This window comes from Roseovarius sp. PS-C2 (assembly GCF_018862045.1).
GTDB lineage: Bacteria > Pseudomonadota > Alphaproteobacteria > Rhodobacterales > Rhodobacteraceae > Roseovarius.
Genome location: NZ_JAHKSQ010000002.1, coordinates 165,859 through 220,595 on the forward strand (window position 1 = coordinate 165,859; position 54,737 = coordinate 220,595).

The 54,737-nt window shown below is 63.6% G+C and carries 59 protein-coding genes (2 of these 59 only partly in view); 28 read left to right on the forward strand and 31 right to left on the reverse strand.

Going from position 1 to position 54,737, the window contains the following annotated elements; genetic code table 11:
* The 3 genes from KPG71_RS04145 to KPG71_RS04155 form a co-directional block, all read right to left on the reverse strand.
* Window positions 1–784: the 5' portion of an S-methyl-5'-thioadenosine phosphorylase gene (locus KPG71_RS04145; RefSeq protein WP_216336878.1), read on the reverse strand. It extends 89 nt beyond the left edge of the window; only the first 784 of its 873 coding nucleotides appear in the window; its start codon is at window positions 782–784; its stop codon lies beyond the left edge, outside the window.
* Window positions 785–874: 90 nt separating this feature from the next.
* Complete coding sequence (locus KPG71_RS04150; RefSeq protein WP_216336879.1) at window positions 875–1,903, reverse strand: hypothetical protein; 1,029 nt, start codon at window positions 1,901–1,903, stop codon at window positions 875–877.
* 127 nt (window positions 1,904–2,030) lie between these two features.
* Window positions 2,031–3,659, reverse strand: coding sequence for an AMP-binding protein (locus KPG71_RS04155; RefSeq protein WP_216336880.1), 1,629 nt, complete (start codon window positions 3,657–3,659; stop codon window positions 2,031–2,033).
* A 139-nt stretch (window positions 3,660–3,798) separates the two neighbouring features.
* Between KPG71_RS04155 and KPG71_RS04160 the strand changes: the two genes are divergently transcribed.
* Together KPG71_RS04160 and KPG71_RS04165 are read left to right on the forward strand one after the other, a co-directional pair.
* Complete coding sequence (locus tag KPG71_RS04160) at window positions 3,799–4,449, forward strand: sulfotransferase family 2 domain-containing protein (RefSeq protein ID WP_216337199.1); 651 nt, start codon at window positions 3,799–3,801, stop codon at window positions 4,447–4,449.
* A 217-nt stretch (window positions 4,450–4,666) separates the two neighbouring features.
* On the forward strand, window positions 4,667–5,314 hold the full coding sequence (locus tag KPG71_RS04165; protein WP_216336881.1) for a Hint domain-containing protein: 648 nt from the start codon (window positions 4,667–4,669) through the stop codon (window positions 5,312–5,314).
* Window positions 5,315–5,391: 77 nt separating this feature from the next.
* Here the strand turns inward: KPG71_RS04165 and KPG71_RS04170 are convergent, their stop codons facing one another.
* The 8 genes from KPG71_RS04170 to KPG71_RS04205 form a co-directional block, all read right to left on the reverse strand.
* Entirely contained in the window at window positions 5,392–7,587 is a 2,196-nt protein-coding gene (locus KPG71_RS04170) for a 3-hydroxyacyl-CoA dehydrogenase NAD-binding domain-containing protein (RefSeq protein ID WP_216336882.1), read from the reverse strand.
* A 26-nt stretch (window positions 7,588–7,613) separates the two neighbouring features.
* Window positions 7,614–8,825 (reverse strand): acetyl-CoA C-acetyltransferase, encoded by a 1,212-nt coding sequence (locus KPG71_RS04175; protein ID WP_216336883.1) that lies wholly within the window; start codon window positions 8,823–8,825, stop codon window positions 7,614–7,616.
* A gap of 14 nt (window positions 8,826–8,839) precedes the next feature.
* Window positions 8,840–9,475, reverse strand: coding sequence for a glutathione S-transferase family protein (locus tag KPG71_RS04180; RefSeq protein WP_216336884.1), 636 nt, complete (start codon window positions 9,473–9,475; stop codon window positions 8,840–8,842).
* 313 nt (window positions 9,476–9,788) lie between these two features.
* Window positions 9,789–10,925, reverse strand: a complete 1,137-nt coding sequence (locus KPG71_RS04185; protein WP_216336885.1) for an acyl-CoA dehydrogenase family protein — start codon at window positions 10,923–10,925, stop codon at window positions 9,789–9,791.
* A gap of 21 nt (window positions 10,926–10,946) precedes the next feature.
* Window positions 10,947–11,159 (reverse strand): hypothetical protein, encoded by a 213-nt coding sequence (locus KPG71_RS04190; protein WP_104019774.1) that lies wholly within the window; start codon window positions 11,157–11,159, stop codon window positions 10,947–10,949.
* A 42-nt stretch (window positions 11,160–11,201) separates the two neighbouring features.
* Window positions 11,202–12,980, reverse strand: a complete 1,779-nt coding sequence (locus KPG71_RS04195) for an acyl-CoA dehydrogenase C-terminal domain-containing protein (RefSeq protein ID WP_216336886.1) — start codon at window positions 12,978–12,980, stop codon at window positions 11,202–11,204.
* A 29-nt stretch (window positions 12,981–13,009) separates the two neighbouring features.
* On the reverse strand, window positions 13,010–13,411 hold the full coding sequence (locus KPG71_RS04200) for a MerR family DNA-binding transcriptional regulator (protein ID WP_073034706.1): 402 nt from the start codon (window positions 13,409–13,411) through the stop codon (window positions 13,010–13,012).
* 201 nt (window positions 13,412–13,612) lie between these two features.
* Window positions 13,613–13,981, reverse strand: a complete 369-nt coding sequence (locus KPG71_RS04205) for a MerR family DNA-binding transcriptional regulator (protein ID WP_216336887.1) — start codon at window positions 13,979–13,981, stop codon at window positions 13,613–13,615.
* A gap of 123 nt (window positions 13,982–14,104) precedes the next feature.
* On the opposite strand from KPG71_RS04205, the gene KPG71_RS04210 reads away from it, so the two are divergent.
* The 3 genes from KPG71_RS04210 to KPG71_RS04220 are packed head-to-tail and all read left to right on the forward strand — an operon-like array spanning window position 14,105 to window position 16,366.
* Complete coding sequence (locus KPG71_RS04210; protein WP_216336888.1) at window positions 14,105–14,527, forward strand: PaaI family thioesterase; 423 nt, start codon at window positions 14,105–14,107, stop codon at window positions 14,525–14,527.
* Window positions 14,527–15,036, forward strand: a complete 510-nt coding sequence (locus KPG71_RS04215) for a PaaI family thioesterase (protein WP_216336889.1) — start codon at window positions 14,527–14,529, stop codon at window positions 15,034–15,036. Before KPG71_RS04210 ends, KPG71_RS04215 begins: the two co-directional genes overlap by 1 nt.
* Window positions 15,029–16,366: an MATE family efflux transporter gene (locus tag KPG71_RS04220; RefSeq protein ID WP_216336890.1), complete on the forward strand. Its 1,338-nt coding sequence runs from the start codon at window positions 15,029–15,031 to the stop codon at window positions 16,364–16,366. The genes KPG71_RS04215 and KPG71_RS04220 overlap by 8 nt, the downstream gene beginning before the upstream one ends.
* 31 nt (window positions 16,367–16,397) lie before the next feature.
* Here KPG71_RS04220 and KPG71_RS04225 read toward each other — a convergent pair whose 3' ends face one another.
* From KPG71_RS04225 to KPG71_RS04240, 4 genes are all read right to left on the reverse strand, one after another.
* Window positions 16,398–18,053 carry a hypothetical protein gene (locus KPG71_RS04225; protein WP_216336891.1) on the reverse strand — a complete coding sequence of 552 codons (1,656 nt, stop codon included), beginning with the start codon at window positions 18,051–18,053 and terminating at the stop codon, window positions 16,398–16,400.
* Between the two features lie 63 nt (window positions 18,054–18,116).
* The gene (gene arsC, locus KPG71_RS04230) at window positions 18,117–18,458 is read right to left on the reverse strand and encodes an arsenate reductase (glutaredoxin) (RefSeq protein WP_073034713.1); all 342 of its coding nucleotides are present in this window, start codon (window positions 18,456–18,458) and stop codon (window positions 18,117–18,119) included.
* Window positions 18,455–19,513: a quinone-dependent dihydroorotate dehydrogenase gene (locus tag KPG71_RS04235; protein WP_216336892.1), complete on the reverse strand. Its 1,059-nt coding sequence runs from the start codon at window positions 19,511–19,513 to the stop codon at window positions 18,455–18,457. The genes arsC and KPG71_RS04235 overlap by 4 nt, the downstream gene beginning before the upstream one ends.
* Window positions 19,510–19,848, reverse strand: a complete 339-nt coding sequence (locus KPG71_RS04240) for a DUF952 domain-containing protein (RefSeq protein WP_216337200.1) — start codon at window positions 19,846–19,848, stop codon at window positions 19,510–19,512. Before KPG71_RS04240 ends, KPG71_RS04235 begins: the two co-directional genes overlap by 4 nt.
* Before the next feature lie 207 nt (window positions 19,849–20,055).
* Here KPG71_RS04240 and KPG71_RS04245 point away from each other — a divergent pair, with 207 nt between their 5' ends.
* From KPG71_RS04245 to KPG71_RS04255, 3 genes are all read left to right on the forward strand, one after another.
* Entirely contained in the window at window positions 20,056–21,255 is a 1,200-nt protein-coding gene (locus KPG71_RS04245) for a bifunctional 2-polyprenyl-6-hydroxyphenol methylase/3-demethylubiquinol 3-O-methyltransferase UbiG (protein WP_216336893.1), read from the forward strand.
* A gap of 5 nt (window positions 21,256–21,260) precedes the next feature.
* Window positions 21,261–21,926 (forward strand): SOS response-associated peptidase, encoded by a 666-nt coding sequence (locus tag KPG71_RS04250; RefSeq protein ID WP_216336894.1) that lies wholly within the window; start codon window positions 21,261–21,263, stop codon window positions 21,924–21,926.
* 341 nt (window positions 21,927–22,267) lie between these two features.
* Window positions 22,268–23,269: a type I glyceraldehyde-3-phosphate dehydrogenase gene (locus KPG71_RS04255; RefSeq protein WP_216336895.1), complete on the forward strand. Its 1,002-nt coding sequence runs from the start codon at window positions 22,268–22,270 to the stop codon at window positions 23,267–23,269.
* Window positions 23,270–23,350: 81 nt separating this feature from the next.
* On the opposite strand, the gene KPG71_RS04260 is transcribed toward KPG71_RS04255, so the two are convergent.
* On the reverse strand, window positions 23,351–23,629 hold the full coding sequence (locus KPG71_RS04260) for an acylphosphatase (protein ID WP_216336896.1): 279 nt from the start codon (window positions 23,627–23,629) through the stop codon (window positions 23,351–23,353).
* A 126-nt stretch (window positions 23,630–23,755) separates the two neighbouring features.
* Here KPG71_RS04260 and lepA point away from each other — a divergent pair, with 126 nt between their 5' ends.
* The 6 genes from lepA to KPG71_RS04290 all read left to right on the forward strand — a co-directional run bounded on the left by lepA (window position 23,756) and on the right by KPG71_RS04290 (window position 27,660).
* Window positions 23,756–25,555: a translation elongation factor 4 gene (gene lepA, locus KPG71_RS04265; RefSeq protein WP_216336897.1), complete on the forward strand. Its 1,800-nt coding sequence runs from the start codon at window positions 23,756–23,758 to the stop codon at window positions 25,553–25,555.
* A 260-nt stretch (window positions 25,556–25,815) separates the two neighbouring features.
* A complete protein-coding gene (locus KPG71_RS04270; protein WP_216336898.1) occupies window positions 25,816–26,055 on the forward strand; it encodes a hypothetical protein in 240 nt (79 codons plus the stop codon).
* Between the two features lie 106 nt (window positions 26,056–26,161).
* Window positions 26,162–26,410, forward strand: a complete 249-nt coding sequence (locus KPG71_RS04275) for a hypothetical protein (protein ID WP_216336899.1) — start codon at window positions 26,162–26,164, stop codon at window positions 26,408–26,410.
* A 218-nt stretch (window positions 26,411–26,628) separates the two neighbouring features.
* On the forward strand, window positions 26,629–27,141 hold the full coding sequence (locus KPG71_RS04280; RefSeq protein ID WP_216336900.1) for an alkylphosphonate utilization protein: 513 nt from the start codon (window positions 26,629–26,631) through the stop codon (window positions 27,139–27,141).
* Window positions 27,142–27,208: 67 nt separating this feature from the next.
* A complete protein-coding gene (locus KPG71_RS04285) occupies window positions 27,209–27,397 on the forward strand; it encodes a CTP synthetase (protein ID WP_216336901.1) in 189 nt (62 codons plus the stop codon).
* 77 nt (window positions 27,398–27,474) lie between these two features.
* Window positions 27,475–27,660, forward strand: a complete 186-nt coding sequence (locus tag KPG71_RS04290; protein ID WP_216336902.1) for a CTP synthetase — start codon at window positions 27,475–27,477, stop codon at window positions 27,658–27,660.
* Between the two features lie 93 nt (window positions 27,661–27,753).
* Here the strand turns inward: KPG71_RS04290 and KPG71_RS04295 are convergent, their stop codons facing one another.
* Complete coding sequence (locus tag KPG71_RS04295; protein WP_216336903.1) at window positions 27,754–28,512, reverse strand: alpha/beta fold hydrolase; 759 nt, start codon at window positions 28,510–28,512, stop codon at window positions 27,754–27,756.
* Between the two features lie 65 nt (window positions 28,513–28,577).
* On the opposite strand from KPG71_RS04295, the gene KPG71_RS04300 reads away from it, so the two are divergent.
* Entirely contained in the window at window positions 28,578–28,976 is a 399-nt protein-coding gene (locus tag KPG71_RS04300) for a hypothetical protein (protein ID WP_216336904.1), read from the forward strand.
* Window positions 28,977–29,092: 116 nt separating this feature from the next.
* Here KPG71_RS04300 and glyA read toward each other — a convergent pair whose 3' ends face one another.
* On the reverse strand, window positions 29,093–30,400 hold the full coding sequence (gene glyA, locus KPG71_RS04305; protein WP_216336905.1) for a serine hydroxymethyltransferase: 1,308 nt from the start codon (window positions 30,398–30,400) through the stop codon (window positions 29,093–29,095).
* Between the two features lie 171 nt (window positions 30,401–30,571).
* Between glyA and KPG71_RS04310 the strand changes: the two genes are divergently transcribed.
* Window positions 30,572–31,333 (forward strand): NAD kinase, encoded by a 762-nt coding sequence (locus KPG71_RS04310; RefSeq protein ID WP_216336906.1) that lies wholly within the window; start codon window positions 30,572–30,574, stop codon window positions 31,331–31,333.
* 43 nt (window positions 31,334–31,376) lie between these two features.
* Here KPG71_RS04310 and prpE read toward each other — a convergent pair whose 3' ends face one another.
* On the reverse strand, window positions 31,377–33,269 hold the full coding sequence (gene prpE / locus KPG71_RS04315) for a propionate-CoA ligase PrpE (protein WP_216336907.1): 1,893 nt from the start codon (window positions 33,267–33,269) through the stop codon (window positions 31,377–31,379).
* A gap of 250 nt (window positions 33,270–33,519) precedes the next feature.
* Window positions 33,520–35,799: an NADP-dependent malic enzyme gene (locus KPG71_RS04320; protein WP_216336908.1), complete on the reverse strand. Its 2,280-nt coding sequence runs from the start codon at window positions 35,797–35,799 to the stop codon at window positions 33,520–33,522.
* A gap of 161 nt (window positions 35,800–35,960) precedes the next feature.
* Between KPG71_RS04320 and KPG71_RS04325 the strand changes: the two genes are divergently transcribed.
* From KPG71_RS04325 to KPG71_RS04345, 5 genes are all read left to right on the forward strand, one after another.
* A complete protein-coding gene (locus tag KPG71_RS04325) occupies window positions 35,961–36,353 on the forward strand; it encodes a cytidine deaminase (RefSeq protein ID WP_216336909.1) in 393 nt (130 codons plus the stop codon).
* A 3-nt stretch (window positions 36,354–36,356) separates the two neighbouring features.
* Window positions 36,357–37,661: a thymidine phosphorylase gene (locus KPG71_RS04330; protein WP_216336910.1), complete on the forward strand. Its 1,305-nt coding sequence runs from the start codon at window positions 36,357–36,359 to the stop codon at window positions 37,659–37,661.
* Entirely contained in the window at window positions 37,661–38,863 is a 1,203-nt protein-coding gene (locus tag KPG71_RS04335; protein WP_216336911.1) for a phosphopentomutase, read from the forward strand. Before KPG71_RS04330 ends, KPG71_RS04335 begins: the two co-directional genes overlap by 1 nt.
* Window positions 38,864–38,934: 71 nt before the next feature.
* On the forward strand, window positions 38,935–39,567 hold the full coding sequence (upp, locus tag KPG71_RS04340) for a uracil phosphoribosyltransferase (RefSeq protein WP_216336912.1): 633 nt from the start codon (window positions 38,935–38,937) through the stop codon (window positions 39,565–39,567).
* A gap of 66 nt (window positions 39,568–39,633) precedes the next feature.
* Window positions 39,634–41,034 carry an SPOR domain-containing protein gene (locus tag KPG71_RS04345; RefSeq protein WP_216336913.1) on the forward strand — a complete coding sequence of 467 codons (1,401 nt, stop codon included), beginning with the start codon at window positions 39,634–39,636 and terminating at the stop codon, window positions 41,032–41,034.
* 36 nt (window positions 41,035–41,070) lie between these two features.
* On the opposite strand, the gene KPG71_RS04350 is transcribed toward KPG71_RS04345, so the two are convergent.
* Window positions 41,071–41,676, reverse strand: coding sequence for a flavin reductase family protein (locus KPG71_RS04350; protein WP_216336914.1), 606 nt, complete (start codon window positions 41,674–41,676; stop codon window positions 41,071–41,073).
* An 85-nt stretch (window positions 41,677–41,761) separates the two neighbouring features.
* Here KPG71_RS04350 and KPG71_RS04355 point away from each other — a divergent pair, with 85 nt between their 5' ends.
* On the forward strand, window positions 41,762–42,247 hold the full coding sequence (locus tag KPG71_RS04355) for a GNAT family N-acetyltransferase (protein ID WP_216336915.1): 486 nt from the start codon (window positions 41,762–41,764) through the stop codon (window positions 42,245–42,247).
* Window positions 42,248–42,302: 55 nt separating this feature from the next.
* A complete protein-coding gene (locus tag KPG71_RS04360; RefSeq protein WP_216336916.1) occupies window positions 42,303–43,073 on the forward strand; it encodes an EcsC family protein in 771 nt (256 codons plus the stop codon).
* 189 nt (window positions 43,074–43,262) lie between these two features.
* On the opposite strand, the gene ptsP is transcribed toward KPG71_RS04360, so the two are convergent.
* From ptsP to KPG71_RS04385, 5 genes are all read right to left on the reverse strand, one after another.
* Window positions 43,263–45,506: a phosphoenolpyruvate--protein phosphotransferase gene (ptsP, locus tag KPG71_RS04365; protein WP_216336917.1), complete on the reverse strand. Its 2,244-nt coding sequence runs from the start codon at window positions 45,504–45,506 to the stop codon at window positions 43,263–43,265.
* Between the two features lie 70 nt (window positions 45,507–45,576).
* On the reverse strand, window positions 45,577–46,815 hold the full coding sequence (locus KPG71_RS04370) for an aspartate kinase (protein WP_216336918.1): 1,239 nt from the start codon (window positions 46,813–46,815) through the stop codon (window positions 45,577–45,579).
* 108 nt (window positions 46,816–46,923) lie between these two features.
* Window positions 46,924–47,571, reverse strand: a complete 648-nt coding sequence (locus KPG71_RS04375; RefSeq protein WP_216336919.1) for an SDR family oxidoreductase — start codon at window positions 47,569–47,571, stop codon at window positions 46,924–46,926.
* A 20-nt stretch (window positions 47,572–47,591) separates the two neighbouring features.
* On the reverse strand, window positions 47,592–48,041 hold the full coding sequence (locus tag KPG71_RS04380; RefSeq protein WP_216336920.1) for a DUF1178 family protein: 450 nt from the start codon (window positions 48,039–48,041) through the stop codon (window positions 47,592–47,594).
* A 64-nt stretch (window positions 48,042–48,105) separates the two neighbouring features.
* A complete protein-coding gene (locus KPG71_RS04385) occupies window positions 48,106–48,585 on the reverse strand; it encodes an NUDIX hydrolase (RefSeq protein WP_216336921.1) in 480 nt (159 codons plus the stop codon).
* A gap of 228 nt (window positions 48,586–48,813) precedes the next feature.
* Between KPG71_RS04385 and KPG71_RS04390 the strand changes: the two genes are divergently transcribed.
* The 5 genes from KPG71_RS04390 to bfr are packed head-to-tail and all read left to right on the forward strand — an operon-like array spanning window position 48,814 to window position 50,345.
* Window positions 48,814–48,972: a hypothetical protein gene (locus KPG71_RS04390; RefSeq protein ID WP_216336922.1), complete on the forward strand. Its 159-nt coding sequence runs from the start codon at window positions 48,814–48,816 to the stop codon at window positions 48,970–48,972.
* Window positions 48,969–49,133 (forward strand): hemin uptake protein HemP, encoded by a 165-nt coding sequence (gene hemP, locus KPG71_RS04395; protein WP_073034744.1) that lies wholly within the window; start codon window positions 48,969–48,971, stop codon window positions 49,131–49,133. Before KPG71_RS04390 ends, hemP begins: the two co-directional genes overlap by 4 nt.
* On the forward strand, window positions 49,130–49,594 hold the full coding sequence (locus KPG71_RS04400; protein ID WP_216336923.1) for a hypothetical protein: 465 nt from the start codon (window positions 49,130–49,132) through the stop codon (window positions 49,592–49,594). Before hemP ends, KPG71_RS04400 begins: the two co-directional genes overlap by 4 nt.
* Before the next feature lie 21 nt (window positions 49,595–49,615).
* Complete coding sequence (locus KPG71_RS04405) at window positions 49,616–49,909, forward strand: bacterioferritin-associated ferredoxin (RefSeq protein WP_216336924.1); 294 nt, start codon at window positions 49,616–49,618, stop codon at window positions 49,907–49,909.
* The gene (bfr, locus tag KPG71_RS04410; protein WP_073034747.1) at window positions 49,857–50,345 is read left to right on the forward strand and encodes a bacterioferritin; all 489 of its coding nucleotides are present in this window, start codon (window positions 49,857–49,859) and stop codon (window positions 50,343–50,345) included. The genes KPG71_RS04405 and bfr overlap by 53 nt, the downstream gene beginning before the upstream one ends.
* A 99-nt stretch (window positions 50,346–50,444) precedes the next feature.
* Here bfr and KPG71_RS04415 read toward each other — a convergent pair whose 3' ends face one another.
* The 5 genes from KPG71_RS04415 to KPG71_RS04435 form a co-directional block, all read right to left on the reverse strand.
* Window positions 50,445–51,413 carry an ABC transporter ATP-binding protein gene (locus tag KPG71_RS04415; protein ID WP_216336925.1) on the reverse strand — a complete coding sequence of 323 codons (969 nt, stop codon included), beginning with the start codon at window positions 51,411–51,413 and terminating at the stop codon, window positions 50,445–50,447.
* Complete coding sequence (locus KPG71_RS04420; RefSeq protein ID WP_216336926.1) at window positions 51,410–52,378, reverse strand: ABC transporter ATP-binding protein; 969 nt, start codon at window positions 52,376–52,378, stop codon at window positions 51,410–51,412. Before KPG71_RS04420 ends, KPG71_RS04415 begins: the two co-directional genes overlap by 4 nt.
* A complete protein-coding gene (locus tag KPG71_RS04425; RefSeq protein WP_216336927.1) occupies window positions 52,378–53,286 on the reverse strand; it encodes an ABC transporter permease in 909 nt (302 codons plus the stop codon). The genes KPG71_RS04420 and KPG71_RS04425 overlap by 1 nt, the downstream gene beginning before the upstream one ends.
* A gap of 1 nt (window position 53,287) precedes the next feature.
* The gene (locus tag KPG71_RS04430; protein WP_253196091.1) at window positions 53,288–54,274 is read right to left on the reverse strand and encodes an ABC transporter permease; all 987 of its coding nucleotides are present in this window, start codon (window positions 54,272–54,274) and stop codon (window positions 53,288–53,290) included.
* A 103-nt stretch (window positions 54,275–54,377) separates the two neighbouring features.
* A protein-coding gene (locus KPG71_RS04435) for an ABC transporter substrate-binding protein (protein ID WP_216336928.1) crosses the window boundary here: on the reverse strand, window positions 54,378–54,737 show its final stretch. It continues 1,179 nt past the right edge of the window; 360 of the gene's 1,539 nt are visible here — the last part of the coding sequence; its start codon lies beyond the right edge, outside the window; its stop codon occupies window positions 54,378–54,380.

The window sequence follows — 54,737 nt, forward strand, 5'->3', positions numbered from 1 at the left end:
CCCGGTCGCAGCCATGCGGGCAGGGCGCGCGCTCGGCTCCCAGGAGGGTGGGCAGGCGGCGCACCATCTCGCGGGCCTTGTCGGCATTGCCCATCAGCGTGGCGATGATCTGGCTTACGTCCACCTCGCCATGATGCGGGTGCCAGCTGTCGTAATCGGTGATCATCGCCACCGAGGCATAGCAAAGCTCGGCCTCGCGGGCCAGTTTGGCCTCGGGCATGTTGGTCATCCCGATCACGTCCGCGCTCCAAACCTCGCGGTACATCTTCGATTCCGCCAGCGTGCTGAATTGTGGGCCTTCCATCGCCAGATAGGTTCCGCCGTCATGCACCGTGATCCCCGCCGCGTCGGCGGCCTGGGCACAGGTCGCGCCCAGTCGGGGGCAGGTCGGATGCGCCACGCTCACATGCGCCACGCAGCCGGTGCCGAAAAAGCTTTTCTCGCGCGCGAAGGTCCGGTCGATGAACTGATCGACGATCACGAAATCCCCCGGCGCCATGTCTTCGCGGAAACTGCCGCAGGCGCTGACGCTGATCACGTCGGTGACGCCCAGCCGTTTCAGCGCGTCGATATTGGCGCGGTAGGGCACGGTGCTGGGCGAATGCACATGGCCGCGCCCGTGACGGGGCAGAAAGGCCATTTTCACGCCGTCCAGCGTGCCGGTCAGGATCTGGTCGCTGGGATCGCCCCAAGGGGTCTCCACTCCGGTCCACTCGGCCCCGTCCAGCCCTTCGATCTGATACAGCCCCGATCCGCCGATCACCCCGATCATCGTGTTCGCCATGCCTGTCTCCGTCACCGTTTTGCCTGCGTCGGGCACAGTGTTACGCCGCGCCGCACGGGATGAAAACGCAAAACCCCGTGCGCCGTCCGCTCAGCCGCCGCAAATCCCCTGCAGGCGCAGCCAGTCACCATCGCTCAGCAGAGGTTCGGGGGGCTGCACGGCCCAGGGGTCGGCCTCGATCAGGCCAAGGGTGGTCTCGCCCGAGATGTCCTGCGCATAGGCATAAGGGGTCGAGCGCACACCGCGCGTCTGGAACGCCTGCAACAGCGCCTCGTCGGGCAGGGCGGGGCGCGGGGCGGTCAGCAGGTGCTGGGCATAGCGATGCAGGCTGTCCTCGTCCATACCGCCGGTGGTCATGAGCCGCAGCGTGGCCCATAGCCCGGCCTGTTTCAGCAGGTCGTCCAGCGGGTCGGTCCGTTCGAGCCGCGCACGTTCGGCCACGATATATCCGGCCACCACATCGGGCTCCTCGTGATCCTCCACAAGGCTCTTGTCGATCAGGATCGTGCGCCCCGGCAGGTGGATCGTGCTGGCCACCCCGTCGCGCACCACGGCCACCTGCCCGGCATCGCCAGGCGTCGGGGCAAGACGTTGCGACAAACGCGCCAGCGCCGCGCGCCCGCCGGGATCGCGGCAGGCCGGGCCTGTGACCCGCTCCAGTTGCTCGCGCAGCGCCGCGCCGATCTCGGCGCGCTTGACCTGCGGCACCACCCTGACCGCGTGCTGGCGCGCGGCGTTCGGGAACCAGAACACCGCCAGCGCCGCCACCGCCAGAAAGGACAGGCCCAGCATCACCAGCCGCAAGCGCCCCGGATGGGGCCGCCGCCGTTCGACCGCGGCGCGCAGGCGTTCGATGGCGGCGATCATCTCGGTCTCGCTTTCTGGCAGTTCCAGCGTCTCGCCGGGGTCGCCATCGGGGTGGTAAATGGCCGGGCGCCGCCCCGGATTGGCGCGCTGGATCGCGGCCAGCGACCAATGCGCCAAGGGCCTTTCGCGCGTGTCGGTGATGATCAGGGTGGCGTCGCCGATGGAAACGATCACGTCGCTGCGCTGTTCGTCGGGCGTGGCGCGCCACAGGCCCGACGCCTCAAGCCGCTGGTATTCGCTCAGTGCTGTCATCCGTGATGCGGGCCTGCTCTGCCTCGTTCGCGTGACGATAGCACGCCCGCGCCGACCCCGGCAATCCACATGCCGCCCTCTTGCACCCGCGCTACTGCCCCGGCGGTTTCAGGCATGAACGATCAGGTCACAATTCGCGCGCCTGCCTGCGCAGTTCGAATTTCTGGATCTTCCCGGTCGAGGTCTTGGGCAGTTCCTGAAACACCACCTTCTTGGGAGATTTGAACCCGGCCAGCCGTTCGCGCGCAAAGGCGATCATGTCGTCCTCGCCGGTATCGGCCCCGTCCTTGAGTTCGACAAAGGCGCAAGGCACCTCGCCCCATTTTTCGTGCGGCATGGCCACCACCGCGCACAGCAGAACGGCAGGGTGCATCATCATCACGCCTTCCACCTCGACCGAACTGATATTCTCGCCGCCCGAGATGATGATATCCTTGGCCCGGTCCGCGATCTGCAAATACCCGTCGGGGTGCTGCACAGCGATATCGCCGGAATGGAAATACCCGCCCTGAAACGCCTTTTCGGTGGCCTTGGGATTCTTCAGATAGCCCTTCATCACCGAATTGCCGCGGATCATGATCTCGCCCTGCGCGGTGCCATCCATCGGAATTTGCTGCATGGTGTCCGGGTCCATGGCGGTGATGTCCTCCATCATCGGCATCAGCACACCGGTGCGCGCCTTGATGGCGTATCTCTCGTCGTCGTTCAGGCCGTCCCAATGGGTTTGCCAGACGCATTCGGTCACATGGCCATAGGTTTCGGTCAGCCCGTAGACCTGCGTCACCTTGAAACCCAGCGGCTCGATCGCGCGCAGGGTGGCGGCGGGGGGCGGGGCCCCGGCGGTGAACACGTCCACGACATGGTCGAACTCGCGCCGGTCCTCGTCCTTTGCGTTGACGATGGTGTTCAGCACGATGGGAGCCGCACCGAAATGGGTCACGCCATCGTCGGCGATGGCGTCATAGATCGCCTTGGCGGTGATATCGCGGCAGCACACCACCGTGCCGCCCAGCATCGGCATCATCCAGGTGTGGTTCCAGTTGTTGCAGTGAAACAGCGGCACGATGGTCAGATACCGCGCATGGCGCGGCATCGGCCAACTGACGGCGGTTCCCATGGTCATCAGGTACGCCCCGCGATGGTGACATACCACGCCCTTGGGCCGCCCCGTGGTGCCCGAGGTATAGTTCAGCGCAATGCTTTCCCATTCGTCCTGCGGCATGATCCACTCAAAGCCAGGATCGCCCGAGGCCAGCAACTCCTCGTATTCCATGTAATGCCCGTGCGCATGGACCCCGGCGGCATCGTCGGCCACCTCGATCACGATGGGCGCGAGGCCTTCCATTTCCTCGAACGCTTCGGCGGCGACCGGCAGGAATTGCGGATCGACCAGCAGCACCTTGGCGCCGCCGTGATCAAGGATATAGGCGATGGTTCCGGCCTCGAGCCGGGTGTTGATCGTGTTCAGGACCGCGCCGCAGGCGGGCACGCCGAAATGCGCTTCGGCATGGGCGGGCAGGTTGGGCAGCAGCGTGGCCACCACATCACCGGATTCCACCCCCAGCCCGGCCAGCCCCGAGGCCAGCCGCGTGCAGCGTTCGTGATACTCGCGGTAACTGCGGCGTGTTCCGCGATACACCACCGCTTCGTGATCGGGAAACAGATGCGCGGCCCGGCGCAGATGCGACAGCGGCGTCAGCGGTACGAAATTGGCAGCGTTGCGCCCCAACCCGGTTTCGTCTGCCATCCAGCCCATGATGCTCCTCCCATGATTCATGACACGCGGCGGTCCATCGACCATATTGGGATTTTTCCCGCAATCAATTTTAATGTCCCGCATTTTCGCACCTTTAGCGCGCTTGTGCCGGTCCCGCGGGCGGCCTAGCGTGGCGATCATGATCATTTCGGGCGGGCGCAACTACATCTTCGTGCATATCCCCAAGACCGGCGGCACCTCGATGGCGCTGGCGCTGGAGGGGCGCGCGATGAAGGATGACATCCTGATCGGCGACACCCCCAAGGCACGCAAACGCCGCCGGCGGCTGAAAGATGCACAGGCGGCGGGGCGGATATGGAAACACTCCACGCTGGCCGATATCCACGGTCTGGTCCCAGACGACCAGATTGCAGGGGCTTTTACCTTTACCCTCGTGCGCAACCCGTGGGACCGGCTGGTCAGCTATTACCACTGGCTGCAAGAGCAGGGCTTTGACCACCCGGCGGTCCATCTGGCCAAGGCACGGGATTTCAGCGGCTTCCTGAACGCGCCACAGACGCAGGCCGCCCTTCGCCACGCGCCCTATGGCAGCTACATGCGCATGGCTGACGGGGCCGAGCAGTGCCGCGCCTTCATACGGATCGAACATCTGGAGCAGGACGCCGCACCGCTTTGGAATCATCTGGGGTTCCGTCTGGACCTGCGGCACGAAAATCAATCGCGGCGGCCCCGCGACTACCGGGAGTTTTACCGGGAATCTGACGTAAATATGGTGAAAACCCTGTGTTCAGAGGATATCGAGCGCTTCGGATACAGTTTCGAGGGATGAAATTGTGCCGCCTTTCGTGCCAATCGAAATAAGGGCGCTTCATTGACGGAAATTTGTCAACAATGCCTCAATCCCGCCATGTTTTCGGCAAGGGAGCGGCACGAGAATCACTTTTTGTTAACCAATCGGAACACAAGGCCGGCTGCCACCGGTTGAGCGAGGGGATGACAAGATGTTTGGGTGGATGTCTGTACTGCAGCCCAAAGGGACCAAACGAATGACAGACACGACCGGCGCCTACGACGGTGGCGCAACGGGTGTGATGTCAGGGCTGCTTGAAGGCACCGGGGTTGCCACGGCCGCTGGGTGGAGGCCGGTCGAGGCGATCACTGTCGGTGACAAGGTGTTGACATTCGACGCTGGCATGCAACCCGTCACACGGGTGGAACGCCGCGCCTTGTGGTCCGGTGAAACCAACTGCCCGCCCCGCTTCTGGCCGCTCGAAGTGCCGGTCGGGGCGGTCGGCAATCGCGAGGCGATGCGCCTTCTGCCCAATCAGGGCGTGATGCTGGAAAGCGATGTCGCCGAATTGGTCTATGACGACCCCTTCGCACTTCTCCCCGCGCTGGCGCTGGAGGGGGTCGATGGCGTGCATCGCGTGCCGCCCCGGCACGGAATCGAGGCGGTTGTCCTGTATTTCGAAAGCGATCAGGTGATTTTCGCCGATAGCGGCATGTTGTTCTTTTCCCCATCCTCGCGCGACCTTCTGGATCACGCGGACAAGGACGACGGTATGCCGCTCTACTCGCTTCTGCCGCTCGATGAGGCCGTGATCCTTGCCGAAGCCGTGGCAATCGAATCCGGTGCGACAACCAGGCAGGCCCCGGCGGAGCCGCGCCCCCCGGTGGCTTCGGCGGCGGCCTGATCCTGCTCCACAGCTACAAAAAACAACCGCGCGCCCCGGTTCGGGACGCGCGGTTTTGTCTTGTCTGACCGGAAAGATCAGGCGGCCTGAGCCTTGCTGCCGAACCGTCCGTAGAAACTCTGGGTTTTTCCGGCCATCTCGCGCAGCAGGGCAGGGCAGGCGAAACGCGCGCCATGCGCTTCCTCCAGCTGGTCGCAGCGTTCGGCGGCATAGGGCGTGCCGATGATGTCCAGCCAGCTGAACGGCCCGCCCGACCACGGCGCAAAGCCCCAGCCGAGTATCGCGCCGACATCGCCCTCGCGGATGTCTTCCAGCACACCTTCCTCCAGCGCGCGCACGGCCTCCAGCACCTGCGCGAACATCAGGCGGTGCTGCACCTCGATCAGGTCGGGCTGGTTTTCCGCATGCGGGTATTGGTCGGTCAGCCCGTCCCAATAGCCAAGGCGCTTGCCCTTCTCGTCATAGTCGAAAAAGCCCGCTTTCGCCTTGCGCCCCAGACGGCCCAGGCCTTCCATCCAGAAAATCACCTCGTCCACGGCGGCATCGGGATAGTTATCCCCCATCGCCGCCTTGGTGGCGCGGGCGATCTTGGCGCCAAGGTCGATCGAGGTCTCGTCAACCAGTTGCAGCGGCCCCACCGGGAAGCCCAACTGCCGCGCCGCATTGTCGATCAGCGCGGGCGTCACGCCCTCGGCCACCATGCGGATGCCCTCGTTGATATATGGGATGATGCAGCGGTTGGCGTAGAAGAACCGCGCGTCATTCACCACGATGGGCGTCTTGCGGATTTGGCGGACGTAATCCAGCGCCTTGGCCACCGCCCGCTCGCCGGTTTCCTTGCCCTTGATGATCTCGACCAGCATCATCTTTTCCACCGGGCTGAAGAAGTGGATGCCGATGAACTGTCCGGGTTTGTCGCTGGCCCTGGCCAGGTCCGAAATCGGCAGGGTCGAGGTGTTGGTGGCAAAGATGCAATCGTCGCCGACGACCTCCAGCACCTTCCTGGTGACCTCGGCCTTGATGGCGGGATCTTCGAACACCGCTTCGATCACCAGATCGCACCCCTTCAGCGCGGCATACTCCGTGGTGGCGGTGACGCGCTCAAGCACCTGTGCCTTCTTCTCCTCGGTCGCCTTGCCACGCTTGATGCCCTTGTCCATGTAATCGGCGGTATAGGATTTGCCCTTGTCGGCGGCTTCCTGTTTCTGGTCGATCAGCACGACCTCCATACCCGCCTGCGCCGAGACCAGCGCAATGCCGGCCCCCATCATGCCCGCGCCCATCACACCGACCTTCTTCACCGTCTGATCGGGCACATCGGGGCGGTTCGCGCCTTTTTCCAACGCTTCCTTGTTGATGAAGAGCGACCGGATCATCGCGCCCGAACTCGGGTTCATCAGCACATTGGTGAACCAGCGCGCCTCGATCCTGATCGCGGTGTCGAACGGCACCAGCGCGCCCTCGTAAACCGCGCTCAGCAGCGCCTTGGCGGCGGGGAACGCGCCTTGTGTCTTGCCGTTGACCATCGCGCTTGCGCCCACGAAGGTCATGAACCCCGCCGGATGATAGGGCGCGCCGCCGGGCATCTTGTACCCCTTTTCGTCCCACGGCTTGACGATGCCGGGGTCGGAGAGAACCCATTCTTTCGCCTTCGCCAGCAATTCACCCGCGGGCACGACCTCATCGACCACACCGGCGGATTTCGCCTTTTTCGGATCGTTCAGCTTGCCCTCCAGAAGCAGGGGCGCGGCGGCCATCGCGCCCAGCTTGCGCACCAGCCGCGTGGTGCCGCCCATACCGGGGAAAATGCCGACCATGATTTCCGGCAGGCCGATCTTGGCCTTGGGGTTGTCGGCGGCAAAGATGCGATGACAGGCCAGCGGGATTTCCAGCCCGATCCCGAGCGCCGTGCCGGGCAGGGCGGCGGCAATGGGTTTGCCGCCCTTGTTCTTGTCGTCCATGCCCGCGCGCTCGATCTTGCGCAGGATGGCATGGGTCTGCATCAGCCCGTCCATCAGGCCCTTCGCCGGGTTGTCCCCGGCGCTTTCCTTCATCTTCGCGATGATGTTCAGATCCATCCCGCCGGCAAAACTGCCTTCCTTGCCGCTGGTGATGACGATGCCCTTGACTGCGTCGTCGGCCAGGGCGTCGTCGATCAGCGCATCGAGGTCGATGAACCCCTGCTGGTTCATCACGTTCATCGACTTGCCAACCGTGTCCCAGGTGATCACGGCAACGCCATCGGCGCCTTTTTCCATCGTGAAATCAGTCATTTCAATCTCTCCTGTCACTCGGTCGCTCAGACGCGTTCGATGATCGTGGCCGCACCCATGCCGGATGCGATGCACAGCGTGGCCAGACCGACCTCCTTGTCGGTGCGCTCCAGCTCGTCCAGCAACGTGCCGATGATGATCGCGCCCGTGGCCCCCAGCGGGTGGCCCATCGCGATCGATCCGCCATTGACGTTGACCAGCGCCGGGTCGACATCGAAGGCCTGCTGGAACCGCAGGACGACACTGGCAAAGGCCTCGTTCACCTCGAACAGGTCGATATCGCCGATGGTCATGCCGCTGTCGGCCAGCGCCTTTTCGGTGGCGGGCACCGGGCCGGTCAGCATGATCGTCGGATCGGTGCCGATCTTGGTGGTCTGGCGAATGCGCGCGCGCGGTGTCAGGCCCCATTTCTCGCCAAAGGCCTTCGAGCCGACCAGCACCGCCGCCGCCCCGTCCACGATGCCCGAACTGTTTCCGGCATGGTGGATATGGTTGATCCGCTCCAGATGCGGGTATTTCAGCTTGGCCACCGCATCGAACCCCGGCATTACCTCGCCCATCTGCTGGAAACTGGCGTTGAGCGCGCCAAGGGTCTGCATGTCGGTGCCGGGGCGCATGTATTCGTCGCGGTCCAGAATGGTCAGCCCGTTCTGATCCTTCACCTCGACGATCGAGCGGGCGAAACGGTTGTCTGCCCACGCCGCGGCGGCGCGTTTCTGGCTTTCCACGGCCAGCGCGTCGGCCTGATCGCGGGTGAACCCGAACTCGGTGGCAATGATGTCGGCACTGATCCCCTGCGGGACGAAATAGGTGTCCATCGCCACGCTCGGGTCCACGGCAATCGCGGCACCATCGCTGCCCATGGCCACGCGGCCCATCATCTCGACGCCACCGGCGATATAGCCGTCACCGGCCCCGCCCTTCACCTGGTTGGCGGCCAGGTTCACGGCCTCCATGCCGCTGGCACAGAAACGGTTGATCGCAAGGCCGGGGATCGACTCGTCCAGCTCCGAGGCCAGAACCGCGGTGCGCGCCAGGCACCCACCCTGTTCCTTGACCTGCGTGACATTGCCCCAGATCACGTCCTCGACGGCATGACCGTCCAGGTTGTTGCGCTCTTTCACCGCGTTCAGCACCTGCGCACTCAGGCGCACGCTGGTCACCTCGTGCAGGGCGCCATCCTTGCGGCCCTTGCCGCGCGGCGTGCGCACGGCGTCATAGATATAGGCGTCAGACATCGTCGTCTCCTCTGTCAGGCCCGGTCGGCTGGCGAGCCGGGCATCAGGTCATAAGGGTGTTTCCATCCGCTCAGGCCTTCGATGTTCGAAAGCCAGCGGTCGATCTCGGGCCAGTCCGCGCGGTAAAACCCGAACGGCTCGGGGTAGAACAGGTAGCCGCAGCAACTCAGATCGGCATTCGTGGGGCTCTCGCCCACGATCCAGTCACGCCCCGCAAGATGCGCGTTCAGTGTGGTATAAGCCGCCTTGAGCCGCCCCTGCATGAAGGGGATCACCCCCTCCGGGCGCTTGGCTTCGGGCAGGAAGTTCATCAGGAACCGGGTCATCCCGGCCTGCGAAGACATCTTGTGATTGTCCCAGAACATCCAGCGCATCACCTCACGCGCGTCCTGCGGTGTGCTGCCGCCGAATTTTCCGGTCTTTTCCGTCACATACATCTGCATGACGCCCGATTGCGTCAAGGTCACGTCGCCATCCACCAGAACGGGCACCTCGCCCATCGGGTTGATCTCGCGAAACGCCTCGCCGCGGGTCTCGCCGTTGAAGAAATCCACATAGACGGGCGCCCAGTCGAGCCCGGACAATTCCAGCGCCAGCGCCGCCTTGTAGGCATTGCCCGACTCGCCAAAGCAATAGAGTTGAATGGTCATGCGGTTCTCCTGTCGGTTGCCGTTGCCGTGGGGGTTTTGCACCCCCACACCCCCGCAGAGTATTTCGGGAAAGATGAAGCCGGGTGGCCTTTACCTGCGATTAACCTGTTTGCCTCAGTATCCGTGCTGCGCCACAGGCTGGAGAGCCGATGGGCGTGAAAGGTGAAGCCCTGTCCCGCCCCTGATGCCAGCCGGCCCGTGGCCGGGGCAGGGTGGACCTGTCCCGTTTCATCTTTCGGGAAATACTCCACGGGGGTCCGGGGGTGTGAAACCCCCGGTCCGGCCGTGTCGTTCAGGGCTGACGCCGGTCGCATCAGAACGCCCTCGCGATCAGTTCTTTCATGATCTCGTTGGTGCCGCCGTAAATGCGCTGCACACGGGCATCGGCCCACATTTCGGCGATGTCGTATTCGGCCATGTAGCCATAGCCGCCATGCAGTTGCAGGCACTCGTCCAGCACATCGCCCTGGGTGTCGGTCAGCCAGTATTTCGCCATCGCGGCCTTTTCCACGGTCAACTCGCCCCGGATATGCTCGGCGATGCATTCGTCCAGAAAGGCGCGCGCGACCCGCGTTTTCGTCTGGCATTCGGCCAGCTTGAAGCGGGTGTTCTGAAACTGCGTCAGCGGTCCGCCAAAGGCCTGCCGTTCCCTGGCATAGGCGATCGTGCGCTCCACCGCGCCTTCCATCGCGCCCTGCGCGCCGCAGGCGATGATCAGCCGTTCCTGCGGCAGTTGCGCCATCATCTGGTAAAAGCCCTTGCCTTCTTCGCCGCCAAGGATGTTTTCGGGCGGGATTTCGACCTCGTCGAAGAACAACTCCGAGGTATCCGCGGCATGACAGCCGATTTTCTCGAGGTTGCGCCCGCGTGAAAACCCCTCGGCGCTCCCGGTTTCGACCACCGCCAAGGAAATGCCCTTTGCCCCTTCGCTCGGGTCGGTCTTGGCGGCCACCACGATCAGGTCGGCATGTTGGCCGTTGGTGATGAAAGTCTTCTGCCCGGACAGGCGATAGGCGTTGCCGTCACGGATCGCGCGGGTTTTCATCCCTTGCAGGTCCGAACCCGCCGCCGGTTCGGTCATCGCCAGCGCGCCCACCGTCTCGCCCGACACCATCCTCGGCAGCCAGCGTTTCTTCTGCTCTTCGCTGCCATAGGCCAGAATGTAATGCGCCACGATGCCGGAATGGATCGGGTTGCCCCAACTGGCCAGATTGGCGCGCGACTGTTCGATGCACACCACCGCCTCGTGCCCGAAATCGCCGCCCGCGCCGCCGTATTCCTCGGGGATCGAGGGGCACAGCAAGCCCAGTGCCCCGGCCTGTTGCCAGATGTCGCGATCCATCTCGCCGGCCTTGCGCCAGCGCTCGAGATGCGGCGCCCATTCCTCGGCGATGAACTTCGCGGTCATCTCGGTGAGCATCCGATGCTCGTCTGTCATCCAGATAGACATGGCCGGGCCTCCCTTCCCAACTCAGCGTTTGCGCGCCTCGAGCTCCGAATTGAAAATGCGCAGGCGGTGCGCGAATGTGTCTTCGTCGATCACACTGTCGAAGTTCTCGAAGAGAAAGGACAGCGCCTCGCCCTCGTCCAGCCCCGCCTCGGCGGCGAATTTCCTGAGTCGGCGATAGCCGTCTTCGGTCATGGCCGCATTGAACCGTCGGGTCAGTCGAAAGCGTTTGGGCATGTCTGTCCTTTCTCGTGTCGTCGCGATGCTCCGTTGCCGAGTTTAGAACCGCTCGGCGGGCAACGCCATCACCGGATCGGCGCCGCTTTCGATGCGGGCCAGGTGCATGGCGGTGGCGGGCAGGCGGCGCTGCATGTAGTAGCGCCCGGTGGCCAGCTTGGTTTCGTAGAACGCCGTGTCCGAGGCACCGCCCTCCAGTGCGGCCTGCGCGGCCTTGGCCATCTGCGCCCACATCAGGCCCAGGCAGACATGGCCGAACAGGTGCATGAAGTCATACGATCCCGCCAGCGCCGCGTTCGGGTTTTTCATGCCGTTCTGCATGAAGAACATCCCCGCCGCCTGAAGGTGCTTCGAGGCCTCTTTCAGCGGGTTGAGGAAATCCGCCTTCAGCGCCTCGTCGCCCTCGTTCTCCTTGATGAACCCCTTGACCATGTCGAAGAAGGCCATGACCGGCTTGCCGCCGTTCTGCGGCAGTTTGCGGCCCACGAGATCCAGCGCCTGAACGCCGTTCGCGCCTTCGTAGATCATGGCGATCCGGGCATCGCGGGCGAACTGCGACATGCCCCATTCCTCGATATAGCCATGCCCGCCATAGACTTGCTGGGCAAGGATCGTCATGTCGAAGCCTTCGTCGGTCAGGAACCCCTTGATCACCGGGGTCAGCAGGCTGACCATGCCCTCGGCGTCATCGTCCCCGCCGCGATGCGACTGGTCGATCATCTTGGCCCCCCACAGAAGGAACGCGCGCGCCCCTTCGATAAAGGATTTCTGATCCATCAGCGACCGGCGGATGTCGGGGTGCACGATCAGCGGGTCGGCGGGCCCGTCGGGGTTTTCGGTCCCCGTCACGGCGCGGCCCTGCAGGCGATCCTTCGCGTAATCCACCGCGTTCTGATAGGCGACCTCGGCCTGCGCCAGCCCCTGCATGCCAACGCCGATGCGGGCCTCGTTCATCATGGTGAACATGGCGCGCATGCCCTTGTGTTCCTCGCCCAGCAAGTAGCCCGTCGCGCCATCATAGTTCATCACGCAGGTCGAGTTGCCGTGAATGCCCATCTTTTCCTCGATCTTGCCACAGCTCACGCCGTTGCGCTCGCCAAGGCTGCCGTCCTCGTTCACCATGAACTTGGGCACGATGAACAGGCTGACGCCCTTGATGCCCTCGGGGCCGCCGGGGATTTTGGCCAGAACCAGGTGGATGATGTTCTCGGCCATGTCGTGTTCGCCGGCCGAGATGAAAATCTTTTGTCCCGTCACCTTGTAGCTGCCGTCGCCCTGCGGTTCGGCCTTGGTGCGCATCAGGCCCAGGTCGGTGCCGCAATGCGGTTCGGTCAGGTTCATGGTGCCGGTCCACTGGCAGGACGCCATGTTGGGCAGGTAGGTGGCCTTCTGTTCCTCGCTGCCATGCACCAGAATGGCCGAGGCCGCCCCGTGGGTCAGGCCCTGATACATGGTGAACGCCTGGTTGGCGCCCGAGAACATCTCGCCCACGGCGGTGCCCAGCACATAGGGCATGTTCTGCCCGCCGAATTTCTCGGGCAGGTCCAGCGCGGTCCAGCCACCCTCTTTCATCTGCTCGAACGCGTCCCTGAACCCCGTGGGCGTGCGCACCACGCCGTTTTCCAGAACGCAGCCCTCGCTGTCGCCCACCGTGTTCAGCGGCGACAGGACCTCCGAGGCCAGCTTGCCCGCCTCTTCCAGAACGGCGGCGGTGAAATCGGCCTCGAGCTCGCTATAGCCGGGGGTGTCGGCGGTCGAGACATTCAGCAACTCGTGCAGCACGAACTGCATGTCCTTGGTGGGCGCGGTATAGGTCGGCATGGCTCTCTCCCTTGATGTGCGGTGCCGGATTACTCGGCGGCTTTCTTCGATTGACGGATCGAGGCGATCATCTTTTCGCCCCACTTCATCTGGTCGCGCAGGTCGGTGATGGCGGTGGTCAGCTCGTCGCGCTGACGCTCCAGCTCCACCAGCCGTTCTCCGGCAATGTCATAGGCGCGGCTGAGCTGCGTCAGTTGCTGGTCGCCCTTGTCGTAGAGGTCCAGCAACTGGCGGATTTCCTCCAGCCGGAATCCGAACCGCTTGCCGCGCAGGATCAGCTTCAGCCGCGCGCGGTCGCGTCTGGTGAACAGGCGCTTCTGGCCTTCGCGGCGCGGAAACAGAAGTTCCTTCGATTCATAGAAACGCAGGGTGCGCGGCGTCACCTCGAAGGCGTCGCACATCTGGCGGATTGTCATCGTGTCTTCGGTCATCGTTTCATATGCCCAATCTGTCCGTTTCCGGCACAACTGGTTTATCCGCCCCATCGTTACAACAGCGCATCACGTTGACGTAAGAGATACGTCACGTCACTTTAAAGTTTACGTAACATCACCCAAGGTCAATCGCAGTCGCGGGTAATTTTCTGTCGCGGACAAGACGAGGGCAGGGCGTATCCGGTCGCGTCTTGTGGCTCAGGGCAGGCTGGCTTCGGTCTCGTCGCGCAGCGCCTGAAGTTCGCTCATGGTGTCGTCCAGTTGCGCCTTCTGCTCGGCCAGTTCGACCAGTTGCCGGTCGGCCAGTTCGATCCAGGCGCGCATCTGCGCCTCGGTGCCGTCGTGTTCATAGATCAGCAGCCATTGCCGGATTTCCTCCAGCGCAAAGCCGAACTTGCGCCCCCGCAGGATCAGCGTCATCCGCGCGATCTCCTTCGGGCCGTAAAACCGCGACCGTCCCTCGCGCTCTGGGGTCAGAAGCTCGATATACTCGTAATACCGCAGGGTGCGCGGGGTCACGTCGAACCGGGCGCACATTTCCTTGAATGACAGGCGGGTTTCGGACATCGGCAATCGCTCCTCGGGCCAAACCTAGACCCGCGCCCGGCCAAGAGCAACCGCCACACTTGCAGCCGCATCGCTTTCGGGCCCATAAAGGGCGCGCAACACATCAGAGGGCCGGAAAACCGCATGAGTGTCGACAAGACTAGGATCGCAGAACAGTTCATCGGCGCCATTCCCCATTCGCAGGCACTGGGAATGGAACTGACCGACATCGGGGACGGCACCGCCGAAATCTCCATGGCCTATGACGAACGCTTCATCGGCGATCCCGACACCGGGGTGATTCACGGCGGTGCGGTGTCGGCCCTGATGGATACCTGCTGTGGGGCGGCGGCCATGAGCCACCCGAAAAATCCCGGCGCGACCGCGACCATAGATTTGCGGATCGACTACATGCGCCCCGCCACGCCCGGCCAGCGCATCCGCGCCCATGCCGAATGCTATCACATCACCCGCACCGTGGCCTTCGTGCGCGCCCGCGCCATGGACGACGACGACGACCGCCCCGTCGCCACCGCCACCGGCACCTTTACCGTGGAGGCCAAGTGATGACGCGCCCCCGTCCCGAACCCGTTCAGGTGGTCAAGCAACGCCGCGACGCGGCGCTGAACGCGCTTGTCCACGGCGTGCCCTATATCCAGTTCCTCGGCATCGAATTCGACCGGCGCGGGGATGAACTGACCTCGATCATGCCTTTCGCCGACAGGCTGATCGGCAATCCCATCCTGCCCGCCCTGCATGGCGGCGCGACGGCGGCGTTTCTCGAAGTCACGGCGATCATCGGCCTCAGCTGGTCGATGCTGTGGGACCAGATCGAAAGCGGCGCGCTCGATCCCGACGATCTGGCGCAGGGCAAGCTGCCCCGCCTGCCCAAGACCATCGACTTTACCGTGGATTACCTGCGCTCGGGCCTGCCGCGCGATGCCTATGCGCGCGCTCAGGTGGCGCGCTCGGGGCGGCGCTATGCCAGCGTCCATGTCGAGGCCTGGCAGGACAACCGCGCGCGCCCCTTCGCGCAGGCGTCGGGCCATTTCCTGATGCCGCGCCGCGATGGCTGAGACAGCGGCGGGCGCGATCACCCATGCCCGCGTCCTGAAAATCGCCATTCCGATCGTGCTGGCCAATATCACCGTTCCGATCCTCGGAGCGGTGGATACCGGCGTCGTCGGGCAACTCGGGCAGGCCGCGCCCATCGGCGCGGTGGGCATCGGGGCGGTGATCCTGTCGTCGCTCTACTGGGTGTTCGGCTTTCTTCGCATGGGCACCACCGGCCTGACCAGCCAGGCCCACGGGGCCGGGCGGCAGGGCGAAGTGGCGGCGCTTTTGACGCGCGCCCTGATGATCGCGCTGGCCGGCGGGCTTCTGGTGATCGTGCTGCAACTGCCGCTGTTTTCAGGGGCGTTCCTGCTGACACCCGCCAGCACCGAAGTCGAAAGCCTTGCGCGGGATTACCTTGCCATTCGGGTCTGGAGCGCCCCGGCCATCATCGCGCTCTACGGCATCACGGGGTGGCTGATCGCGCTCGAGCGCACCCGTGCGGTGCTCCTCGTGCAACTGGGGATGAACAGCGTCAACATCGCGCTCGACCTGTGGTTCGTGCTTGGCCTCGGCTGGGGCGTCGAGGGCGTGGCGCTGGCCAGTTTCGTGGCGGAATGGGGCGGGCTGGCGCTTGGGCTGTGGCTGTGCCGCGATGCCTTTGCCGTGCCCGCATGGCGCGACTGGACGCGCGTTTTCGACGCGCCCGCACTCAAACGCATGGCACAGGTCAATGTCGATATCTTCCTGCGCTCGCTCATGTTGCAGGCGATTTTCGTCTCCTTCCTGATTCTGGGGGCGGATTTCGGGGATGTCACGCTGGCGGCCAATCAGGTGCTCCTGCAATTCCTGCAAATCACCTCTTACGCGCTGGATGGCTTCGCCTTCGCCGCCGAGGTGCTGGTCGGCTACGCCATGGGCCGCCACGCGCCGGGTCAGTTGCGCCGCGCGGCGCTGGTCAGCAGCCAATGGGGCCTGATCAGCGTGATCGCCCTTGCCCTCGGCTTCGCCACGCTCGGGCCGTGGATCATCGACACCATGGCCAAAGTGCCCGCCGTACAGGCCGCCGCGCGCAGCTACCTGCCGTGGATGGTGGCCGCGCCGATCCTCGGGCTCGGCTCCTACATGCTCGACGGGGTGTTCATCGGGGCGACCCGTACGCGCGACATGCGCAACATGATGGCGCTCAGCCTTGCCACATATGCCGCCGCCGTGGCCCTGCTTGTCCCGGCCTTTGGCAATCACGGTCTCTGGCTGGCCCTGCTCATCAGCTTTGTCGCCCGCGCCGCCACGCTGGCCGCGCGCTACCCGGCACTGGAACGCGCGGTACGCCTTCCCTCGCAGAATGCATGATGTGCCGCGCAGGCGCATCTTTTGAGCAGGCTCAGTCGCTTGTGCGCAGGCGCGAATGCTGCACCAGCCAGATCACCAGCAGAGGCACCCCGACGGTGATCGCCGTGACCACGATCAGCAGGATGCCCAGTTGCGAATAATCCGCCGGAATCGTCACCGCCCCGGTTGCAGGGTCGGTGACCTCGCGGGTGACGATGAAGATCTGGTTCAGGTATTTGGTCGTCAGGCTCGACGCCGACAGCGCCAGGTTGGTGAACGAGGCCATGACCGCGAAAAACGTCGCCTTCAGGTTTTCCGGCGCATTGCGCGCGATCCAGGCCAGCATCGGGATCATCGCCACCTGTCCAAGCGGCGATTCCACCGCCGTGTCCAGAATGGCGATGAAGCGCGCGTCCACCACACCGCCGGTCAGCGGGGCGGTGATGTCCTGAATTCCGTAATACAGCCCGATATTGGGCAGGGTCAGGACGCCCCCCGCGACCGCCAGCATCGCCACGATCCACACGATCGGGCGGCTGGCCATCATCGGGCGCAGCACCACCATCCCCACCAGCGTCAGCACCGAGGTGATCAGCGACAGCACCGACAGGAATTGCTGATCGAAGCCCAGCACGTCAATATTGAACCATATGATCCCGTCGCCGGGCCGTGGCACCGCGCGGAACATGAAGATGATCGTCGCCGTCCCGATCAGCGCCCGCGCCTGTGCGGGTGTCAGCACTGCGATCAACTGGCGCATCAGCAGCAGGACGATTGTCATCGACCCGGCAAAGACGATCTCCTGCCCATAGGGCACCTGTCCCAGCCCCACCGCCAGCGTCAGCGCCACAAAGGCCCCGCCGCCGATGAAATACCACGGGTTGGGTCTGGTGTCCTCGTCGGGGCGCTCGAACAGGGCGTCGGTCTCGGCATTGCTCAGCCCCTTGCGCAGCATTTTATGTCGCGCCCGGTATTTCTGGATACCGGCCAGAACCACACCGCTGACCGACACCACAGGGATCGATAGCGCCAGCAGGTAGATCGTCGCATAGGTCTCGGCCTTGGCGGTGGCGTCCATCGCCTCGATGCCGCGGAACATCCAGATATTCATCACCGCCACCGCCACCGTGCCGGAAATCAGCGCAAACCGGCCCAGCGTCTGCATGGTGACATGCAGCGCGCGCGATTGCTCTTCGGGGATCGGTGCGCCCGCCGCGTCCACCCGCGGCACCGCCTCGACCGACATGGCATCGGCCACCGCATCCTGAATGACCAGTCCGCAAGGGCTCAGCAGGAACGAGGTGATGTACCACGCGTTGACCGGCATGATGGCTTCCATCATCGCGGTCTGCGTGATCACCAGGTACATGATGATCATGCTCAGCCCGATCAGCCCCGCGCCCAGATAGACCAGCAGCCATTTCCAGCGCCAGATGATGTCCACCAGATGCCCCAGCGGCATTTTCAGCGCCCAGGGCAGCCCGGCCCAGAACGCCAGACCGGCCAGATAGGCCGCCGACAGATCAAGGTATTCCTTGACAAAGAACGTGCCGACGATCCCGGTCAACCCGGAAAACCCGGCGGCGAAATAGACCATCAGCGGCGGCAGGAAGGTCCAGCGCATCTGCCGCGCCAGATCGAACACCACCGCGTCGATCCAGCTCCTTATGCCGTGCGGTCTGCGCGCACTTGCCCCGCTGCCTGTCATCCGCCCTCCGGTTTCGTCATGCGTTTGGGGAATCTAGGCGGGTTTCCGCGATCTGAAAAGCCGTCACAGAATGTCCAGCACCCGCTCGGGTGGCCGCCCGATCACCGCACGGCCACGGGCAAAGACGATGGGCCGTTCGATCAGCTTCGGATTGGCGGCCATCGCCTCGATCAGCACCTCGTCGTCATCGGTTTTCGACAGGCCCAGGTCCCTGAACACCGCCTCGCCGGTGCGCATCATCTCGATGGTGCGCAGCCCCAGCGTGTCGCGCGTTGCCCGCAAGGCATCGGCATCCGGCGCATCGTCCAGATAGCGGCGCACCGTTACCTCTTCGCCGCGCTCTTCCAGCAGGGCCAGTGCCTGCCGGGATTTACTGCATCGCGGATTGTGCCAGATCGTGATCATATCCACTCGTCCCGTCCCGTGCCGACCGCATCGGCCACATTTGCAAACCCGTCACGCTCCAGCAGGCCGTCCAGCCCCCGCGCGATGCGTTCGACCAGCGACAGCCCCTCGTAGACCAGCGCCGAATACAACTGCACCGCACTGGCCCCGGCGCGGATCTTTTCATAGGCCTGCTCGGCGCTGCCCACGCCGCCCACGCCGATCAGCGGCATCTCCCCCGCCGTCAGCTGCGACAGCCGCGCCAGAACGCGCGTCGATTTCTTGAAGAGCGGCGCACCCGACAGCCCGCCCTTTTCCTGCGCATGCGGCCCGTGCAACCCGTCACGGTCCAGCGTGGTGTTGGTGGCGATGATGCCCGACAGGCCCGACGCCCGCGCCACATCCGCGATTTCCGACAATTCGCCGTCGCTCAGGTCCGGCGCGATCTTCAGGAACACCGGGATCGGACGGGGCAGCCCGTCGCGCGCCTCCATCACCCCGCGCAACAGCTGCGCCAGCGCCTCGGCGCCTTGCAGGTCGCGCAGCTTTTCGGTGTTGGGGCTGGACACGTTGACCGTCGCGAAATCCAGATGCCGCCCGCAATGGGCCAGCACGCGGGCGAAATCCTCGGCCCGGTCGGCACTGTCCTTGTTCGCCCCGAGGTTCAGCCCGATCACCGCATTGCGCGGACGATTGGCCAGCCGCTGCGCCACGGCCTCCATGCCCTCATTGTTGAACCCGAAGCGGTTGATCACCGCCCGGTCCTCGGCCAGCCGGAACAGGCGCGGGCGGGGGTTGCCGGGTTGCGGGCGCGGCGTGACGGCCCCGACCTCGACAAATCCGAAGCCGGCGCGCGACAGCGGGCTCAGCGCCTGCGCGTTCTTGTCGAACCCGGCGGCCAGCCCCACGGGGTTGGCCAGCGACAGCCCCGCCACCGTGCAGCGCAGCCGCTCCGAGGTGACAAGGCCGGGCAGGGGCGTCAGCCCCGCGCGCAACGCCATCAGCGCCGCCTTGTGGGCGGTCTCGGGCTCCAGCCGGTGCAGGGCCGTCAGCCCCAGCCGCTCCAGCGCGGTCACGACAGCCCCGCCGGGAACTGATGCGCGCCGCCGTCCAGCGGCAGCGGCTGCGCCCAATGCACGTCTTCCAGCCGCAGCTCGCGATAAAGATGCGGAAACAACGCGCCCCCGCGCGAGGGCTCCCATTTCAGCGCATCGCCCAGCCTGTCGGTCTCGATCGCCAGCAGCATCAGCCCGTCCTCGCCCGCGAAATGTTTGGCCGCCGTTTCCGGGGCCTGTTCGGCGGTCGAGAAATGGATATAGCCATCGCTCAGATCGACCGGCGCGCCGGTGCTGGTGCCCGCCTCGCGCAGCGCCTGCCATTCATCGGCACGGAATATCTTGTAGATCAGCATGGGGCCGGTGATGCCCTGCCGCTGCGGATCGGTCAAGCGTCAAACAGTCGCCTGCGGGGGGGGAGGCGTCAACTTGCCCGGAATAAAGGCGCGCCTTGCGCGCCGTCATGAACCGCACCCATCCCCCCAACCACAGCTTTCCGCCTTTGCATCCGCCGCCAAACGGGGCATGGTCGCGCCTGTCACGAACCAGAGCCAGACCCGCCGATGACCACCGTCAAGGATCAGTACGAAGCCTACCCTTACCCCGAACGCGATCCGGCGGACGAGGCCAGACGCCTGATCACCGGCTCGCCCTCGCATCCGCTGGAAATCGACCATTTCCTGTTTCAGGGGCAGCGCGACTGGTCGCACCCCCTGCGCGTTCTGGTGGCGGGCGGGGGCACCGGCGACGGGCTGATCCAACTGGCCACGCTGATGAAACAGGCCCGCCGCCCGGCGCAGATCACCTATGTCGATCTGTCCGCCGCCTCGCGCAAAGTGGCCGAGGCGCGGGCAAGCGCGCGCAACCTCGACAATATCACCTTCATCACCGGCAGCCTGCTGGATGCGCCCGATCTGGGGGCATTCGATTACATCGACTGCTGTGGCGTGCTGCACCACCTGCCCGATCCGGCGGCGGGGTTTTCGGCCCTGCGCGCGGCGCTGGCGCCGGGGGGCGGCATGGGTTTCATGGTCTACGCGCCTTATGGCCGATCCGGCGTCTACCCGTTGCAGGCGGCGTTCGGCGCGCTTTACGACGGACTGCCACCCCAGGACCGTCTGGCGCAGGCGCGCAAGCTGATCGAAAACCTGCCCCAGGGCCACCCGTTTCGCACAAACCCAAATCTCGGCGACCACAAGGACAGCGATGCAGGGTTTTATGACCTGCTCCTGCACAGCCAGGACCGCGCCTTCAGCGTCACCGAACTGGCCGATACGATGCAGGCCACCGGCTGGGCGCTGTCGGGCTTCACCATGCCCGCGCTCTACGACCTGTCGCGCCTGGCCGACCGGCCCGGCCACCTGAGCGATATTCAGGCGATGGCCGTAGCCGAACAGTTGAACGGCACGATCAAGACCCATGTGGGCTATGCGGTGGCGGCGGATCAGGCCCGCCCGCCCGCCACGGGCCGCAACCGCGCCCTCATCCCGCATCTCAAGGGGGTGGACCCGCGCGCCCTGGCGCAGGCCGTGGCGCAGGGCCAGCAGCCGAAAATGAGCTTCGCCACCACGACAACCCGCCTTGCCCTGCCCAAACAGGCCGCGCCGCTGATCGCCGCCATCAACGGTCAGCGCAGCCTGAGCGAGATCGCCCGTCACACCGGCACCGACCCCATCGGCATGGGGGCGCTCTGGTCCAAGATCGAACAGGCCACAGCGCCCTGGGGGCTGCTGCTCTATTCCTCGATCCTCAAAACCGGGTAGGGGCGATGTGCGGGCGCATCGCAAATACTCTGCCCACCGATGCCATGGCACGCCTGTTCGCGGCGGCCCCGGCCAACGATCTGCCTCCGACGCCCGATTACAACATCTGCCCGACCAACCCCGTGCATTCGGTCAGCGTCACAGGCGGCCAGCGCCGCCTGAGCGCCATGCGATGGGGATTCCTGCCTCATTGGTACGCCTCGCCCACCGATGGCCCGCTGCTGATCAACGCGCGTGCCGAAACCATCGCGCAAAAACCCGCCTTTGCCGCCGCCTGCCGTGAACGGCGCTGCCTGATCCCGGCCACCGGGTTTTACGAATGGACAAAGGACACCGAAGGCAACCGCTTGCCGTGGTTCATTCGCCATACGGACGACACGCCGCTGGCTTTCGCAGGCATCTGGCAGGACTGGGGACAGGCCGACGACCGGCTGACCACCTGTGCTATCGTGACCTGCGCCGCCAATACGCCCATGTCGCGCATCCATCACCGCATGCCGGTGATCGTCGCCCCCGAAGACTGGCCGCTCTGGCTGGGCGAGGCGGGCCACGGTGCGGCAACGCTGATGCGCGCGGCCCCCGATGACGCGCTGACCTTCTGGCGCGTGGACCCGCGCGTGAACTCGAACCGCGCCAGCGGCCCGGACCTGATCGAACCGTTCGGGGACTAGGGTCAGGACCCATTAATCCTGCACCACCGGCGCGCGAAGGGCAATAAAGCAGAGGATTTGAACGCGCCGGGACTGGCGGCGTCAATTCCAAGCGGTCAAAGCCGCTGCTTTGCAGCGCTCCGCGCGTCCGAAGGATTTCCCTGATTTTCCCTCTGATCTGCGTTACATCTCCTTGAAATAGAACCACTATTCCTGCGGAGCTGTGCCTTGTCAGCGGAAAAATCAGGGAAACCGGTGGTGCAGGATTAATGGGTCCTGACCCTAGGCCGTGCATTCCCGGTTGGCATTCCCGCTCTCCCGCGTCAGGGTGGCGCCACGTCAGATCAGCCGGAGACCCGCCCATGCCATCCCGTCCCATCCGCGTCGCCCTTAACGGGTTCGGCCGTATCGGCCGGACGCTCCTGCGTATCCTGCTGCGCGACGCACCGGACATCGAACTGGTCCTGATCAACGAGATCGAACCGCTTTCCACCTGCGCCTACCTGTTCCAGTATGACAGCGTTTTCGGCCCCTGGCCCGGCACCGTCACCGGGCAGGACGGCGCGCTGACCGTCGATGGCCGCGCGATCCCCTTCCACTCGGAATACGACCTGCGCAAGCTGGACCTGTCGGGCGTGGACGTGGTGCTGGAATGCACCGGCATGGGCGGCGCCCGCGCCATGGCCGAACGCGGGCTCGAGGCGGGCGCGGCGGCCGTGCTGGTTTCGGGGCCCTCCGCCGAGGCCGACATCACGCTGGTGCTCGGCGCGAACGAGGACGATCTGGAGGACGAGCGCATCATCTCGAACGCCTCCTGCACCACCAACGCGCTGGCGCCGCTGGTGCGCCTGCTGGACGATGCGTTTGGCGTGATCAGCGGCCAGATGACCACCGTGCATTGCTATACCGGCAGCCAGCCGACCGTGGACAAACCCCGTGGCGCCCCCGAACGCAGCCGCGCCGCGGCGCTCTCGATGGTGCCCACCACCACCAGCGCGCAACACCAGACGGGCCTTGTCCTGCCCCACATGAAAGGCCGGATCGAGGCCCGCGCGATCCGCGTGCCCACCGCCAGCGTGTCCTGTATCGACCTGACGGTGCAAACCCGCGAGGACGTCAGCGAAGACGCGGTCAACGCCGTGTTCAGGGCCGCCGCCGACCGCTCGCCCGTCTTCGGCTGGACCGATCAGCCGCTGGTCAGTTCCGACCTGCGCGGGCGATCCGAGTCGGTGATCCTCAGCGGCCCGGAAACCTCCGTGTCCACCGGCGGGCTGCTGCGGGTGTTCGGCTGGTACGACAACGAATGGGGCTTTTCCTGCCGCATGCTCGACATGACCCGCCTGATCGGCGCGCGCTCGGGCTAGGAAAACGATTTCTTCAAAAGAAATCGGCCCGGAACCTTTTCAAGGTTCCGCCATCCCCCGCTGACAAGGCGCCCAGCCCCCTCACCGCCGTATCTCGAACCCCTCGAACCCTTCCGGCGCGGCCTCGGTGCTGTCCACCCGGTCCACCCGCGCCACGGAAGGCCCCTCATGCAGCGTGGCCAGCATACCCTGCACCATATCGCGCGGCCCTTCGATCCAGGCGCGCACCGTCCCGTCCGGCTCGTTTTGCACCCAGCCGGCCAGCCCGCGTGCCTGTGCCTGCGCTTGCGTCCACGCCCGGAACGACACCCCCTGCACCCGCCCGGTGATCCGGGCCTGAATGGCGGTTGCTTCGCTCATGTCGGGCCTCCTTTCGCTGATTTCGCCGGACCGCGGCAAAAACCGCGTTCGGCCAGATGCACAAAGGCCGCGGCCCCCTCACGCAGCCCATTGACCCCCACGCAAATACACCGCATATCCCCTACCATGACACCGCTCTCGCATATCCGCAATTTCTCGATCGTGGCGCATATCGACCACGGGAAATCCACGCTCGCCGACCGTCTGATCCAGATGACCGACACCGTGGCCGAACGCGACATGAAGGAACAGCTTCTGGACGCGATGGATATCGAACGCGAGCGCGGAATCACCATCAAGGCCAACACCGTCCGCATCGACTATACTGCCGAAAACGGCGAGCAATACGTGCTCAACCTCATCGACACGCCCGGCCACGTGGATTTCGCCTACGAGGTCTCCCGCTCCATGCGCGCGGTCGAGGGTTCTCTGCTGGTGGTCGACTCCACCCAGGGGGTCGAGGCCCAGACGCTGGCCAATGTCTATCAGGCGATCGAGGCCGATCACGAACTGATCCCCGTGCTGAACAAGATCGACCTGCCCGCCAGCGACCTCGACCGCGTCGCCGAACAGATCGAGGACGTGATCGGCATCGACGCCTCGGGCGCGATCCCGGTGTCGGCCAAGACCGGGCAGGGCATCCGCGAAACGCTCGAAGCCATCGTTCACCACCTGCCCGCGCCCAAGGGCGACGCCAGCGCGCCGCTCAAGGCCATGCTGGTGGACAGCAAATACGACCCCTACCTTGGCGTCGTCGTGCTGGTGCGGATCATGGACGGGGTGATGAAGAAGGGCGACAAGATCCGCATGATGCAAACCGGCGCCACCTATGGCATCGACCGCATCGGCGTGTTCCGCCCGGAAATGACTGTCGTCGACGAACTGGGTCCGGGCGAGATCGGCTTTATCACCGCCTCGATCAAGCAGGTGCGCGACACCAAGGTGGGCGACACGATCACCCATGAAAGACGCCCCTGCGAAACGCCCCTGCCGGGCTTCAAACCCTCGGTCCCGGTGGTGTTCTGCGGCCTCTTCCCCGTCGACTCCGCCGAATTCGAAAGCCTACGGGACGCGATCGAGAAACTGGCGCTGAACGATGCCTCGTTCTCCTTCGAAATGGAAAGCTCCGCCGCGCTCGGTTTCGGCTTCCGCTGCGGCTTCCTGGGCCTGCTGCACCTCGAGGTGATCCGCGACCGGATCGAACGCGAATACGATATCGACCTGATCACCACCGCGCCCTCGGTCGTCTATCACATCTTCATGAAAGACGGCTCCATGCAGGAGCTGCACAACCCCGCCGACATGCCCGACCTGACCTATGTGGATCACGTCGAAGAGCCGCGCATCAAGGCCACGATCCTCGTGCCCGACGAATACCTCGGCGACGTTCTGAAACTCTGCCAGGACCGGCGCGGCATCCAGATGGACCTGACCTATGCGGGCGCCCGCGCGATGGTGGTCTATGACCTGCCGCTGAACGAGGTGGTGTTCGATTTCTACGACCGCCTGAAATCGGTGACCAAGGGCTATGCGTCGTTTGACTACGAAATCACCGGCTACCGGCAGGACAATCTTGTCAAAATGCAGGTGCTGGTGAATGACGAACCCGTCGACGCGCTGTCGATGATGGTTCACCGCGACCGGGCCGAAATGCGCGGCCGCGCCATGTGCGAAAAGCTGAAAGAGCTGATCCCGCGCCACATGTTCAAGATCCCGATCCAGGCGGCCATCGGCGGAAAGGTCATCGCCCGCGAAACCCTTTCGGCCATGCGCAAGGACGTGACCGCCAAATGCTACGGCGGCGACGTGACCCGCAAAAAGAAACTGCTGGAAAAGCAGAAGGCGGGCAAAAAGAAGATGCGCCAGTTCGGCAAGGTGGAAATCCCGCAACAGGCGTTCATCTCAGCGCTCAAGATGGATGAGTGATCCACTCCAGGCGTGACAGGCCCACCCCGTCTGAACACGACTCAACGTAGGGTGCGCATTCACTGCGCACCGCCACGCCACATTCACCCGCTATCCCCGACGCGGCTGGTCGGTCCGAATGCATCGTATCGCCCGGTGCCCACCCTCCGGCCAACTGGCGCACCACCTGCCCCCCTCGGCACCATCCCGCCGATCCATTCGCCTGAGCCCCTCCGCCGTCCTATCTCCCTAAGTACCAACCAAAACGGGAGGACCAACCAATGAAACATTTCGCATTCACCGCCATCCTTGCCCTGATCGCGGCTCCGGCCGTGGCCAGCCAGTGCCCGATGGACATGTCCAAGATCGACGCGGCGCTGGAAACCGCGCAGCTTTCCGACGAGCAGATGGCCGAGGTCAAGGCCCTGCGCGCCGAGGGCGAAGAGCTGCACGCCGCAGGCGATCACGCGGCCTCGGTCGAGACACTGGGGCAGGCCAAGGAAATGCTCGGCATCGAATGACAGAGTAGGGGCGGCGGGCACATCCCCTCACGTCCGCTTGAGATTCGTGGCATCGCCGCCCCGCAGCCCCCATATTTAAGGGATTGAGACGAAAGGAGGTCCTCAAATGGACAGACTGAGCCTTGTTCTCATCCTCGCCGTGGGCCCCACCCTGACCGGCAGCTTCCTGATCGTCGTTCTGGGGCTGGGCTACTACAGCTGGCCCGCCATCGCCGGGGCGATCCTGCTCGGGCTGGTGCTGACATGGCCTGTGTCCTATGTGGTGTCGCGCTGGATCAAACGGGACGATCCCGATTTCGATCACACGCGGCGCAAGGGCAGCCTGATGCCCGATCCCGACGCGCCGGAAGTCTGACGCACCCGAGGCCTGAAGCCACGCGGCATCCGATACCGCCCCCGCGCAGGTCGCACGGGGCAGAACGGGTTTGCGCGCATGCGGCCCAAGGCAATGCCTTCCCGTAGCCCGCAGGCCACCGTCCTCGACCTTCTGCGCCTCACGGGGCCGTTTTTCCTGTTATTCCCCCGTTCGCATCGCCTATACCGCAGGTATCTCAACCAACCCGGATACCTGCCATGACCTGTGCCCTTTGTTCGTCTGACGCCCCGCTGATCGCCCATCCCGTTCCTGGCGGCCCAGACGGGGCCAGCGCGCAAATCTGCGCGACCTGCGCCGAACAGATCGACGGCACCCCCGATCCCGATCACTGGCGCTGCCTTGCGTCCTCCATGTGGTCCGAAGACCCGGCCACGCAGGTGCTGGCCGCCCGGATGCTGGCCCGTCTGGCCCCCGAGCACGGCTGGGCGCAGGATCTGGCCGATCAGCTCTGGCTTGATGACGACACCCGCGCATGGGCCGACAACGTCCCGCAGGACAGCGGCCACCGCGACAGCAACGGCGCGGCCTTGTCGCAGGGCGATACCGTCGTCCTGATCAAGGACCTGCCGGTCAAGGGCGGGGGCTTCACCGCCAAGCGCGGCACGGCGGTGCGCAACATCTCGCTCGTCCCCGACAATCCCGCCCATATCGAAGGCCGTGTCGAAGGCCAGCGCATCGTCATCCTGACCGAGTTCGTCAAGAAACGCTGACCTGGATCAAGGCGCGTCTTTACTTGCCGGTATACCCGTGCGGGCGTACCCAAGCGAAAGGCGCGCCATGCTCTGGCTGACGATCATCCTGCACCTGTTCATCGGCTCTACCCTTGCCGGGGTCGGCATTGTCGTGTTGCTGGTCATCGGGCAGGGCGGCGCATGGGCCCTGGCGGGTGCGGTGCTGGCCGGGTTCCTGCTGGCCTTTCCGGTGGCGTGGCTGGTGGCGCGCGCGATGCATGGTGACGGAACCTGACCCAGATCAAGGTGCGCGACATTGCGTTTCGATAACATGAGTCCACGCGCGAGCTTTACCAGCCAAGAGGGCACGACATGCTGCGTTTGGGACTCATTCTTTACCTTTTCATCGGCACCACCTTTGCCGGGTCGGCGATGATTGCCGCTCTGGCCGCCGGATACGATACCACGATGCCTGTGATCTATTCCTCCATCGCCGGATTCGTCGCGGCGATTCCGGTGGCCTGGCTGGTCGCGCGGGAACTCTATTCAGGCGACTGAGCGGGCCATTGCGTCTATGTTGGGCGCACCTGTCCGCTGGAGTGGCGATTTTCGTACGAAACGCGCGTACACTTCGTACGTTTCGTACGAAACTCAGCCCAGCCAGGTGCGGATCGCGGCCTCGAATTCGCGGGGTTTCTCGGCATGCAGCCAATGCCCCGCACCGGGGATTTTCGCGAACTGCGCCTTGGGGAATAGCGATTTGATGTCATTGCGATATTCCCGCTTTACGTAATCCGAGTCCGCCCCCGAAAGGAACAGGGCAGGGCCGTCATAGTGTTTGCCGGTCATATCGGGAAACGACAGGATTTTCGGCATCTCGGCGGCCAGAACATCCAAGTTCAGGCGCCATTTTTTCTCTTTTATATCAAGAGATTGAGTGAAAAAACTGATCAGGGTCGGATCGTCGACAAGCCTCTCCAACTGCTCCGCCACGTCCGAACGCTTTTCGATAGCCGACAAATCGACAGCTTTCATCGCCTCGATATACTGTATCTGGGTGTGGGTATAGGACACAGGCGCAATATCTGCCACGATCAGGCGATTCACCAGTTCGGGCCGCGTCAGCGCCAACACCATCGACGCCTTCCCCCCCATCGAGTGCCCCAGCACATCGAACGGCCCGTCAAGATTTTGTAAAACCCTGGCCAGATCATCGGCAAGGTCCGGGTAGGAATGTGTATCATACCAAGGACTTAGCCCGTGGTTTCGCATGTCCACGGCGACCACCTGCCGCGCGTCGGACAGCCGTTTCGCGATCACGCCCCAGTTTCGCGCCGAGCCGTAAAGCCCGTGAACGATCAACAATCCGGGCCGGTCGGTCTTTGTGCCATGTTCAATAAGGTTCAGCATAAGCCGTTGATAACCGGGACAAAGCCCTTGCGCCAGCCCTGTTGAGCGAGCTGCGTCCGCGGGGTATGCTGCATCTTCCGGAGGCATTGATGATCGACCCACAGAGACTATCCGACCCTGTCACCGAGCTGGAGCAGCTCTTGCGCGACCGTCTTGGCACGCGCGGGCGTAGCCTTGCGGTGAAACTGCGCCGGGCCGGGCGGCGCTTGCCGCGCTATGCGCGCAATGCGGGCCGCCGGATCACATCCGCCCAGACCAAACTGGCGCATCCCAAACTGGCGAGGCTGGTCAATCAGGCCGCGCTTGACCGGGACATGACCGTGCTGCGCGATACGCTCAAGGACATCGACCCGAAGGAACGGCGCAAGGATGCGGTCCTGTCGGTTCTGGGTAGTGTCGTGTTGAACCTGATCCTGCTGGGCGCCGTGATCCTGGCCTTTCTGTGGTGGCGCGGTGCGATCTGATTGCAGCCAATCTGGAGGCAACAGGTTAACACCACCTTACCATCCCGTGCTCTGCCATGAAAAAGCCCCGCGCAGATGAACCGCGCGGGGCATTAATTTACTTTTGAAACAGGGGCTTAAAGGTTCGGGTACAGCGGGAAGCGCTTGCACAGTTCCGCGACTTCGCCTTTCACCTTTTCCTCGACCTCGCTGTTGCCCTCTTCGCCATTCGCGGCCAGCCCGTCGACCACTTCGACGATCCAGTCGGCAATCTGGCGGAACTCGGCCTCGCCGAATCCGCGCGTCGTTCCTGCGGGCGAACCCAGACGGATACCGCTGGTGACGGTCGGCTTTTCAGGGTCGAACGGCACGCCGTTCTTGTTGCAGGTGATATGCGCCCGGCCAAGCGCCTTTTCGGTGGCGTTGCCCTTGACGCCCTTGGGCCGCAGGTCGACCAGCAGCACATGGGTGTCGGTGCCGTGGGTCACGGTATCCAGCCCGCCCTTGATCAACTGATCGCTCAGCGCCTGCGCGTTCTTCACAACCTGTTGAATATACGACTTGAATTCGGGGCGCAGCGCCTCGCCAAAGGCCACGGCCTTGCCGGCGATCACATGCATCAGCGGGCCGCCCTGAATGCCGGGGAAGATGGCCGAGTTGATCTTTTTGGCAATCGCCTCGTCATTGGTCAGGATCATGCCGCCCCGCGGGCCGCGCAAGGTCTTGTGCGTGGTCGTCGTGGCCACATGCGCATGCGGGAAAGGCGAGGGATGTTCGCCCGCAGCGACCAGACCGGCGAAATGCGCCATGTCCACATGCAGGTAAGCCCCGACCATGTCGGCGATTTCGCGCATACGGGCAAAGTCGATCTGGCGCGGGATGGCCGAACCGCCCGCAATGATCAGCTTGGGGTTATGTTCCTTGGCCAGCGCTTCGACCTGATCGTAGTCGATCAGGTTGTCCTGCTTGCGCACACCGTATTGCACGGCATTGAACCACTTGCCCGACTGGTTGGGCGCAGCGCCGTGCGTCAGATGACCACCCGCATCGAGGCTCATGCCCAGGATGGTATCGCCGGGTTTGATCAGCGCGGTGAATACGCCCTGATTGGCCTGGCTGCCCGAGTTGGGCTGTACGTTGGCGAACTCGCAGTCGAACAGCTTGCAGGCGCGTTCGATGGCAAGGTTTTCTGCAATATCAACGAATTGGCAGCCGCCATAATACCGCCGGCCGGGATAGCCCTCGGCGTATTTGTTGGTCATTACGCTGCCCTGGGCTTCCATCACGGCGGCCGAGACGATGTTTTCACTGGCGATCAGTTCGATCTCGTCGCGTTGGCGGCCAAGCTCCAGGCCGATGGCCTCGGCGATCTCTGGATCGCGTGTGGCAAGGGATTCGGTAAAGAACCCTTCGGAGACAAAGGGCTGGTTTCCATCATGAGGCATTGCGGCAACTCCGTCCGTGTGACTTTGATGATTTCCTATCGGAAACTCTGCGGGCTTGGAAGGTTTTAAAGCGACAAATGAGCTTGTCGTACCGGCATTACTGGCGCAACAGGTGGAAATGTGGTTCGATCCGACCCACGAGACGCGCTTTGGAAACGGGACGCTGCACAGATGGACAGAAAGATCGCCTTTGTTGCCAGTGATGCGCCGTCGGCCCAGACGGCCAGGGCGGCGCTGATCGGGCGTTACGGCAATGTCCCCGAGGCCGAGGCCGACGTGATCGTGGCGCTTGGCGGGGACGGGTTCATGTTGCAAACCCTGCACGGAACTCAGGATTTGACCGCCCCTGTCTATGGCATGAATCGCGGCACCGTCGGTTTTTTGATGAACGAATATTCCGAAACAGATCTGCGTGAACGTCTGGCCGCTGCCGAGGAAGAGGTGATCAACCCCTTGTCAATGAAGGCAAAATGCGCTGACGGCACAATGCACGAGGCGTTGGCGATCAACGAGGTGTCGTTGTTGCGCGCCGGGCCCCAGGCGGCCAAGCTGCGGATCACCATAGACGGGCGTTTGCGTCTTGAGGAGTTGATTTGCGATGGTGCGCTTGTGTCCACACCCGCCGGGTCGACGGCCTATAACTACTCTGCCCACGGGCCGATTCTGCCGATCGGGTCGGATGTTCTGGCGCTGACGGCGGTCGCCGCATTCCGCCCGCGCCGCTGGCGGGGCGCATTGCTGCCCAAAAGCGCTCATGTGCGCTTTGACGTGATCAACCCTGCCAAACGCCCGGTCATGGCGGATGCCGACAGTATCTGGGTAGAAAATGTGCTGTGGGTCGAAATCTGCTCGGAATCCGAAGTGGAGCATCGCATCCTGTTCGATCCCGGCCACGGCCTGGAAGAACGCTTGCTGCGCGAACAATTCGTGTAAGGCGGGGCGCGCTATCGGCGCACCCCTTCCAATTTGCCCTGTGTCAGGTCTTGGCATACCCGATGGTTTGCAGCGCGTCCCTGATTTCATCAAGGATTACAGGATCGTCGATGGTGGCCGGCATCTTGAAGTCCGCGCTGTCCGCGATCTTGACCATGATAGCGCGCAGGATCTTGCCCGAACGCGTCTTGGGCAGACGATCCACCACAACGGCCAGCTTGAAGGCCGCCACAGGGCCGATCTGGTCGCGCACCATGGTGACGCATTCCTTGACGATTTCCGCATGGTCGCGGTTCACACCCTTGGTCAGGCACAGGAAGCCAACCGGCAACTGCCCTTTCAGTTCGTCCGATACGCCGATCACGGCGCATTCGGCCACGTCGGGATGGGCTGCCAGAACTTCTTCCATGCCGCCGGTGGACAGGCGATGGCCCGCGACATTGATCACGTCATCGGTGCGCGCCATGATCCACAGATAGCCGTCTTCGTCCTTCATCCCCGCATCGCCGGTTTCATAATAGCCGGGGAAGGTGTCCAGATAGGATTTGCGGAACCGGTCCTCGGCGTTCCAGAGCGTCGGCAGGGTGCCGGGGGGCAGGGGGAGTTTCACGGCAATCGCACCGAGTTCCCCCGCAGGCATTTCATGGCCGGCCTCGTCCAGGATTTGCACGTCATAGCCAGGCATCGCCACGGTCGGTGAACCGGTCTTGACCGGCAGCGCCTCGATCCCTGCCGGGTTGCCTGCGATGGTCCAGCCGGTTTCGGTTTGCCACCAGTGGTCATAGACGGGAACGCCCATGATATCGCGCGCCCACTCGATGGTGTCGGGGTCGGCGCGCTCGCCCGCCAGATACAGCGCGCGCAGGCATGAGATGTCGTAATCCTTGATCAACTCGCCCTTGGGATCGTCGCGCTTGATCGCGCGGAAGGCCGTGGGCGCGGTGAAGAAGCTGCGCACGTTGTGCTCGGAAATCACGCGCCAGAACGTGCCCGCATCGGGCGTGCCCACCGGTTTGCCCTCGAACACGATGGTGGTGTTGCCGTGAATCAGCGGCGCATAGCAGATATAGGAATGCCCCACGACCCACCCCACATCCGATGCGGCCCAGAACACATCGCCCGGATCGACATTGTAGATGTTCTTCATCGTCCAGTTCAGAGCCACCAGATGTCCGCCCGTGTGGCGAACGACGCCCTTGGGCGCGCCGGTGGTGCCGGAGGTGTACAGAATATAGGCCGGATGGTTGCCTTCGACGGGAACGCAATCGGCCATCTCGACACCGTACTGGAAGGCGTGCCAGTCAACGTCGCGGCCTTCTTCCAGGTGGGCGACCTCCTCTTCCCTTTGGAAGATCACGCAGAAATCGGGTTTGTGTGTGGCCTGGTCGATTGCACCGTCCAGCAGCGGTTTGTAGTGCACCACGCGGCCCGGTTCCAATCCGCAAGAGGCGGCGATGATCGCCTTGGGCTTGGCGTCGTCGAGGCGCACGGCCAGTTCGTGCGCGGCGAACCCGCCAAAGACCACCGAGTGGATCGCGCCAAGCCGCGCGCAGGCCAGCATCGCCTCAAGCGCTTCGGGAACCATCGGCATGTAGATGATGACCCTGTCTCCCTTTTCGATCCCCTTGGCCCGCAAGGCCCCGGCCAGACGCGCCACGCGTGAGCGCAGTTGGGCGTAACTGATCTTTTGCTTGATGCCGGTGATCGGGCTGTCATGGATGATCGCCGTGCGTGCGCCATGACCGGCTTCGACGTGGCGGTCCACGGCGTTATAGCAGGTATTGACCATGCCGTCGGAGAACCACTCGTACAGATCGTCGCCCTTGTCGAACAGAGCTTTGCCGGGGGCGGTGTCCCAATCAATCGCCCGGGCCTGTTCCATCCAGAAGCTTTCGGGGTCCTGCTTCCAGCCTTCGTAGATGTCCTCGTATGCCATGGTATCCTCCTCCGGTCTTGTGCAGTTGTGTTACGGACGGGATCGGGCTGCGGCAAGAGAGTTGGCGCATTGCAGGACAGATTACCGCAGGAGATTTGCAGGAAACGGCGAAACAGGCTTGCAAATTTTTGCAAACCCCCAATTAAGAGGAGGCTTTTTGAAAAAGTGAGCGAGTTCTGCAAATTTGCAAACTTCCCCGCTGCAAAGTCATGTCATTACGCCCGAGCCAGATTCGCCATGTTCCGTCGACTCACCCGTAATGGGCAACCGGAGTTCCCGCGATGGCTGCCATGTTCAGCAAGCCGCGCGCGGTGATGCCCTGAGTCACCACATGGGCGCGGTTGCCCATTCCCATCAGGATCGGCCCCACTTCGAGCCCGCCGGCCTTCATCTTGAGGATATTTCGCACGCCCGAGGCCGCATCGGCATGGGCAAAGATCAGGATATTGGCTGTCCCCTGCATTCGGTTGTCGGGCAAAAGCCGCCCGCGCAGCTCGGGGTCTAGCGCCGCATCGACATTCATTTCGCCTTCATAGGCAAAATCGCGCGCTTTGGCGTCGAGAATTTCCAGCGCGGCCCGAAGCCGTTTCCCCGACCCTTCGGCCTGATTGCCGAATTGCGATTGAGAGCAGAAAGCGACATTCGGTTCGATCCCGAACCGGCGCACGTGGCGGGCCGCGCCGATGGCGACCTCGGCCAGCTGTTCGGGCGTGGGCAGAGAATGCACATGTGTATCGGCAATGAACAGGGGCCCATCTTCCAGGATCATCAGGGAAAGTGCGCCATGCGGGCGGAATTCGTGATTGCCCAGAACCTGCGTGACATAGTTCAGGTGCCAGCGGTACTCGCCGAATGTCCCGCAAATCAGGCTGTCGGCCTCGCCGCGATGCACCATGACCGCGCCGATTGCGGTGGTGTTGGTGCGCATGATGGCCTTGGCCAGATCGGGCGTGACGCCCCGGCGCTTCATCAGGTCGTGATAGCTGCCCCAATAGTCGCGATAGCGGGGGTCGTCCTCGGGGTTCACGACGTTGAAATCGCGACCGGGCCGGATTTCCAGCCCCAGGCGCTCGCAGCGGCGGTCGATCACCGAAGGCCGCCCGATCAGGATAGGGTGTTCGGTGGTTTCCTCCAGAATGGCCTGCGCGGCGCGCAGCACGCGCTCGTCCTCGCCTTCGGCAAAGACGATCCGGCGCGAGGCGGTCGCGGCGGCCTCGAACACCGGGCGCATCAGCAGGGCGGATTTGAAAACGCTGGCGTCCAGATTGGCCTTGTAGGCGCGCAGGTCTTCTATCGGGCGTGTGGCGACGCCCGACTCCATCGCGGCGCGGGCAACGGCGGTCGAGACGATGCCCGACAGGCGCGGATCGAACGGTTTTGGGATCAGGTAGTCGGCTCCGAAATTCAACTGTTCGCCCTGATAGGCCGCAGCAGCCTCGGCGCTGGTGGTGGCGCGCGCCAGCTCGGCGATGCCGTCCACGCAGGCGATCTGCATGGCATCATTGATTTCTGTCGCGCCTACATCCAGTGCGCCCCGAAAGATGAAGGGAAAACACAGTACGTTGTTCACCTGATTGGGAAAATCGCTGCGTCCGGTGGCGATGATGGCGTTGGGGGCGGCGCTGCGCGCCTCGTCGGGCATGATTTCAGGGGTGGGATTTGCCAGAGCGAAAACGATGGGCCGGTCGGTCATCTTTTTCACATGCACGGGTTTCAGAACCTTGGGGCCCGAGAGGCCAAGGAACATGTCCGCCCCTTCGATCACATCGTCGAGTGTACGCAGGTTCGTGTCCTGCGCGAATGCCTCTTTCTGCGGGTTCATGTCCTCGGCGCGGCCCTTGTAGACCAGCCCGTGAATGTCGCACAGCCAGATGTTTTCGCGTTTGACGCCCAATTTCAACAGCAGGTTCAGACAGGCGATACCCGCCGCCCCGCCGCCTGTGCTGACGATCTTGATATCCTCGAATTTCTTCCCTGCCACATGCAGCGCATTGGTGGCGGCCGCGCCCACAACGATGGCCGTGCCGTGCTGATCGTCGTGAAAGACGGGAATATCCATGCGTTCACGGCAAAGCTTCTCGACGATGAAACAGTCGGGGGCCTTGATGTCTTCCAGATTGATCGCGCCAAAGGTCGGTCCGAGGGCGCAAACGATATCGGCCAGTTTCTCGGGGTCTTTTTCGTCCACTTCCAGATCGAAACAGTCGATATCGGCGAATTTCTTGAACAGAACTGCCTTGCCTTCCATCACCGGTTTGGAGGCTAGCGCACCGATATTTCCCAGCCCCAGCACCGCCGATCCGTTGGTGACCACGGCCACAAGATTGCTGCGCGCGGTGTAGCGGCTGGCGTTTGCGGCATCGTCCTTGATCTCGAGGCAGGCCTCGGCCACGCCGGGGGAATAGGCCCGCGCCAGATCGCGACCGTTGGCGAGCGGCTTGGTGGCGCGGATTTCCAGTTTGCCGGGTTTGGGATACTCATGGTAGGTCAAAGCCGCCTGACGCAGGCTGTCCTTGTGGCTGTCGGTCATGGAAATCCTCCCTCGCAGCATTTAGTTTAGTGTTAAACTATTTTTTGGCACGCGCAATCCCGCCTGCGTGGCGATATATGGACAGCTTGCATCCTGCGGTCGCCAGACGCAATGTTAAACCCGGTTTGCGGTTTCGCCGCGGATGAAGCAGGGAACAGTCAATGACATTGATCGAGCATGCCCGCGCTGTGCGTGACAATGCCCATGCACCGTATTCTGGGTTCAAGGTGGGGGCGGCGGTGCGTGCTGCCTCGGGGGAAATCTATGTCGGGTGCAATGTCGAAAACGCGTCTTATCCCGAGGGCACCTGTGCCGAGGCGGGGGCCGTTGCCGCCATGATCGCCGCAGGAGAAACGGTGCTGACCGAAGTGGCAATCATTGCGGACAGTCCCGAACCCGTCCGGCCTTGCGGGGGCTGCCGCCAGCGACTTGCGGAATTCGGAAACCCGGATTTGCCGGTGATCATGGCGGCGGTGAACGGTCGGCAGATTACCGCGACGCTGGAAGAGCTGCTGCCCGGTGCCTTCGCCTCGATCAGCTTGCCGCGGGGCTGAGAGATGGATGCGCGCATGATCATCGCCAGGGTTCGTGATCGCCACACACCCGCGCCGGACGAATTGACATGGTTCGCTCGGGGATTGGCCGATGGCCATGTCAGCGATGCACAGGCCGGGGCCTTTGCCATGGCGGTTTTGTTGAACGGTTTGGGAGAAGAGGGGCGTGTCGCGCTGACACTGGCCATGCGCGACAGCGGAACGGTTCTGCACTGGGAGTGCGACGGCCCGGTGATCGACAAGCATTCGACGGGCGGTGTGGGCGATTGCGTCAGTCTGGTGCTGGCTCCCGCCCTTGCCGCCTGCGGGGCGTACGTGCCGATGATCTCGGGCCGGGGCTTGGGGCATACCGGCGGTACGCTCGACAAGATGGAAGCGATCCCTGGACTCATGGTCGATCTGGACGAGGCGCGTTTTCGGCATGTGGTTTCGCAGGCGGGCTGCGCGATTGTCAGCGCCAGTGCCCATATGGCCCCGGCGGACCGGCGGCTTTACGCGGTGCGCGACGTGACGGCGACGGTGGAAAGTCTCGACCTGATCACCGCTTCGATCCTGTCCAAGAAGCTGGCGGCGGGGCTGCAAGGGCTTGTTCTGGATGTCAAAACAGGCTCGGGCGCGTTCATGAAGCACAGGCAAGATGCGCGGGCATTGGCTGCGGCGCTGGTGGATGTGGCCAATGCCGCAGGGTGCAGGACAAGCGCCATGATCACCGATATGAACCAACCGCTGGCCCCGGCGCTTGGCAATGCGCTTGAGGTGCCCGAGGCGATGCGCGTGTTGACGGGGCAGGCGGCTGGCCCGCTCGCCGATCTCAGCATCGAACTTGGCGGTCAGGCGTTGTTTCTGGGCGAGGCGGTCGCAACGGCGGAGGAGGGGAAGGCCCGGATTGCCTCGGTTCTTTCCGATGGTCGCGCTGCTGAACATTTTGGCCGGATGGTGGCGGCCATGGATGGGCCCACGCGCTTTGTCGAGGACTGGGCACGCTTGTTGCCCGAGGCCACGGTGATCCGCGATTTGCCAGCCCCGCGTGCCGGCCATGTCGCCGCGATGGATGGAGAAGCTATGGGGCTGGCGGTAATCGGTCTCGGTGGCGGGCGGCAGGTTGAAAGTGACCGCGTCGATCCCGCCGTCGGGTTGGACAGGGTTGTGCCGCTCGGAACGCAGGTCGAGGCGGGCGAGCCGTTGCTGCGCATCCATGCCGCCCGCCCCGAGCAGGCCGACAGGGCGGCTGAGCGTCTGTTGGCGGCGATTACGATCACCGAAGAAAATCCCGAAATACGATCACTGATCCACGAAAGGCTGGGCTGATGCCCCGTGCGTTTCTGGTTGTGATGGATTCAGTCGGCATCGGCGGGGCGCCGGATGCCGGGGAGTTTTTCAATAGCGGAAAGCCCGATACCGGCGCGAATACCGTGGGTCATATCGCACAATCCTGTCCGCATGGGTTGCATATGCCGGTTCTGGACGGGCTGGGGCTGGGGGCGGCAATCAGGCTGGCCTCGGGGCTTGATGCGCCGGGGTTCGGGAGTATGCCGCAGGGCTTGTGGGGGTGTGCCACCGAAGTCTCGAAGGGCAAGGACACGCCCTCGGGGCATTGGGAACTGGCGGGGGTGCCCGTGCCTTGGGAGTGGCATTATTTTCCCGATACGATACCGGCCTTTCCCGAGGATGTGGTCAGGGCCGTCATGCAGGCCGCCGGTGTGGCGGGTATCCTTGGCAATTGCCACGCCTCGGGCACCGAGATCATCGCACGGCTTGGCCCTGAGCATCTGCGCAGCGGTTGGCCGATCTGCTATACCTCGGCTGACAGCGTGTTTCAGATTGCGGCGCATGAACAGGTTTTCGGGCTGGAGCGTCTTTTGGACCTCTGCCGCACGGTGGCGCCGGTTCTGCACCGGATGCGGGTGGGCCGCGTGATTGCCCGGCCCTTTACCGGAGATGCCGAAAGCGGTTTTGTCCGCACCGCCAACCGCCGGGATTTCGCCGTCCCGCCGCCTGAACCGACCTTATGCGACTGGGTGCAAGGTGCCGGGCGCAGGGTGCATGCCATTGGCAAGATTGGCGATATTTTCTCGATGCAGGGAATTGACGATGTTGCAAAGGGCGCGGATGCCGAGCTTATGGAACATCTGTTCGGGGCGGTGGAACATGCGGAGGAGGGCAGCCTGACCTTCGCCAACTTTGTCGAGTTCGACAGCCTTTATGGCCATCGTCGGGATGTCGAGGGCTATGCGAAGGCTCTGGAGTGGTTCGACCGCCAGATCGGTGTGCTCTTGCCGCGGTTGAGGAAAGACGACCTGATGCTGCTGACGGCCGATCACGGCAACGATCCCACATGGCCCGGTACGGATCACACGCGTGAACGCGTTCCGGTTCTGGTGGCCGGATATGGTGCGGGCGAGATCGGAAAGGTGCGCTTTGCCGATGTCGGGGCCAGGGTCGCGGCGCATCTGGGGGTGCCCGCACAAGGGCCCGGACGCAGTTTCCTGCCGGTACGGAAAGGCGTATGACCGTTGCCCTTGCGCCCGCTTTCTGAGATGACAGGACAGGAACGCAGCACGCGCCAGAAAGGTACCCGCCGATGAAACAGCATCTGACCGTCGTCACCCATCCGCTTGTGCAGCACAAGCTGACCATCATGCGAGAAAAGGCGACGTCGACGGCGGTGTTTCGTCAGCTCCTGCGCGAGATCAGTCAGTTGCTGGCATATGAGGTCACTTACGAGCTGGAAATGACCACGCGCCGTATCGACACCCCGTTGCAGGAAATGGATGCACCTGTTCTGGCCGGGCGCAAGCTGGCGCTGATCTCGATCCTGCGAGCGGGGAACGGGCTGTTGGATGGCATGCTGGAACTGATCCCCTCGGCGCGGGTCGGGTTTGTCGGGCTTTATCGGGATGAGAAAACGCTCAAACCCGTGCAATATTACTACAAGGTGCCGGACCATCTGGACGAGCGCATGGTGATCGTCGTCGATCCGATGCTGGCCACGGGCAATTCTTCGGCTGCGGCGATCGACCTGCTCAAGCAATCGGGGGCAAAACATATCCGCTTTCTGTGTCTTCTGGCCGCGCCCGAAGGGGTCGCGCGGATGAAGGAGGCGCACCCCGATGTTCCCATCGTCACGGCCGCCCTGGACGAGCGTCTGAACGAGCATGGATATATCCTGCCAGGACTAGGGGATGCGGGTGACCGCATGTATGGCACTAAATAGGCGATAAACTGTTTACTCGCTGGCACAAATCAGGCACTCTGCCCCCGACTGTCTCAGGGGGCAAGTATGAGAGTGAAAAGAGTTCTGGCGATTGCGGTGATCGCGGCCTCTTACGGTATCGGGTTCGGTCAGGCCCAGACCTTGGCCGATAAGCAGGTTCCCGCTGAATTTCCACCGGCATCGTATACTGGGCGGCAATATGTCGACAGCAACGGATGCGTGTTCATCCGGGCCGGGATCGACGGAAACGTGTCGTGGGTGCCCCGCGTGTCGCGGTCGCGCAAGGTGCTTTGCGGCTTCCAGCCGACGCTGGCCCCTGCCAGGACGGCCAAAACCACCGCGCCGACCGTCCAGACCGTTCGCAAGAAACCTGTCGCGCAGGCGCAATCGACACCCAAACCGACGGCGGCCAAAACCGTGCGGGATACCAGGGTGCAAACGGCTCCGGCGCGCAAGGTTCGGGTCGTGAAACCGGCGCCGACTGTGGCGGCATCCACCAAAACCGTGAAAACGCCAGCAAGGACCGTTCGGGTCGTTCCTGCCGAAACGACAGGGGCCTCTGCCTGTCAGGGTGGGTCCGCCGTGTCCAACCGGTATATGGGAAGCGGCGATGTGCGTTGTGGGCCGCAGGCCGCACCGCATGTGACATATGTTCAGGGTGGCGGCGGTTCCGGTGTCAGCACCCGCCCTGTCCGGTTGATCCGTCAGAGTGCGGCTACTTCGGCGACGCCGGTATATACGGCACCGCATTATACCTCTCCGCGCAGCTATGCCACGGTGCCGCGCTCGGCCCCAATGGCGCGGCAACAGGTTCGGGTTGTCCCGCGCCATGTCTATGAGGAACAGCAAAAGGCCCGAGGGACCTATATTCCCCAAGGCTACAAGAAAGTATGGGGCGACGACCGCCTGAATCCCTATCGCGCGCATCAGACGCTGGAAGGCAAGGCGCAGATGGAGGTTGCCTGGTCCAGTACGGTGCCACGGTATCTGATCAACAGAACGACCGGGCGCGATATAACGTATAAATATCCCGGTTTGCGCTACCCTTACACCAGTTTCGAAGAACAACGCGCGGCGGGCGTCACCATCTCGACCCGAGGGCAGGTGGTGTCCGATCCGGTGCGTGTCGTTCGCTCTGAACGCCGCGTGAAGGCCCAGCCGGTCAAGCACAAGGCCGACGCGGCACAAGCGGTAATCTCGACCCGCTCGGCGGCTGCGGCAACCGTGCCGCAGGCTGCCAGCCACCGTTATGTACATGTCGGCGCCTTTGCCGATCCCGTGCATGCCCGCCGTGCAGCCGAGCGGATTGCGAACCGCGGATTGCCAGCGCGTTTGTCCAAGGTCACCCGCGATGGCGCGACCTATACAGTGATCCGCACCGGGCCCTTCCGCACCCAATCGGACCTGCAAACGGCGCTGAATCGCGTGCGGAGCGCAGGGTTTTCCGGGGCAGTTCCGCGCAACTGAACATTGTTTCTATGAAAATATCATGAATCGGCCGGTCTATTCGCCCGGCCGCTTCAGGCTGAAGGCTTCGCGCACGACGGTGTAGTCCCGATATCCCATCCGCGACAGCGGGTTGAAGGACAACACGTCGAACCTGCCGTCCTTCAGGCAATCGTCGCGCATATGGACGCCGGTGACTTCGCCGAAAACCGTGAAATTCGCCTCACCGGGCAGTTGCACGATCTGCGTCAGTTTGCATTCGAGGTTGGCCGGGGCGGCGGCGACGCGGGCGCAGGCGATGGTTTCGCATTCGGCCTTGGTCAGCCCGGCCTTTTCGAATTCATCTGTCCCTTTGTCCCAGGGGCCCGAGCTTTGGTTCATGGCGTCGCACATCGCGTATTCCACGATGTTGACGCAGAACACGCCGGTTTCGCGGATGTTGGCAACGCTGTCCTTGGTGTCGCCGCGATCTTCTTTTGCCCCGGTCGAGGCGAACATGACCTGTGGAGGCACATAGGCGACGGCGTTGAAAAACGAATAGGGCGCCAGATTGTCCCGGCCATCCGCGCCACGGGTCGAGATCCAGCCGATGGGGCGTGGCGTGACGATTGCGTTGAATGGGTTATGCGGTAATCCGTGACCGTCCTGCGGTTTGTAAAACATCGCGCGCCTCTTTGTTTTCCGGGTTTGTGCAAGACCTAGCGTCGTGCTACGCGCAATTCCAGCCGATTTTGCAAGGAGTTGCAGGGTGTTCGAGTTGCGCCCCGAAACAGAAGAGGACTGGTGGGAGGTCGAGGCGCTGTACGATCTGTGCTTTGCGCCGGGGCGGGAGGCCTTGTCGTCCTACCGTTTGCGTGACGGGGTGCCGCCGGTGCGGGGCCTCAGCCTTGTGGCGCGCGATGGTGACGGGATTCTTGCCGGGGCAATCCGGTTCTGGCCGGTTCGGATCGGCGCCGTTCAGGCGCTGTTGCTGGGGCCGGTGGCCGTTCACCCCACCCGGCAGGGTGAGGGGTTGGGCGGCTGGTTGATCCGTGAAAGCCTTGACCTGGCGGCCCGGCAGGGATGGGACAGGGTACTGCTGGTCGGGGATGCGCCGTATTACGGGCGGTTCGGGTTCCGGCGGCTGGATGGGATCGAGATGCCGCCGCCCACCAACCCTGACCGTGTGCTGGGAATCGCGTTGACGCCGGATGCGTGGCAAGGGGTTGCTGGCAAGGTTACGCGCATCGCTTGAAATCAGCCGGGCGTCACACGATCTTCTGTAGAGGTGGCCGATTGGAGGGCGTGGCGTGGAAATCATTGAAAATCAAATAGATGCCAGTGAGGTGTCGGCGCGGCTGGATGCCTTGGCCGCACGTCATGCGCGGGCGTCAAATGCCGGGATTCAATTGCTCAACCTGATCGGCGGGCGGGCCGAAGGGCTATTGGATCGCTTGCCTGCAGCGATCCGGGGCCGATTGAATGAGGCGACCGAGCAGGCGCTGGTCAATGCGATGGAGGTGGCGCATCGCTCGCGCGGGGTGGTGGGGGAGAGCCCCGGCTGGATGACCCGTGCCGTGACCACGGCGATGGGGGCGGCAGGTGGCTGGGGCGGGTTGCCCACGGCCATGGCCGAGCTGCCGGTGACCACAACCGTCTTGCTGCGCGCCATACAGGACGTGGCGATTGAGCATGGATTTTCGCCACAGGAACAAGGGGTTAGATTCGACTGCGTGCAGGTCTTCGCCGCTGCCGGACCGCTGGAGCACGATGACGGGGCCGACATTGCCTTTCTCAGCACGCGGGTCGCGGTGACCGGGGCGACGGTCAATGGGCTGATTGCGCGGGTGGCCCCGCGGCTGGCCACTGTGCTGGGCCAGAAACTGGCGGCGCAGACGGTGCCTGTATTGGGTGCAGCGGCGGGGGCGGCGACGAATTACGCCTATACCAGCTACTATCAGCAGATGGCGCATGTGCATTTCGGGCTGCGGCGCTTGGCGATCGAGGCGGACCGGGACTATGCCGATCTGGTCGAGGATTTCCGTAAACGGATCGGGCGGGGAACGCCGCGCCGGGGCTGATCCGGGCGAATCGGCTGTAAGCCTTTGGTTAACAAGGAAAACCGCAATCGGCATCGCGTCGGTATGACGTCGGTATCGTGTCGGTGCGGATGTCGGAAAACGGCCGGATTAACAGGGCGCGCGATGACTTTCGTACAAAAGCCCCCCTGTTTCGTACGAAACGCCGAAACGGATTGGCTGGTCCCGAAGTTACAGCTTGCCGCGCAGGTACTCCATCACGGCGGGGCGCACGGACTGGTCGCCGCGCGTGCTGGCGTCGTCGATGACGGTGCGCAATTCGGTCAGGTCGGTGCGACGCAGGATGGATTTCACCGGCCCGATCGAGGCGGGGCGCATCGACAGGGAGCGAATTCCGATGGCCGCCAGGCAGGCGGCTTCGACCGGGCGGCCCGCATCCTCGCCGCAGAAGCTGAGCCGGGTATCGGTGGTTGCGCAGCGTTGCACGATACTCTCAAGGAAGCTCAGGAAGCTGACATTCAGCGTGTCATAGCGGCGGCGCACCAGTTCGTTTTCGCGGTCGGCGGCAAAGAAGAACTGTTTCAGGTCGTTGCCGCCAATCGAGAGGAAATCGACCTCGCGATAAAAACTGTCCGGCGCGAAGGCCAGCGACGGCGTTTCCAGCATTGCGCCCACTTCGAGGTTTTCGGGCAGCGGGTGGCCGAGGATGCGTTCACGTTCGAGCGCCTTGTCCATCTCGGCGCGGGCGGCGGTGAATTCCTCGCGCTGCGCGACGAAGGGGAACATGATGGTCAGCGACCGGCCCGCCGCGGCGCGGATCAGCGCCTGAAGCTGCATGCGCATGACGCCGGGTTTATCCAGGCCCACACGCACGGCGCGCCAGCCAAGGGCTGGGTTAGGCTCGTCCACGGCCTTCATGTAGGGCAGAACCTTGTCCGAACCGATGTCGAGCGTGCGGAACACCACGCGCATATCCCCGGCGGCGTCCATGACGCGGGCGTAAAGCTCGCTCAGCTCGGCGCGCTTGGGCATGTGATTGCGGATCAGGAACTGCAATTCCGTGCGGAACAGGCCCACGCCTTCGGCCCCCGAGCTTTTGAGACTGGGCAGGTCGGCCATCAGGCCGGCGTTCATCTTGAGCGTGATGCGCTGACCGCACAGGGTTTCGGCGGGTTTTTCGCGGATCGAGGCATAGCGTTCCTGCGCCTGCGCCTGCATCGCCATCTTGTCACGAAAGGCGCTGACCACGGTATCGTCGGGGCGCAGGTGCACCGCGCCCTGATCGCCATCGACAAGGATATGGTCGCCATTGAGCGCCTCGGTGGTGATCCGCGAGGCATGGATGACCAGCGGAATGGCCAGCGCGCGAGCGACAATGGCGGCGTGGCTGCCGACCGAGCCTTCCTCGAGCACGATGCCCTTGAGCGCGCGGCCATAATCCAGCAATTCGGCGGGGCCGATATTGCGCGCGATCAGGATCGGGTCGGCGGGCATGTCGGCGCCGGTCAGGGTGCCCTGTCCGGTCAGGATGCGCAGCAGCCGATTGCTGAGGTCGTCGAGATCGTGCAGGCGGTCGCGCAGGTAGGCATCGCTGACCTGCCCCATGCGGGCGCGGGCGGTGGATTGTTCCTTTTCGACGGCGGCCTCGGCGGAGAGGCCGCGGCTGATGTCTTCTTCCATCCGGCGCAGCCAGCCCTTGGAGTTGGCGAACATCCGGTAGGCTTCGAGAACCTGCAACTGATCCTTGTCGCCGCTTGCCGCGTTCGACAGCATCCGGTCCACGCCGATGCGCAACTCGTCCACGGATTCGCGCAGGCGTTCCAGTTCGCGATGCGGATCGTCGGCAATGGGGTTGGTGACCACGACGCGCGGTTCGTGCAGCCAGACATGGCCCTGCGCCGCGCCTTCCTGCCCGCCGGTGCCGCGAAACAGCACGGGTTGCTGGTGGCGTGCGGACATCGCCGCGCCTTCGCCGACGAAGGCCCCCAGTTCGGCCATTTCGGCGATGACCATGGCGACGACTTCGAGGGCATATATCTCGTCGTCGGAATAGGAGCGGGCGTCCTTGGATTGCACCACCAGAACGCCCAGCATTTCGCCAAGCCGCTGGATCGGCACCCCGAGAAAGGCCGAATAGGCCTCTTCCCCGGTTTCGGGCATGTAGCGGAAGCCGCGCGTGCCGGGGGCGTCATCGGTGTTGATGATCTTGCCGGTGCGGGCCACGCGGCCCACGAGGCCCTCGCCCAGTTTCATGCGGGTTTCGTGGACCGCGCCGGGATTCAGGCCCTCGGTGGCGCAGAGTTCCAGCGTGTCCTCGTCGCGAAACAGGTAGATCGAGCACACCTCGGTGCGCATTTCCTCGGCGATCAGTGTCGTGATTCTGTCCAGCCGTTGCTGGCCGGCGGCGTCTTCGGCCATGACGGCGCGAAGGCGGCCCAGCATCTGGCGGCTGTCGGTCTCGAAGTCCTGCGTCATTGCAATGTGCCGTCCCCGGGGCGTTGCGGTGTATCTGGCCCCTTATTCGTTCCGGCAAAAGGTGCCGTGTTCAGGCCGCTTTGTCCAATTCGAAGGCATCATGCAGTGCCTGCACGGCAAGTTCCATGTATTTCCGGTCGATCAGGACGGAAATTTTGATCTCGGAGGTTGCAATGACCTTGATGTTCACGCCTTCATCGCTGAGCGTCTTGAACATCTTGGCGGCGACGCCCGACTGGCTGCGCATGCCGATACCCACGGCAGAGACCTTGGCCACGTTGGTGTCGGCGACCAGATCGTGATAGTTGATGTCGCCACGCGCTTTGGCGTCCGCAAGGGCCTTTTCGGCGCGCAGCACCTGATCGGTGGGGCAGGAAAAGGTCATGTCGGTGCGGCCCTCTTCGGCGATGTTCTGCACGATCATGTCCACGTTGACGCCCGCATCGGACAGCGGGCCGAAGATGGCGGCGGCGATTCCGGGGCGGTCGGCGACCGAGATGAGGGTCATCTTCGCCTCGTCGCGCGAATAGGCGATGCCGCTGACGACATTTGATTCCATGATTTCCTCCTCGGCGCAGACCAGCGTGCCTGCGTCGTCTGACTGTTCCTCGAAACTGCTGAGCACGCGCAGTTTGACATTATAGCGCATGGCCAGTTCCACGGAACGGGTTTGCAGTACCTTGGCCCCGAGCGAGGCCAGTTCCAGCATTTCCTCGAAGGCGATGCGGTCCAGTTTGCGCGCCTTGCCGGAAATGCGCGGATCGGTGGTATAGACGCCGTCCACATCGGTGTAGATGTCGCAGCGTTCGGCATCGAAAGCGGCGGCAAAGGCGACGGCGGTGGTGTCCGACCCGCCCCGGCCAAGCGTGGTGATCCGGCCTTCGGGGCTGATGCCCTGGAAGCCCGCCACGACAGCGACGCGCATGCCTTCGCCGAACTTGGCGTTGATGTTGTCGGTGGGAATTTCCTCGATCCGGGCGGCGGAATGGGTCGAGGTGGTTTTCACCGGCACCTGCCAGCCCTGCCAACTGCGCGCCGGCACGTCCATTTCCTGCAGGGTCAACGCCATCAGCCCCGCTGTGACGTTTTCGCCCGAACTGACGATGGCGTCGTACTCGCGCGCATCGTAGAGCGGCGAGGTTTCGCTGACGTACCCCACCAGCTTGTTGGTTTCGCCGGACATGGCCGAAACGATGACGATCACGTCATAGCCCTTGGCCACCTCGACGCCCACGCGTTTGGCGGCGCGGCGGATGCGGTCAGGCGTGGCGACGGAGGTGCCGCCGAATTTCATCACGAGAACGGGCATATCTGCGTCCCTGTCAGCAATCGCAGGCGGTTTACGCGGGGTTGCGGGCGAGGGCAAGAGCGACAATGCCGCTCGGCCGTCCTGACATGCGGTTTCGTGCGGTGCAGATCAAAACGGGTGGTCGTGCCCGTCCCATGTCTGGAAACAGCCGGTGGTGGCGGGGCCAAGCGCGTCGAACCGGGCGACCAGGCCATCGGCGGCCTCGTCCACCGAGATGTCGGCGGCGTCCCCGCCCATATCGGTACGCACCCAGCCGGGGTGATAGATGCCCACGGCGATGCCGTCGGGTTTGAGATCGACCGCCAGGTTGCGCCCGAGGTTCAGCACCGCCGCCTTGGACGAGCGGTAGATATAGCTGCCGCCCGGTGCCAGTTCATCGCTGGCCATGGTGCTGGAAATGATCGCCACCTTTCCTTCCCGAGCCGCCCTGAGATTGGGCAGCAGCGCCTGAACGGTCAGGAACACGCCTGTCACGTTGGTGGCAAAGGTATCGGCCCACATCTGCGCGGGGTAGCCATCGGGCAGGCTGTGGCCCTTGTCGGCATAAACGCCGGCATTGCAGATCAGAAGATCGACCGCCCGCCCGTCAAGCTGCCGGGCGAAGGCGGCGACGCTGCCCGGGTCGGTGACATCGAGCGCGGCAAGGTCGCCATCGGTGCTGCGGGAGGTGCCGGTCACGTCATGGCCCGCCGCGCGATAGCGCGTCAGAAGGGCCTGTCCGATGCCGCGATTGGCTCCGGTGATCACGATATGCATGGGCGGTATCCTTTCGGGACTCAGTTGGATTTGCGGCCCGGCATGAACGGAAGGGGGGTGATGGGCACGCCGTCCTCGATCAGCTTGCGGGCCTCGTCGGGTTTGGCTTCGCCGTGAATCGAGCGTTCGGGTGACTCGCCGCTGTGCATGCGACGGGCCTCGCTGGCGAAGTTGGTGCCGACATATTCGGAGTTCTTTTCGATCTGCTTGCGCATTTCGGCGAGGGCCTGCTCGGCGGGATTGGCCGGGGCGCTGAGCGGGCGATCCTGTTCGGGCAGCTGCTCGGTCTTGTCCGCCTTCGAGCGGCTGTCGGCCACGCGCGGGGCCATGATGCCTTTTTCGACCTGCGTCGAGCCGCAGACCGCGCAGGAAATCATTCCTGCAGCCTGCAGTTTCTCGAAGGCGGCAGAGGACTGAAACCAGCTGTCGAAGCGATGGCCCTGGTTACATTTGAGGGAAAACTGAATCATGCGTGTACCAGAAATATATCGTCCGAAATTATGTCCTGAACCGTCAACGTCAAGATGCAGGCCGTCATTTGCGCGTGAGGTGCCGGGGATCGAAATGCCGCAGGATTTCAGCAAGTTCCGGTTCGGTGACGCGTGCGGCGGCCTTTTTCGGGCGCAGCCATTTTCGATTGCGCTGCCCGATCTCGGGATAGGATTTGGCCAGCGATTTGACCCGGACCGGGAACACCAGCCCGATACAGGGCAGGGGCTGATCGGGATCGGTGAGCTTGGTGTAGGAAAACATGCCGATACACTGGTCGGAGTGTTTCCCCTGAACGCCGGCCTCTTCCCAGGCTTCGATCAGGGCGCATTCGCCGGGGGTTTTGCCGGTCATCGGCCAGCCTTTGGGGATGATCCAGCGACCCGAGTTGCGCGTGGTGACCAGCAGGATCTCGGGCTTGTCCTTGCGGATGCGATAGCACAACGCCGCGAATTGTGTGCGCAGGTCGGTCTTGCTGCGCATTCGCAAGGTGATCGGCATCTGCCTCCGCGTGTGAAGGGTCATGCTGGCCTTTCTGTTGCTGGGCCGGGTTCCATTCGCTTCAGTATAGGGCAGAGCGGCCCGGCATGGCCAGACAAGGATGGGGGTGCGAAGGGGAAATCTGCCGTCCACAAGTCTTAGTAAAAGAATCGGAATTGACAATGCTGAGTAATTTTGTCAGCTTTGACTCGCCCAGCCACCCCTTCCGGGCCAGCCGGCACCCTTATCTGTCCAGAGACATGGAGCATTGGCATGGTTCTTTTCGATTCTTTCCATTCACCGCCGCCACGCGATAGTGCGGCTGAACGTGCGCAATGGCGCAAGGAGATCATGGCGACCGCCTTTCAGGGGGGCGTGACCAGCGACTACTGGCTCGAGGTATTGCTGGATCGCGTGGAGGTGGGCCGATGATCCGTGCCCAGACCTCGGCGCAACCCGAGTTGCTGCCCGATCCCACCTGCCATGACGCCCGCGACCTGACCAAGGGTGGGACAACGGCCAGCATCGTGTTGGATGGCAAGATTTACACGTTGCGCATTACCCGCGCCGGCAAGCTGATCCTGACGAAATGAAACACGATCGCGAAATGGTGGGGGCTTTTCCGGTGGCTGCCATGGACCGTCTGCTCGACGCCGAGGCGCTGGTGGTGCGGTGCCTGCGCGGCTGGAGCGATGGCCCCGAGGCCGTGATGACCCTGCTGACTCCAGCCCTTGGCCCGGTCAAGGCGCGGGCCTGTTTGCGGGCCCTGGGCGATGTGATGACCATCGTGTTGCGCCATGGCCGCAGGCCGATGATCCGCCACGGGGCGCGCTGTGGTTGTGTGGACTCGGACGAGGCGATTATCGCGCATTTCGTCATGGTCGCCGCCACGGGAGAGCGTGAAGACGCGATGCTGATCGCATCCCTGCTGGTGGACGGGCCGTTATTGTTGCCGATGACCGAGGCGGCCCGGCAGGCGGGGTTGTACCTGTATCAGGCGGGGCTGCGGCAGGAGCGGGCGTTTCCCGAACCGGCCAGCGTGACCCGGCATTAATCGAGAAGGCAAGGAAAAGGCATGATCGTTTGTCACTGCATGTCGATCCGGGACAGCGACATTCGCCGCGCGGTGGACTGGATGCGCGCGGCGGACCCGCAGGTTCTGATCACACCGGGAAAAGTGTATCGCGCACTCGGCAAAAAGGCGGATTGCGGCGGATGTCTGCCGCATTTCATTGACACGCTGCGTGGATGTGACAGCTTTGAAGTACCGATGCAATTGCGCGGCCTGCGCCGTGCCGTGACACAGGGAGACGACCATGAAGGGCGACGAGAAGGTTATCGAGTATCTCAACAAGGCGCTGCGAAGTGAATTGACGGCGGTCAGCCAGTATTGGCTGCATTACCGCCTGCAGGAGGATTGGGGCTATGGCAAGATTGCCAGCAAGAGCCGCGAGGAGAGCATCGAGGAGATGCACCATGCCGACAAACTGATCGAGCGGATCATCTTTCTGGGCGGGCATCCCAACCTGCAAAAGCTGGACCCGCTGCGCATCGGGGAAACCCTGCGCGAAACGCTGGAGGCCGACCTGGCCGCCGAGCACGAGGCGCGCAATCTGTATATCGAGGCGCGTCAGCATTGTGACAGCGTGAACGATTACGTGTCGAAAAACCTGTTCGAAGAGCTGATCGCGGACGAGGAAGGGCATATCGACTTCCTCGAGACGCAGATCGAGCTGCACGAGACGCTTGGCGCGGAGCGGTATGGCCTGTTGAATGCGTCATCGGCGGACGAGGCCGAGGACTGAACCGGAGAGGAGGCGGGGGCGCTGCCCCCGTCGCCGCACGCGGCGACTCCCCCGGAGTATTTTTTCGAAAGATGAAGCAGGCGGGCCGGGTGGTCCGCCTTACTCGGCGAAGTGGCAGGCGGCCTGTGTACCGTTGTCCAGTGTGCGCAGTTTCGGGCGTTCGGAGCGGCAGCGCGCCTCGGCCATGGGGCAGCGTGGCGCGAAGGGGCAGCCGGGCGGCGGATTGACCGGATCGGGCAGTTCGCCCGGCGTGCGCGGTTTGTCGAAGGAGCCGCCTTCGAGCTTGGGGATCGCATCGAGCAGGAGGCGTGTATAGGGGTGTTTGGGGTCGTCGAATATGGTGTCGGCCCTGGCCAGTTCCATGACCGCGCCCAGATACATCACCGCGACACGGCTGCCGAAATGTTCCACGACGCTCAGGTCGTGGGTGATGAACAGGTATGTCAGCCCGCGCTCGGCCTGAAGGTCGCTTAGCAGGTTCAGGATCTGCGCCTGGATCGAGACATCGAGCGCCGAGATCGGTTCATCCGCGACGATGAAGGCCGGGTTGGTCACCAGTGCGCGGGCGATGGCGATGCGCTGACGCTGGCCGCCGGAAAATTCGTGCGGAAGGCGGCGCTGCCAGGACGGATCGCAGCCTGTGGCGGCCAGCACGTTTTCGACCTGCTGGCGGACGTCGGAGGCCGATTTCTCGGGCATCAGGTGGCGGATCGGTTCGGCCAGTGTGTCGAACACGTTGCGGCGCGGGTTGAGCGAGGCGTAAGGGTTCTGGAACACCATCTGCATGTCGCGGCGGATGGGTTTGCGGGTGGTCTCGTCCATGCCGTCGATGCGCTGGCCCTTGAAATATATCTCGCCTGCCGATGGCTCGAGCAGGCCCATGATGGCGCGCCCGAGGGTAGTCTTGCCACAGCCCGATTCGCCCACCACGCAGAAGCTTTCACCCGGCTCTATGGCCACGTCCACGCCGTTGAGCGCGTGCAGCACCGGCTTTTCGCGGCTCAGGAAATGGGTCGGCAACGGAAAGCGGACTTCGAGCCCCTTGGTTTCGACGATCGGGCCGGTCATTGGACCTCCTCGGCTGTGTTGAGGGGGTGGAAGCAGGAGGTTCTGCCGTCAAGATGCGGGGTTTCGGCCTTGCAGCGTTCGGTCGCGCGTTCGCAGCGCGGGTGATAGGCGCAGCCCGTGGGCAGCGCGGTGATCGGCGGCATGGAGCCGGGAATCTGATAAAGCCGCGTTCCCCGCCCGGCATTCTGAGGCAGCGCCTTGAGCAGGCCTGCGGTGTAGGGATGCGAGGGGGCGTCGATGATCTGCCGTGTGGGGCCGGTTTCGACACATTTTCCGGCATACATGATCATCAGGTTCTCTGTCACTTCGGCAACGACACCCAGATCGTGGGTGATCAGGATCAGAGCCACGTCGTTGTCGCGGCAGAGTTTCAGGATCAGGGCCATGATTTCGGCCTGGATGGTCACGTCAAGCGCGGTGGTCGGTTCGTCCGCGATGATCAGTTCGGGATCGGTCAGCAGCGCGATGGCGATGACCACGCGCTGACGCAAACCGCCCGAGAGTTCATGGGGATAGGCATCCATGCGCGATTCAGCCGACGGGATGGCGACCTGTTTCAGCCCTTCAATGCATAGTTCGCGAGCCTCGGCGTCGGAAATCCTGCGATGGGCGCGCAGGGTTTCTATCATCTGCGTGCCGATGGTCAGCACCGGGTTCAGCGTAACCATCGGGTCCTGAAAGATCATCGAAATCCGGTTGCCCCGAATGCCGCGAATGTCGCGCTCGCTGAGGTTCAGCAGGTTTTCGCCGTGGAACGTGACCGAGCCCTGGCAGACGCGGCCGGGTTCGGCGATCAGGTTGAGGATGGCGAAGGCCAGCATGGATTTCCCGGCGCCGGATTCACCCACGACGCCGAGGCGTTCGCCTTTTTCCAGCGTCAGGCCGACACCGCGCAGGGCCTCGACCTCGTCGCGTTTGCCTTTGGGAAAGGCGACATGCAGGTCGCGTACTTCGAGCATGGCCATCAGTCGTCCCCCCGTCGCAGTTTCGGATTGAGCACATCGCGCAGCCAGTCGCCCAGCAGGTTCAGCGCGAGGATCAGCGCCACCAGCACGATGGCCGGGTAGAAGGTGATCCACCACGAGCCGGAAAAGATGAACTCGAACCCCGAGCGGATCAGCGACCCGAGCGAGGGGCGGTCGACCGGCATGCCGAGGCCGAGAAAGGACAGCGAGGCTTCGATCATGATCGCCTCGGCCACCTGGATGGTCGAGATCACCAGCACCGGCGTCAGCGTGTTGGGCAGGATATGGCCCCACATGATCTTGCGCGCGGGCAGGCCGATGACGCGGGCGGCATCGACATATTCCTTTTTCTTCTCGCCCAGAACCGAAGAGCGCACGGTGCGCGCGAATTTCGGCCATTCGGCAATGCCGATCACGAGGATCAGCATGATGATCGCGTAATCTGCATAGACATTGGCGTCAAATGCCGCCTGGAACAGCGCCAGCGCGATAATGGCCATCATCAGGGTGGACAGCGACAACTGGATATCGGCCAGCCGCATCAGGAAACTGTCGACCCAACCGCCCTTGTATCCGGCGATCAGGCCCAGAGAGACGCCGAGCACGCCTTGCACCACAACCGCGCCGATTCCGATCAGCAGCGAAATGCCGGTGCCATACATGATGGTGGACAGAACGCCGCGCCCCTGCGCGTCAGTGCCCAGCCAGAACCGTTCGTCGCCGCCCGGTTGCCATGACGGGGGCAGTTCGCTGTCCATGATGTCGAGCTGTATCAGGTCATAGGGGTTTTGCGGCGCGATCAGCGGCGCGAACAGCGCCATCAGCACCAGAACCAGAAGAACGATCCCCGCCCCGATGGCGACCGGATCGGACAGGAAGCGTTTGATGAATCCCTTGAGCGATATCATGTCAGCCTTTCGCCCCCGGCAGTTTCACCATCGGATTGATGAGTGTGTAGACAAAATCGACGATCGTGTTCACCACCACGAAGATCAGCCCGACGATGATGATGTAGGCGATGATCAGAGGTGTATCGACGCGGTTGACCGCCTCGAGAAACAGAAAGCCCATGCCGGGCCACTGGAACACGGTTTCGGTCAGGATGGTGTAGGCGATCAGTGTGCCGATCATCAGCCCGCCCACGGTGACCACCGGCAAGAGCGTGTTGCGGAAGGCATGGACATAGCGCACGCGGCGCGTGGGCAGGCCCTTGGCGCGGGCGAAACGGACGTAATCGGTGCCCATGGCCTCCATCATCTCGGCGCGGATCAGGCGGATGAACAGCGGCAGCATGATCGAGCTGAGGGTGATCGACGGCAGGATCAGGTGGGTGATTCCGTCCCATGTGAGGAAGCCGGTATCCCAGCCCCAGGGCAGTTCGTAGGTATCGCCACGCCCGAAGGCGGGCAGCCAGCCCAGTTCGACGCCGAAGAGCCACACCATCGCGATGGCGGTCAGGAAGACGGGCACCGAAATGCCGACGATCGAGCCGGTCATGATGATACGTGCGAGCCAGGATTCGCGGTTGATCGCACAGTATATGCCGGCGGGGATCGACAACGACACGAAGATGAACACCGCGCCGAGGACCAGCTCGAACGTGGCGGGGAACTTGTCGAGGATCACCGAAAGCGCCGGGCGCTTGAAGAAATAGGACGTGCCGAGATCGCCTTGCAGGGCGTTGCCCAGAAAGCGGGTGTATTGCACGAAAAACGGATCGTTGAGCCCCAGTTCGTCGCGCAGGGCCTCGCGTTCCTGTTCGCTGACGGACTGGCCGACCAGTTCGCGCAGCGGATCGCCAAGGTTGTCCTGAATGGAAAACCCGATGATCGAGATGACGAACATCACGATCACGGCCTGAATGGCGCGGCGAATGAGAAAGGCGATGATATGCATTAGCTTCGGAAGGTCTCCGTGGCCCGCGCCCCGGTCGGAGGCCGGGACACGGTGCGTATTTTAGAGACGGGCCGACAATCTGCCGGCCCGTGCTTTTGGCTGATTATTCCTCGATCACCAGATCGCCCAGATAGGGGAAGTTCATGACGTTCACGACGTCTTCGATCTTCACGCCCTTGCGCGCGCCCCAGGCCAGGTCCTGCCAGTGGAGGGGGATGAACGCGGCCTCGTTATAGAGGATTTCCTCGACCCGCTGGAGTTGCTCGGCGCGCTTTGCCGCGTCGGTTTCCGTCAGCGAGGCGACGGTCAGTTCGTCCACTTCGGCGTTCGAGTAGTTGCCCGAGTTGTACTGACCGCGGCCGGTGTCGGTGTTCGGGGTCATGGTCAGGAACTCGTTGAAGTTGGCCGAATCCTCGGTATCCGCATGCCAGCCGATCATCATGATGTCGGCGGCGCGCTCGTC

Excerpts from the sequence above, each read along its gene's own strand:
- KPG71_RS04255 (WP_216336895.1), top strand. The coding sequence starts at position 22,268 with ATGCCATCCCGTCCCATCCGCGTCGCCCTTAACGGGTTCGGCCGTATC.
- KPG71_RS04190 (WP_104019774.1), bottom strand. The coding sequence starts at position 11,159 with ATGCCCAAACGCTTTCGACTGACCCGACGGTTCAATGCGGCCATGACC.
- KPG71_RS04225 (WP_216336891.1), bottom strand. The coding sequence starts at position 18,053 with ATGACAGGCAGCGGGGCAAGTGCGCGCAGACCGCACGGCATAAGGAGC.
- KPG71_RS04290 (WP_216336902.1), top strand. The coding sequence starts at position 27,475 with ATGCTGCGTTTGGGACTCATTCTTTACCTTTTCATCGGCACCACCTTT.
- KPG71_RS04245 (WP_216336893.1), top strand. The coding sequence starts at position 20,056 with ATGACCACCGTCAAGGATCAGTACGAAGCCTACCCTTACCCCGAACGC.
- KPG71_RS04150 (WP_216336879.1), bottom strand. The coding sequence starts at position 1,903 with ATGACAGCACTGAGCGAATACCAGCGGCTTGAGGCGTCGGGCCTGTGG.
- KPG71_RS04335 (WP_216336911.1), top strand. The coding sequence starts at position 37,661 with ATGCCCCGTGCGTTTCTGGTTGTGATGGATTCAGTCGGCATCGGCGGG.
- KPG71_RS04155 (WP_216336880.1), bottom strand. The coding sequence starts at position 3,659 with ATGGGCTGGATGGCAGACGAAACCGGGTTGGGGCGCAACGCTGCCAAT.
- KPG71_RS04270 (WP_216336898.1), top strand. The coding sequence starts at position 25,816 with ATGAAACATTTCGCATTCACCGCCATCCTTGCCCTGATCGCGGCTCCG.
- KPG71_RS04405 (WP_216336924.1), top strand. The coding sequence starts at position 49,616 with ATGATCGTTTGTCACTGCATGTCGATCCGGGACAGCGACATTCGCCGC.
- KPG71_RS04325 (WP_216336909.1), top strand. The coding sequence starts at position 35,961 with ATGACATTGATCGAGCATGCCCGCGCTGTGCGTGACAATGCCCATGCA.
- hemP (WP_073034744.1), top strand. The coding sequence starts at position 48,969 with ATGATCCGTGCCCAGACCTCGGCGCAACCCGAGTTGCTGCCCGATCCC.
- KPG71_RS04195 (WP_216336886.1), bottom strand. The coding sequence starts at position 12,980 with ATGCCGACCTATACCGCGCCCACCAAGGACATGCAGTTCGTGCTGCAC.
- KPG71_RS04210 (WP_216336888.1), top strand. The coding sequence starts at position 14,105 with ATGAGTGTCGACAAGACTAGGATCGCAGAACAGTTCATCGGCGCCATT.
- KPG71_RS04370 (WP_216336918.1), bottom strand. The coding sequence starts at position 46,815 with ATGCCCGTTCTCGTGATGAAATTCGGCGGCACCTCCGTCGCCACGCCT.
- upp (WP_216336912.1), top strand. The coding sequence starts at position 38,935 with ATGAAACAGCATCTGACCGTCGTCACCCATCCGCTTGTGCAGCACAAG.
- KPG71_RS04375 (WP_216336919.1), bottom strand. The coding sequence starts at position 47,571 with ATGCATATCGTGATCACCGGAGCCAATCGCGGCATCGGACAGGCCCTT.
- KPG71_RS04240 (WP_216337200.1), bottom strand. The coding sequence starts at position 19,848 with ATGCTGATCTACAAGATATTCCGTGCCGATGAATGGCAGGCGCTGCGC.
- KPG71_RS04345 (WP_216336913.1), top strand. The coding sequence starts at position 39,634 with ATGAGAGTGAAAAGAGTTCTGGCGATTGCGGTGATCGCGGCCTCTTAC.
- KPG71_RS04285 (WP_216336901.1), top strand. The coding sequence starts at position 27,209 with ATGCTCTGGCTGACGATCATCCTGCACCTGTTCATCGGCTCTACCCTT.
- KPG71_RS04175 (WP_216336883.1), bottom strand. The coding sequence starts at position 8,825 with ATGTCTGACGCCTATATCTATGACGCCGTGCGCACGCCGCGCGGCAAG.
- KPG71_RS04400 (WP_216336923.1), top strand. The coding sequence starts at position 49,130 with ATGAAACACGATCGCGAAATGGTGGGGGCTTTTCCGGTGGCTGCCATG.
- KPG71_RS04160 (WP_216337199.1), top strand. The coding sequence starts at position 3,799 with ATGATCATTTCGGGCGGGCGCAACTACATCTTCGTGCATATCCCCAAG.
- KPG71_RS04250 (WP_216336894.1), top strand. The coding sequence starts at position 21,261 with ATGTGCGGGCGCATCGCAAATACTCTGCCCACCGATGCCATGGCACGC.
- KPG71_RS04180 (WP_216336884.1), bottom strand. The coding sequence starts at position 9,475 with ATGACCATTCAACTCTATTGCTTTGGCGAGTCGGGCAATGCCTACAAG.
- KPG71_RS04330 (WP_216336910.1), top strand. The coding sequence starts at position 36,357 with ATGGATGCGCGCATGATCATCGCCAGGGTTCGTGATCGCCACACACCC.
- KPG71_RS04380 (WP_216336920.1), bottom strand. The coding sequence starts at position 48,041 with ATGATTCAGTTTTCCCTCAAATGTAACCAGGGCCATCGCTTCGACAGC.
- glyA (WP_216336905.1), bottom strand. The coding sequence starts at position 30,400 with ATGCCTCATGATGGAAACCAGCCCTTTGTCTCCGAAGGGTTCTTTACC.
- KPG71_RS04205 (WP_216336887.1), bottom strand. The coding sequence starts at position 13,981 with ATGTCCGAAACCCGCCTGTCATTCAAGGAAATGTGCGCCCGGTTCGAC.
- lepA (WP_216336897.1), top strand. The coding sequence starts at position 23,756 with ATGACACCGCTCTCGCATATCCGCAATTTCTCGATCGTGGCGCATATC.
- KPG71_RS04275 (WP_216336899.1), top strand. The coding sequence starts at position 26,162 with ATGGACAGACTGAGCCTTGTTCTCATCCTCGCCGTGGGCCCCACCCTG.
- KPG71_RS04170 (WP_216336882.1), bottom strand. The coding sequence starts at position 7,587 with ATGACTGATTTCACGATGGAAAAAGGCGCCGATGGCGTTGCCGTGATC.
- KPG71_RS04295 (WP_216336903.1), bottom strand. The coding sequence starts at position 28,512 with ATGCTGAACCTTATTGAACATGGCACAAAGACCGACCGGCCCGGATTG.
- KPG71_RS04220 (WP_216336890.1), top strand. The coding sequence starts at position 15,029 with ATGGCTGAGACAGCGGCGGGCGCGATCACCCATGCCCGCGTCCTGAAA.
- ptsP (WP_216336917.1), bottom strand. The coding sequence starts at position 45,506 with ATGACGCAGGACTTCGAGACCGACAGCCGCCAGATGCTGGGCCGCCTT.
- KPG71_RS04300 (WP_216336904.1), top strand. The coding sequence starts at position 28,578 with ATGCTGCATCTTCCGGAGGCATTGATGATCGACCCACAGAGACTATCC.
- bfr (WP_073034747.1), top strand. The coding sequence starts at position 49,857 with ATGAAGGGCGACGAGAAGGTTATCGAGTATCTCAACAAGGCGCTGCGA.
- KPG71_RS04185 (WP_216336885.1), bottom strand. The coding sequence starts at position 10,925 with ATGTCTATCTGGATGACAGACGAGCATCGGATGCTCACCGAGATGACC.
- KPG71_RS04415 (WP_216336925.1), bottom strand. The coding sequence starts at position 51,413 with ATGACCGGCCCGATCGTCGAAACCAAGGGGCTCGAAGTCCGCTTTCCG.
- KPG71_RS04165 (WP_216336881.1), top strand. The coding sequence starts at position 4,667 with ATGACAGACACGACCGGCGCCTACGACGGTGGCGCAACGGGTGTGATG.
- KPG71_RS04200 (WP_073034706.1), bottom strand. The coding sequence starts at position 13,411 with ATGACCGAAGACACGATGACAATCCGCCAGATGTGCGACGCCTTCGAG.
- prpE (WP_216336907.1), bottom strand. The coding sequence starts at position 33,269 with ATGGCATACGAGGACATCTACGAAGGCTGGAAGCAGGACCCCGAAAGC.
- KPG71_RS04390 (WP_216336922.1), top strand. The coding sequence starts at position 48,814 with ATGGTTCTTTTCGATTCTTTCCATTCACCGCCGCCACGCGATAGTGCG.
- KPG71_RS04420 (WP_216336926.1), bottom strand. The coding sequence starts at position 52,378 with ATGGCCATGCTCGAAGTACGCGACCTGCATGTCGCCTTTCCCAAAGGC.
- KPG71_RS04385 (WP_216336921.1), bottom strand. The coding sequence starts at position 48,585 with ATGACCCTTCACACGCGGAGGCAGATGCCGATCACCTTGCGAATGCGC.
- KPG71_RS04350 (WP_216336914.1), bottom strand. The coding sequence starts at position 41,676 with ATGTTTTACAAACCGCAGGACGGTCACGGATTACCGCATAACCCATTC.
- KPG71_RS04215 (WP_216336889.1), top strand. The coding sequence starts at position 14,527 with ATGACGCGCCCCCGTCCCGAACCCGTTCAGGTGGTCAAGCAACGCCGC.
- KPG71_RS04260 (WP_216336896.1), bottom strand. The coding sequence starts at position 23,629 with ATGAGCGAAGCAACCGCCATTCAGGCCCGGATCACCGGGCGGGTGCAG.
- KPG71_RS04320 (WP_216336908.1), bottom strand. The coding sequence starts at position 35,799 with ATGACCGACAGCCACAAGGACAGCCTGCGTCAGGCGGCTTTGACCTAC.
- KPG71_RS04280 (WP_216336900.1), top strand. The coding sequence starts at position 26,629 with ATGACCTGTGCCCTTTGTTCGTCTGACGCCCCGCTGATCGCCCATCCC.
- arsC (WP_073034713.1), bottom strand. The coding sequence starts at position 18,458 with ATGATCACGATCTGGCACAATCCGCGATGCAGTAAATCCCGGCAGGCA.
- KPG71_RS04425 (WP_216336927.1), bottom strand. The coding sequence starts at position 53,286 with ATGATATCGCTCAAGGGATTCATCAAACGCTTCCTGTCCGATCCGGTC.
- KPG71_RS04430 (WP_253196091.1), bottom strand. The coding sequence starts at position 54,274 with ATGCATATCATCGCCTTTCTCATTCGCCGCGCCATTCAGGCCGTGATC.
- KPG71_RS04310 (WP_216336906.1), top strand. The coding sequence starts at position 30,572 with ATGGACAGAAAGATCGCCTTTGTTGCCAGTGATGCGCCGTCGGCCCAG.